The organism is Roseofilum reptotaenium CS-1145 (assembly GCF_028330985.1).
Classification (GTDB): domain Bacteria; phylum Cyanobacteriota; class Cyanobacteriia; order Cyanobacteriales; family Desertifilaceae; genus Roseofilum; species Roseofilum reptotaenium.
Genome location: NZ_JAQMUE010000070.1, coordinates 1 through 57,671 on the forward strand (window position 1 = coordinate 1; position 57,671 = coordinate 57,671).

The 57,671-nt window shown below is 45.1% G+C and carries 49 protein-coding genes and 1 pseudogene (1 of these 50 running past the window's edge); 24 read left to right on the top strand and 26 right to left on the bottom strand.

Features of this window, described 5'->3' with window-relative positions; translation table 11 throughout:
* Nucleotides 1–272: 272 nt before the first annotated feature.
* From PN466_RS11355 to PN466_RS11370, 4 genes are all read right to left on the bottom strand, one after another.
* On the bottom strand, nt 273–596 hold the full coding sequence (locus tag PN466_RS11355; protein ID WP_271939748.1) for a RebB family R body protein: 324 nt from the start codon (nt 594–596) through the stop codon (nt 273–275).
* Nucleotides 597–702: 106 nt separating this feature from the next.
* Nucleotides 703–1,221: a RebB family R body protein gene (locus PN466_RS11360; protein WP_271939749.1), complete on the bottom strand. Its 519-nt coding sequence runs from the start codon at nt 1,219–1,221 to the stop codon at nt 703–705.
* A gap of 184 nt (nt 1,222–1,405) precedes the next feature.
* The gene (locus tag PN466_RS11365) at nt 1,406–1,798 is read right to left on the bottom strand and encodes a hypothetical protein (protein ID WP_271939750.1); all 393 of its coding nucleotides are present in this window, start codon (nt 1,796–1,798) and stop codon (nt 1,406–1,408) included.
* Nucleotides 1,799–1,823: 25 nt separating this feature from the next.
* A complete protein-coding gene (locus PN466_RS11370; RefSeq protein WP_271939751.1) occupies nt 1,824–2,132 on the bottom strand; it encodes a hypothetical protein in 309 nt (102 codons plus the stop codon).
* A 263-nt stretch (nt 2,133–2,395) separates the two neighbouring features.
* Here PN466_RS11370 and PN466_RS11375 point away from each other — a divergent pair.
* Nucleotides 2,396–2,779, top strand: a pseudogene (locus tag PN466_RS11375) (glutathione S-transferase); the annotation flags it as partial.
* Between the two features lie 13 nt (nt 2,780–2,792).
* On the opposite strand, the gene PN466_RS11380 reads toward PN466_RS11375, so the two are convergent.
* Together PN466_RS11380 and PN466_RS11385 are read right to left on the bottom strand one after the other, a co-directional pair.
* Nucleotides 2,793–3,506, bottom strand: coding sequence for a class I SAM-dependent methyltransferase (locus PN466_RS11380; RefSeq protein WP_271939752.1), 714 nt, complete (start codon nt 3,504–3,506; stop codon nt 2,793–2,795).
* Nucleotides 3,507–3,693: 187 nt separating this feature from the next.
* Complete coding sequence (locus PN466_RS11385; RefSeq protein WP_271939753.1) at nt 3,694–5,382, bottom strand: calcium-binding protein; 1,689 nt, start codon at nt 5,380–5,382, stop codon at nt 3,694–3,696.
* Nucleotides 5,383–5,623: 241 nt separating this feature from the next.
* On the opposite strand from PN466_RS11385, the gene PN466_RS11390 reads away from it, so the two are divergent.
* The 7 genes from PN466_RS11390 (at nt 5,624) to PN466_RS11420 (ending at nt 18,900) form a co-directional block, all read left to right on the top strand.
* The gene (locus PN466_RS11390) at nt 5,624–7,717 is read left to right on the top strand and encodes a RecQ family ATP-dependent DNA helicase (protein ID WP_271939754.1); all 2,094 of its coding nucleotides are present in this window, start codon (nt 5,624–5,626) and stop codon (nt 7,715–7,717) included.
* An 18-nt stretch (nt 7,718–7,735) separates the two neighbouring features.
* Nucleotides 7,736–9,025: a DNA-processing protein DprA gene (locus PN466_RS11395; protein WP_271939755.1), complete on the top strand. Its 1,290-nt coding sequence runs from the start codon at nt 7,736–7,738 to the stop codon at nt 9,023–9,025.
* A gap of 155 nt (nt 9,026–9,180) precedes the next feature.
* Nucleotides 9,181–9,414: a HypC/HybG/HupF family hydrogenase formation chaperone gene (locus PN466_RS11400; protein WP_271939756.1), complete on the top strand. Its 234-nt coding sequence runs from the start codon at nt 9,181–9,183 to the stop codon at nt 9,412–9,414.
* Between the two features lie 302 nt (nt 9,415–9,716).
* Nucleotides 9,717–13,277: a pyruvate:ferredoxin (flavodoxin) oxidoreductase gene (gene nifJ / locus PN466_RS11405; protein ID WP_271939757.1), complete on the top strand. Its 3,561-nt coding sequence runs from the start codon at nt 9,717–9,719 to the stop codon at nt 13,275–13,277.
* 94 nt (nt 13,278–13,371) lie between these two features.
* Nucleotides 13,372–14,382 (top strand): dihydroorotate dehydrogenase-like protein, encoded by a 1,011-nt coding sequence (locus PN466_RS11410; RefSeq protein ID WP_271939758.1) that lies wholly within the window; start codon nt 13,372–13,374, stop codon nt 14,380–14,382.
* A gap of 173 nt (nt 14,383–14,555) precedes the next feature.
* Nucleotides 14,556–15,860 carry a P-loop NTPase fold protein gene (locus tag PN466_RS11415; RefSeq protein WP_271939759.1) on the top strand — a complete coding sequence of 435 codons (1,305 nt, stop codon included), beginning with the start codon at nt 14,556–14,558 and terminating at the stop codon, nt 15,858–15,860.
* Nucleotides 15,847–18,900: a tetratricopeptide repeat protein gene (locus PN466_RS11420; protein WP_271939760.1), complete on the top strand. Its 3,054-nt coding sequence runs from the start codon at nt 15,847–15,849 to the stop codon at nt 18,898–18,900. The genes PN466_RS11415 and PN466_RS11420 overlap by 14 nt, the downstream gene beginning before the upstream one ends.
* 10 nt (nt 18,901–18,910) lie before the next feature.
* Here PN466_RS11420 and PN466_RS11425 read toward each other — a convergent pair whose 3' ends face one another.
* Genes PN466_RS11425 through PN466_RS11435 form a run of 3 tightly spaced genes read right to left on the bottom strand, consistent with a single transcriptional unit; the run spans nt 18,911 to nt 21,324 of the window.
* Nucleotides 18,911–19,564, bottom strand: a complete 654-nt coding sequence (locus PN466_RS11425) for a DUF4033 domain-containing protein (protein WP_271939761.1) — start codon at nt 19,562–19,564, stop codon at nt 18,911–18,913.
* 7 nt (nt 19,565–19,571) lie between these two features.
* A complete protein-coding gene (locus tag PN466_RS11430; protein WP_313898585.1) occupies nt 19,572–20,936 on the bottom strand; it encodes an aldehyde dehydrogenase in 1,365 nt (454 codons plus the stop codon).
* A gap of 40 nt (nt 20,937–20,976) precedes the next feature.
* A complete protein-coding gene (locus PN466_RS11435) occupies nt 20,977–21,324 on the bottom strand; it encodes a mechanosensitive ion channel family protein (protein WP_271939763.1) in 348 nt (115 codons plus the stop codon).
* A gap of 27 nt (nt 21,325–21,351) precedes the next feature.
* On the opposite strand from PN466_RS11435, the gene PN466_RS11440 reads away from it, so the two are divergent.
* A complete protein-coding gene (locus PN466_RS11440) occupies nt 21,352–21,573 on the top strand; it encodes a hypothetical protein (RefSeq protein ID WP_271939764.1) in 222 nt (73 codons plus the stop codon).
* A gap of 456 nt (nt 21,574–22,029) precedes the next feature.
* On the opposite strand, the gene PN466_RS11445 is transcribed toward PN466_RS11440, so the two are convergent.
* Together PN466_RS11445 and PN466_RS11450 are read right to left on the bottom strand one after the other, a co-directional pair.
* The gene (locus PN466_RS11445) at nt 22,030–24,507 is read right to left on the bottom strand and encodes an AAA-like domain-containing protein (RefSeq protein ID WP_271939765.1); all 2,478 of its coding nucleotides are present in this window, start codon (nt 24,505–24,507) and stop codon (nt 22,030–22,032) included.
* 36 nt (nt 24,508–24,543) lie between these two features.
* Nucleotides 24,544–26,373 carry an AAA-like domain-containing protein gene (locus tag PN466_RS11450; protein ID WP_271939766.1) on the bottom strand — a complete coding sequence of 610 codons (1,830 nt, stop codon included), beginning with the start codon at nt 26,371–26,373 and terminating at the stop codon, nt 24,544–24,546.
* Nucleotides 26,374–26,987: 614 nt separating this feature from the next.
* Here PN466_RS11450 and PN466_RS11455 point away from each other — a divergent pair.
* Entirely contained in the window at nt 26,988–27,431 is a 444-nt protein-coding gene (locus tag PN466_RS11455; protein ID WP_271939767.1) for a rhodanese-like domain-containing protein, read from the top strand.
* A gap of 173 nt (nt 27,432–27,604) precedes the next feature.
* Here the strand turns inward: PN466_RS11455 and PN466_RS11460 are convergent, their stop codons facing one another.
* Nucleotides 27,605–28,243, bottom strand: a complete 639-nt coding sequence (locus tag PN466_RS11460; RefSeq protein ID WP_271939768.1) for a PEP-CTERM sorting domain-containing protein — start codon at nt 28,241–28,243, stop codon at nt 27,605–27,607.
* An 881-nt stretch (nt 28,244–29,124) separates the two neighbouring features.
* Between PN466_RS11460 and PN466_RS11465 the strand changes: the two genes are divergently transcribed.
* The gene (locus PN466_RS11465) at nt 29,125–29,286 is read left to right on the top strand and encodes a hypothetical protein (RefSeq protein ID WP_271939769.1); all 162 of its coding nucleotides are present in this window, start codon (nt 29,125–29,127) and stop codon (nt 29,284–29,286) included.
* A gap of 20 nt (nt 29,287–29,306) precedes the next feature.
* Here the strand turns inward: PN466_RS11465 and PN466_RS11470 are convergent, their stop codons facing one another.
* A complete protein-coding gene (locus PN466_RS11470; protein WP_271939770.1) occupies nt 29,307–30,440 on the bottom strand; it encodes an RNA-guided endonuclease InsQ/TnpB family protein in 1,134 nt (377 codons plus the stop codon).
* A gap of 293 nt (nt 30,441–30,733) precedes the next feature.
* Nucleotides 30,734–31,249: a hypothetical protein gene (locus PN466_RS11475; protein ID WP_271939771.1), complete on the bottom strand. Its 516-nt coding sequence runs from the start codon at nt 31,247–31,249 to the stop codon at nt 30,734–30,736.
* Between the two features lie 187 nt (nt 31,250–31,436).
* Here PN466_RS11475 and uvrB point away from each other — a divergent pair, with 187 nt between their 5' ends.
* Entirely contained in the window at nt 31,437–33,425 is a 1,989-nt protein-coding gene (gene uvrB / locus PN466_RS11480) for an excinuclease ABC subunit UvrB (protein WP_271939772.1), read from the top strand.
* Between the two features lie 168 nt (nt 33,426–33,593).
* On the opposite strand, the gene katG is transcribed toward uvrB, so the two are convergent.
* Nucleotides 33,594–35,756 carry a catalase/peroxidase HPI gene (gene katG / locus PN466_RS11485; protein WP_390889992.1) on the bottom strand — a complete coding sequence of 721 codons (2,163 nt, stop codon included), beginning with the start codon at nt 35,754–35,756 and terminating at the stop codon, nt 33,594–33,596.
* A 104-nt stretch (nt 35,757–35,860) separates the two neighbouring features.
* Between katG and PN466_RS11490 the strand changes: the two genes are divergently transcribed.
* The gene (locus tag PN466_RS11490; RefSeq protein WP_271939774.1) at nt 35,861–36,295 is read left to right on the top strand and encodes a PIN domain-containing protein; all 435 of its coding nucleotides are present in this window, start codon (nt 35,861–35,863) and stop codon (nt 36,293–36,295) included.
* A 2-nt stretch (nt 36,296–36,297) separates the two neighbouring features.
* Nucleotides 36,298–36,636 carry a toxin-antitoxin system HicB family antitoxin gene (locus PN466_RS11495; RefSeq protein ID WP_271939775.1) on the top strand — a complete coding sequence of 113 codons (339 nt, stop codon included), beginning with the start codon at nt 36,298–36,300 and terminating at the stop codon, nt 36,634–36,636.
* A 13-nt stretch (nt 36,637–36,649) separates the two neighbouring features.
* Here the strand turns inward: PN466_RS11495 and PN466_RS11500 are convergent, their stop codons facing one another.
* The 6 genes from PN466_RS11500 to PN466_RS11525 form a co-directional block, all read right to left on the bottom strand.
* A complete protein-coding gene (locus tag PN466_RS11500; RefSeq protein ID WP_271939776.1) occupies nt 36,650–37,042 on the bottom strand; it encodes a DUF2283 domain-containing protein in 393 nt (130 codons plus the stop codon).
* A 94-nt stretch (nt 37,043–37,136) separates the two neighbouring features.
* Nucleotides 37,137–37,466, bottom strand: a complete 330-nt coding sequence (locus PN466_RS11505; RefSeq protein WP_390889993.1) for a low molecular weight protein tyrosine phosphatase family protein — start codon at nt 37,464–37,466, stop codon at nt 37,137–37,139.
* A gap of 85 nt (nt 37,467–37,551) precedes the next feature.
* Nucleotides 37,552–37,809, bottom strand: coding sequence for a DUF2283 domain-containing protein (locus PN466_RS11510; RefSeq protein WP_271939778.1), 258 nt, complete (start codon nt 37,807–37,809; stop codon nt 37,552–37,554).
* A 57-nt stretch (nt 37,810–37,866) separates the two neighbouring features.
* Complete coding sequence (gene pyrC, locus PN466_RS11515) at nt 37,867–38,895, bottom strand: dihydroorotase (protein WP_271939779.1); 1,029 nt, start codon at nt 38,893–38,895, stop codon at nt 37,867–37,869.
* Between the two features lie 78 nt (nt 38,896–38,973).
* A complete protein-coding gene (locus PN466_RS11520) occupies nt 38,974–40,641 on the bottom strand; it encodes a BCCT family transporter (RefSeq protein ID WP_271939780.1) in 1,668 nt (555 codons plus the stop codon).
* A 93-nt stretch (nt 40,642–40,734) separates the two neighbouring features.
* Complete coding sequence (locus PN466_RS11525) at nt 40,735–41,358, bottom strand: class I SAM-dependent methyltransferase (RefSeq protein ID WP_271939781.1); 624 nt, start codon at nt 41,356–41,358, stop codon at nt 40,735–40,737.
* A gap of 21 nt (nt 41,359–41,379) precedes the next feature.
* Here PN466_RS11525 and PN466_RS11530 point away from each other — a divergent pair, with 21 nt between their 5' ends.
* Nucleotides 41,380–41,676 (top strand): hypothetical protein, encoded by a 297-nt coding sequence (locus tag PN466_RS11530; protein ID WP_271939782.1) that lies wholly within the window; start codon nt 41,380–41,382, stop codon nt 41,674–41,676.
* Between the two features lie 2 nt (nt 41,677–41,678).
* Here PN466_RS11530 and PN466_RS11535 read toward each other — a convergent pair whose 3' ends face one another.
* Nucleotides 41,679–42,344, bottom strand: a complete 666-nt coding sequence (locus PN466_RS11535; RefSeq protein ID WP_271939783.1) for a pyridoxamine 5'-phosphate oxidase family protein — start codon at nt 42,342–42,344, stop codon at nt 41,679–41,681.
* Between the two features lie 122 nt (nt 42,345–42,466).
* Here PN466_RS11535 and pdxR point away from each other — a divergent pair, with 122 nt between their 5' ends.
* On the top strand, nt 42,467–43,921 hold the full coding sequence (gene pdxR / locus PN466_RS11540; protein WP_271939784.1) for a MocR-like pyridoxine biosynthesis transcription factor PdxR: 1,455 nt from the start codon (nt 42,467–42,469) through the stop codon (nt 43,919–43,921).
* Nucleotides 43,922–44,062: 141 nt separating this feature from the next.
* On the opposite strand, the gene PN466_RS11545 is transcribed toward pdxR, so the two are convergent.
* Together PN466_RS11545 and PN466_RS11550 are read right to left on the bottom strand one after the other, a co-directional pair.
* Nucleotides 44,063–45,247 carry a GNAT family N-acetyltransferase gene (locus tag PN466_RS11545; protein WP_271939785.1) on the bottom strand — a complete coding sequence of 395 codons (1,185 nt, stop codon included), beginning with the start codon at nt 45,245–45,247 and terminating at the stop codon, nt 44,063–44,065.
* Between the two features lie 98 nt (nt 45,248–45,345).
* Complete coding sequence (locus PN466_RS11550; protein WP_271939786.1) at nt 45,346–46,041, bottom strand: RibD family protein; 696 nt, start codon at nt 46,039–46,041, stop codon at nt 45,346–45,348.
* Nucleotides 46,042–46,408: 367 nt separating this feature from the next.
* On the opposite strand from PN466_RS11550, the gene PN466_RS11555 reads away from it, so the two are divergent.
* The 3 genes from PN466_RS11555 to PN466_RS11565 all read left to right on the top strand — a co-directional run bounded on the left by PN466_RS11555 (nt 46,409) and on the right by PN466_RS11565 (nt 49,374).
* Entirely contained in the window at nt 46,409–47,182 is a 774-nt protein-coding gene (locus tag PN466_RS11555; protein WP_271939787.1) for an RNA polymerase sigma factor SigF, read from the top strand.
* Between the two features lie 197 nt (nt 47,183–47,379).
* On the top strand, nt 47,380–48,576 hold the full coding sequence (locus PN466_RS11560; RefSeq protein ID WP_271939788.1) for a hypothetical protein: 1,197 nt from the start codon (nt 47,380–47,382) through the stop codon (nt 48,574–48,576).
* A gap of 12 nt (nt 48,577–48,588) precedes the next feature.
* On the top strand, nt 48,589–49,374 hold the full coding sequence (locus tag PN466_RS11565; RefSeq protein WP_271939789.1) for an MORN repeat-containing protein: 786 nt from the start codon (nt 48,589–48,591) through the stop codon (nt 49,372–49,374).
* Nucleotides 49,375–49,855: 481 nt separating this feature from the next.
* Here PN466_RS11565 and PN466_RS11570 read toward each other — a convergent pair whose 3' ends face one another.
* Nucleotides 49,856–51,034: a homospermidine biosynthesis protein gene (locus PN466_RS11570; RefSeq protein WP_271939790.1), complete on the bottom strand. Its 1,179-nt coding sequence runs from the start codon at nt 51,032–51,034 to the stop codon at nt 49,856–49,858.
* 852 nt (nt 51,035–51,886) lie between these two features.
* Nucleotides 51,887–52,246, bottom strand: a complete 360-nt coding sequence (locus tag PN466_RS11575) for a Dethiobiotin synthetase (RefSeq protein ID WP_271939791.1) — start codon at nt 52,244–52,246, stop codon at nt 51,887–51,889.
* A 122-nt stretch (nt 52,247–52,368) separates the two neighbouring features.
* Between PN466_RS11575 and PN466_RS11580 the strand changes: the two genes are divergently transcribed.
* From PN466_RS11580 to PN466_RS11600, 5 genes are all read left to right on the top strand, one after another.
* Nucleotides 52,369–53,514 (top strand): DegT/DnrJ/EryC1/StrS family aminotransferase, encoded by a 1,146-nt coding sequence (locus PN466_RS11580; RefSeq protein ID WP_271939792.1) that lies wholly within the window; start codon nt 52,369–52,371, stop codon nt 53,512–53,514.
* Nucleotides 53,515–53,557: 43 nt separating this feature from the next.
* Nucleotides 53,558–54,475: a cyanoexosortase B gene (gene crtB / locus PN466_RS11585; protein WP_271939793.1), complete on the top strand. Its 918-nt coding sequence runs from the start codon at nt 53,558–53,560 to the stop codon at nt 54,473–54,475.
* A complete protein-coding gene (locus PN466_RS11590) occupies nt 54,441–55,196 on the top strand; it encodes a cyanoexosortase B system-associated protein (protein ID WP_271939794.1) in 756 nt (251 codons plus the stop codon). The genes crtB and PN466_RS11590 overlap by 35 nt, the downstream gene beginning before the upstream one ends.
* Nucleotides 55,197–55,203: 7 nt before the next feature.
* Nucleotides 55,204–56,535, top strand: coding sequence for a polysaccharide biosynthesis/export family protein (locus tag PN466_RS11595; protein WP_271939795.1), 1,332 nt, complete (start codon nt 55,204–55,206; stop codon nt 56,533–56,535).
* A gap of 75 nt (nt 56,536–56,610) precedes the next feature.
* Nucleotides 56,611–57,671, top strand: the 5' portion of a protein-coding gene (locus PN466_RS11600; RefSeq protein WP_271939796.1) for a GumC family protein. The gene runs 1,222 nt beyond the window's last position; 1,061 of the gene's 2,283 nt are visible here — the first part of the coding sequence; the start codon lies at nt 56,611–56,613; the stop codon falls past the right edge of the window.

Here is a 57,671-nt window from a genome sequence, read left to right on the forward strand (position 1 = left end):
GATTGATCGCCTGTTGATTAGACAGGGCATTTTGCTGAGATAAATTAGTATTAGCAGCTAAATTAGCAAATGCCAAATTGGAAAGCATAGCTGGCTGTTCGGCTACACTTTTAGCATTGGCAATAGCAACTGATTCGCGAATATCTCCGGGCAATGCTGATGGCATACATTTCTCCTTGGGTAATTGGGACAATTATTCCCACACTAACGTGGGAATGATTAAACGGGTCAGTGTCAACTTCAGCTAGGAACTTAGACACTAACGAACCTCACTATTTAGATTGTGGATCTTGTTTTGTAACAGCTTTGAGATCGATTAGTTGTTGAGCCAGATCATTACCTGTATCTAACTTGTTGACAGCGATGGCTTCCATCGAACTCAAATCTGATACCCGATTGACTGCGTTACCAACAACAGTAACCGCTAGTTGATTGATCGCCTGTTGATTAGACAGGGCATTTTGCTGAGATAAATTAGTATTAGCAGCTAAATTAGCAAATGCCAAATTGGAAAGCATAGCTGGCTGTTCGGCTACACTTTTAGCATTGGCAATAGCAACCGATTCGCGAATATCTCCGGGCAATGCTGATGGCATACATTTCTCCTTGGGTAATTGGGGCAATTATTCCCGCACTAACGTGGGAATGATTAAACGGGTCAGTGTCAACTTCAGCTAGGAACTTAGACACTAACGAACCTCACTATACTGATTCCTCTTTAGATGGTGCTTTTGTAACAGCCTTGAGATCGATTAGTTGTTGAGCCACATCATTACCTGTATCTAACTTGTTAACAGCGATGGCTTCCATCGGACTCAAATCTGATACACGATTGACTGCGTTACCAACAACAGTAACCGCTAGTTGATTGATCGCCTGTTGGTTAGACACAGCATTTTGTTGAGATAAATTACCATTGGTGAGCAAATTAGCAAAAGCGAGATTCGACAACATTGATGGTTGCTCGGCTACGCTTTTAGCATTGGCAATGGCAATTGATTCACGGATATCGTCGGGTAAAGCATCTCCACTACCTCCTACTGAATCACTTCCTGCTGAATCACTTCCTCCTCCTGAGTTATGTGGAGTCTTTGATTTTCCCGCCTCCTCTAGTGTCTCTATGCTTTGATTTAGACTAAGAATCACTTTTTGCTTATCTTCAGGCTTACCATCACTGTCAGTAGGAAACGCATCTGTAATCTGTTTCTCTGTTAGTGCCATTTGAGTTTTACTCCTTGTTAGTTTGTGTTTGTTTGAACTATGAATCTAAACAACCTAAAGTTTTTTCAAGACTTCATATCCCTTTAGATCCAAACTTGATAAAGCAATAAAGCAATTGTGGTTGGGCTACAGGGTAGGGGCAAAGCAAAACGCACAACTACTAATCGACTTGCTTTCAATACCTTCAGTGGTCCGCACTTCTTCCAGGACTATCCTTTTCAGGACTTCCACCCTCGGAACTGACGTTATTTCTTGTAATACTTGGTTCCATTTGTTTAAATATCTGTACCAAGTTTTGCATAAGGGATTGGTAGGTTTCGAGATTATCTTTGGCATGAGGACTATTGGGGTCAATCCTCATAATAATTTCTACACATTTACCAATCGTTGCCATCTCCAATTGAAAGAGCGCACTTTGCTTATTAACAGCATTTTGCTGTGCTAAATTGACATTCGCAATCTCAGATGACATGGCGAGATTGTTTAAAATGACCTGCTGCTCATCAGCTACTTTAGAGTTGAAGGTAGCATCATCTTTATCTTCACCAGTTTCTGCTAATGAACCTCCGTTAATCATCGTTAAATACCCTAACTGAGCAATCTTAATCAGCTATTGTTGAATAACCTAAGAATGAGATTAACTTGAACGTTAACCCAATATCACTATATTCATCTCTAATTAAATTAATTAGAGCTGTAGCTTGGGATAACAACTCCGGTAATGCACCGATCTCACAAACAACCACAGAATGCAAGTACCACGGTTCTGGGGCGGTGCGGGGCAAGGAGCATAACCATCGGTGTAAACGATCGCCCGATCGTAATCCCGGGTGTTCCTCCAGATACACCAGCACAGAGCCAAAATTGGTGTGGCAAAGGGCGTTGCTTTCTCTTGCAAGAGGATCTCGCATACATTCCACATCTTGAACGTCAAGAGTGAATAACGTCGCTATCCTTGCTTGCAGCCTTCAGGTTTTTTGGCCTAGGCTCCCAGAACCGGGGTGGCTTTTTGCCCTTCTACTATTAAGACGATCTCAACGCGATTTCTGACTTTTTTCGAGTTAGAACCGCAAAAGTCGGAGCGTTTGACAATAGTACAACTCAAACCCTTGCCAGATAATGATCACAAGCATCTCAAAATTAAATACCTACATTCCGCCGTGGCTCAAGTTGAAGCAGCCCTTGGTTCGGATTACCAGATGTGATGTATCCAGAACCCGAAACGTCTCGATCGGAAGCTCTGCACCGGGCGATCAAGCATCGTCATAATATCATTCCCGTTAATCCAGCGGACGATCGCCTTTTTGATGAAGCCTTGCGTTGTGCTCTAACTTACATGATAACAGGAGAACTCTGTCGGCCACCATCTGGTTCCGATCCAGCCCTGCGGTACCTGCACGATCGTATTAGTGTGCCCAGAGATATGTCCATCTATGCTGCTAAACGACTGAGAGAAGCATTAGAAACCACGGTAGCTCTATCTGGCGATCGCCAAGGAAGACCGATTCCGGTGCGCGATCGACGCGATCAAAATCCAGCTAATTTCACCCAAATTTAACAATGGATTCAATTCAACCGCTTCGAGTGGCGATCCAACCGCCAAACAGATAGGTTTGGTAAAACTTTAGGGGCTTGATAAAGCCAGCCTGATTTAAAAGAGAAAACAATTCGCTCTCAGAGATAAAGTCTACATCTCTTTCTATATGTTCTCGATCGCGATCGAATTGCTCTTCAGAGATACCATGCCCTGCGTAAGACATTAGCAAAGCATTCAGCAATCGAGAAAATTCAAGGGTTTCTCGATTGCCAAACAGATCGGCGATCGCTAGAATTGCCCCAGGCTTCAAATTACTCGCCAGTGAACTGAAGTAGGCTAATTTTTCTTGCTTATCTCTAATGAAGTGAGCAACAAAGATAGACGATGCGCCATCAAATCCACCTGGGAATTTATAGTCTTGCACCTTGCTGTTGACCAATGTGACTCGATTACCCATCTCCACACTTTTAATCCTCTGATGGCAAGCATTGAGCATATCGCCAGAAGCATCAACAGCAACAAAATTCCAGTTGGAGAAGACTTTTCCGAGGTTTACAATTTCTGCCCCAGTCCCAGCCCCTGCGGAAAGAAAATTAGCATTTTTCGGTAATTCTTGCAACCAAGGAATTAACATTTGATGTAAAGCATCATAACTGGGACAAAATAAGCGAATTCTACGATCGTATTGGGTAGAAAGGCTTTCATCGAAGTGCTGGGTGACATCAAATTCATGTTGTGCTCGGGTCATAACAATAACTATTCCCTAGGGCGAAGTGCTGTAATATTATAGATACCTTCTAGTGTAGCAGGAGTAAATTCTTTTATCTAATTTGATGCATTAGAAAAAGATGGGGAGGAGGGAGAAAAATAACCCTATACCCTCATCCATCGATAATGCACTATTTTAGATGAAACACTCCACTACGATCCTAGCTTTATTTTGAGAGAGAAGAAAGGGACAAACTTGACATCGGAATTAACGGGCGATCGCCATACAACAGCTCTGGATACTTTTCCCCTAAATCAGACAGTACCTTAAAGTGCATTTCTTCCCCAATTCCCAAAGATAACCGTACCTGAGTTAACAACTCTAAAGACTCCTGAGAACCAGTCATCTTCTTCTCCAACATTTCTCGCAAAATCCCTTGGTAAACTCGCACTTTAGACCCTTGACTAAATCCAGGCAGCACCTTAGCCAAAACATATATTTCTTCTGCTTTGAGATCCTCTAAAGAACGATTTTCTAGGAATTCAGGAAAATTGAACTCTAACTTACTCAGTTGCCGACGCAAACTACTGGCTACACTCTCTTTGTGGTAGGCACTTAACGATCGATTCCAAGTTCGATAGAACCAGGCAGCACTTAAAATTGGAACCAGAGCTTGAATTCCCCATTCTAGCCATTTCGGGAATAACTCTAAAGTAGAATGGGTTCCCACAGAAAAGAGAAAGTTAAACGTCAAAAAGGTAGAAAATGAAAACACATGATGGCGCACTTTTTCTACTGAAAATTCTCGATCGTGGCGTAGACAGTAGGCTTTATAGGCTTTTTCTATACGGCACAAGATCCCATAACTCCCTAAAGTGAACACTGCAAAGGTCAGAGGAACAGCAATTAATCTCGGAATGGGAATTGCTAGATTGAAAAAGTAAAAGCCAGGGGTCAAAACTCGTTGTACTTGCTCCCCATTATGGGTCCAAGCCCCAGAGAAAAAGTAGTCTAAGTCGCCAGCATAGAAAATGTAATATAAATAAAATGCCAACACTAGCCCCACATAGCCATAATGGAAAAACTTGCGCTGTGAGTCTTGCAAAGAGTCCCAATAACTCCGTTCTGCATCAATGTCAAAACAAGCAGATTTACAGGCAACACAAGCACTTTTTTCTTTGCCGGTTTCATCGATCGCCCGGCACATGGATTGGGTAATTTTAGACGTAGTTTTTTCATGGGCGCGACTGCCCCATAATGCCCTGGGGCCAGTGTAAAAGAGTTCGACCGGCCCCATGGGGCAAACATATTGACACCAGGTTTTTCCAGCGAATAAATAGCCGACAATTATACTGGCTAAAATAGTGGCGCTCAGAAAAGTAGCTAACAAGAGACGATGGGAGTCTAAAAATAACATTCTCAGGCATAAACCGACGAAGAGAAATCCAAACTGAAAGGCAACATGATGGCGACCGAGCCAAGAGTTGGGGTCAATTTTCACCCATTCAGAGCGCACTTTACCCGTGCGAGGATTCGTGGTTTGTTTTTGCCGTTGAATTCCCCATAAACGAGGCAGTTGGGAAAAGAAGGAGAGGGGACAAATTCTGCGCCAACTTTCATGACCGAAGAAAAAAACGATACAAATGATTGCCCCGATAATAACGCCCCAAAAGAGTCGGGTGGCGATCGCATAGGGACGCTCAATAAAACACTGTCCTTGCACCGTCACCACCTCGTGACACCGTTGCGGATCGAATAACCTCGGATCGAGACGCAGTAAGCTCCAGTGGGTATCGGGATGGGTTAACAGGGGTGAAATGGGATCGTAGATCAGAGATACAATTAACAGCAACCAGGCGATCGCCAGCAGCGATCGCACCCTTCTCATCTGTTTTTCAGGAACACTCTGTAACATAGTCACTAACTCCTTGAACTTGACCCCATCCTAGGAAAAGCACAAGAGGATGACCTGACTCCAAACTCCCAAATCTCACTCACACTAGCACTAAACCTCCCTTCACAAAAAGACTAGAGCAGTCTAGTTCCAAAGGACTAGGAGATCGCCAGCAGCGTTATAATAACAACAAACTTATCGAGGTAATCAAGGAAAAACGGTTTACCGATTACCCATTACCAGCACAAAGCGCTATATTCATATGCCTGATGAACTGAGACAACAAGCCTTAAACTTTCTACGCATTGCCCTCAATAACCCCATAGCAGAATTTAGAGACGGACAATGGGAAGCTATTGAAACTTTAATCGAAAATCAAGCTCGTTTGCTGGTGGTGCAACGCACCGGTTGGGGCAAAAGTCTAGTCTATTTTCTCGCAACTCGACTTCTGCGCGATCGAGGAAATGGCCCAACTATCCTCATTTCCCCCCTACTTGCCCTCATGCGAAATCAAATCGCCGCCGCCTCCAGAATTAACGTTAAAGCTGCTACCATTAACTCCAGCAACACAAAAGAATGGGAATCAGTACAAACTGAGCTAGTAGCAGGAAACATTGATATATTACTCATCTCTCCAGAACGACTCGCCAACGAAAAATTTAACGAAACTATCCTCTTACCCATATCGAGAAAAATTGGCTTATTTGTCGTTGATGAAGCCCACTGTATTTCTGACTGGGGACACGACTTTCGCCCAGACTATCGGCGTATTGTCCGTATTTTACAAGCTCTTCCGTTCAACATTCCCGCCCTCGCCACCACCGCCACAGCAAACAACCGTGTAGTTAACGATATTAAAGAGCAATTAGGGTCAAATTTACAAATATCCAGAGGAACACTCACCCGCCAAAGCTTACAACTGCAAAAGATTCATCTTCCCAGCCAAGCTGCGAGAATGGCATGGTTAGCCCAACATCTTCCTAACTTACCCGGAAGTGGCATTATTTATGCATTGACTGTTCGAGATGCTAATCGAGTAGCTGAATGGTTAGGAGGTCAAGGAATTTATGCTAAAGCTTACCATGGCGATCTCACAGGTGAAGAACGTGAAATGTTAGAAGATCAACTACTCAACAATGGAATCAAAGCCTTAGTTGCCACCACCGCTTTAGGAATGGGTTTTGATAAACCCGATTTAGGATTTGTTATTCATTACCAGCGTCCCGGTTCAGTCGTCCATTACTATCAACAAGTCGGACGAGCCGGAAGAGCAGTAGACCAAGCCTATGGTATTCTTTTAAGTGGTGAAGAAGACGACGAAATCACCGACTACTTTATTAACACAGCCTTTCCTCCAGAAGCCCATAACCAGCAAGTTTTGAACGTCCTCAATCAGGCGGAAAATGGTTTAAGTTTATCTCAGATAGAGCAAAATTTAAACCTTTCTAGAAGTCAAATTCAGAAAGTGCTAAAACTCCTCTCTTTAGAATCTCCTGCACCAGTAACTAAGCGCGGTTCTCAGTGGAATGCTACCCCCGCAGCAGTGAACTATAAACCTAACACAGAAAAAATTGCCCAATTGACCCAAATTCGCCGCGCCGAACAAACTCAAATGCAAGAGTATATGAATACTCAACAATGCCTGATGGTATTTCTTGCCCAAGCATTAGATGATCTGAATACAACACCATGTGGTAAATGTGCTGCCTGTTTAGGTCAACCCTTAATCCCGGAAACCTACTCCAGAGAATTACTCAATCAAGCGTTGCACTTCTTGCGCCGTAGCCATATTGTCATTGAACCGCGAAAACAATGGAAAGCTCAAGCTTTATCAAGTTATAATTTTTCTGGTAACATTCAAAAAAACTTAAAAGCCGAACCGGGAAGAGCTTTATCCCTTTGGGGGGATGCAGGATGGGGAGAATTCGTCAGAAAAGGAAAATATGAAGACGATCATTTTGATGATGCCTTAGTACAGGGTGTGTTAGACATGATTGAACGCTGGCAACCCCAACCTTTCGCCACTTGGGTGACTTGCGTTCCTTCCTTAAAGCGCCCAGAACTGGTTCCCAATTTTGCCCAAAGATTGGCTGATCAGCTCAATTTACCCTTTGTGCCAGCCGTGCGGAAAGTAGGACATAATAAAGAACAAAAAGAGATGAATAACAGTTATCAACAAGCGCATAACTTAGATGGTATATTTCAGATCGAGCCTTGGGCAGGATTGAGCGGGCCAGTCTTCCTTGTTGATGATATCGTAGATTCTCGTTGGACATTGACTGTAATTGCAGCGCTCTTAAAACGTGCTGGAAGTGGTGCGGTTTTCCCCCTGGCTTTGGCATTAAATTCTTTTTAGAAAGCTGATTATAAAATCATGGAAAATCATTTACTTTCTTTAGATACTCAAGCTATTTTACTGCTCTGTGCCAGTTTTGGAGAAGATCGGCTTTCTTTTCCTCAGCCCTTAACATTGAGTGAATACAATACTTTAGTTACTTGGCTTAAAGAAAACAAGATGCGTCCTGGTGATTTACTCAATACAATAGGTAAAGATAAGCTAGAAAACGCATCTATTAATAAACTCGATCCTTATCGAACTGATGCTTTACTAAAACGAGGTTTTTTGCTGAGTTTAGCTGTAGAAAAATGGAGTCAGCAAGGATTATGGATTATGGGACGAGGTGACCCGAACTATCCGAAGCGTCTTAAAGATAGATTAAAGCAAAAATCTCCCCCCATTCTCTATGGAGTGGGACAACAGAATTTATTGGAAAGAGGCGGTTTGGCAATTGTCGGTTCTCGTAATATTAGTCAAGAAGAAATTGACTATACTCATCAAGTGACCAAGATTTGTACCCACCAGAATATCCAAGTTATTTCTGGTGGAGCGCGTGGGATCGATCAGACCTCAATGTTAGCAACCTTACAAGCATCAGGAACAGTCCTTGGAGTTTTGGCCGATAGTTTAATTAAGACTGCTCTGAATAAAAAATACCGTAGTTCTATTGCTGAAGGTAGATTGACCTTACTTTCTCCTTACGATCCCGATGCTGGCTTTCATATCGGTAATGCCATGGGTCGAAATAAATATATTTATGCTTTAGCTGATTATGCGTTGGTCGTCACTTCTAATTATGAACAAGGAGGAACTTGGGCAGGAGCAAAAGAAGCACTAGAAAAAATAAAAGAAGTTCCTGTTTTTGTTAAAGTTGAGAATTCTATACCGGAAGGAAATAAAAAACTTATTGATAAGGGAGCGAAATGTTTTCCAGTGCTCTCTTCTTCTTTATTCAGTCAACTGCTAAATCGAGACTTAGAGCTGCTTCCTGAAGAAAAAGTAGATGGAGAGAAAAGCCAGCAAGAAGATTCTCCAACTCAGGATCAATATGAAGTCACTGAAGATAATTTAAGGCAACCTAAAGATATCTATGAAGCAGTTTTACCGTTTATCCTGGAACCCCTAAATCAACCTCTCGATCTCAAATCTCTTGTTGAACGTTTGCAGGTCAGACAAGGGCAACTTCAAGATTGGTTAAAGAGAGCTGAGGAAGAGGGAAAGGTGAAAAAAACAAAGAAACCTGTACGGTATGTGGTTAATCTTGAAGAGAGTCAACTGTCTTTACTCCCAAAGTCTGAATCTATAGATCAAGGCAATAGGCAATAGGCAATAGGGAAAACTGGATCTTCCTCTATTTCTCTGTGTATTTATTAAAAAAATCCTGAATTTTTCTTCCATTCCCCCAATGTATGCTACTCCTAGCAAGCAAGCATTTGTCTTAACGAATGCTTAAAAGAAGATTAAATCTAAAGAGGTGAAAGATGTGTTTAGCAGTGCCTGGAAAACTTATTAGCATCTCTGGTGAAGATCCCCTGACAAAAATGGGTCGCGTCAGCTTTGGAGGTGTCATTAAAGAAGTCAGTTTAGCCTATGTCCCTGAAGCCCAGATCCATGACTATGTATTGGTTCACGTCGGTTTTGCCCTATCGATTGTCGATCAAAATGAAGCTGAACAAACCTTAACTGATTTACAACAAATTAATACATTCAGTTAAATAAGATTAAGAACCCATTCCAAACTGTAGGAACTTACTACATGATCGGATCGGAAAAGAATTGACTGGACTAGGAACCAAACAAATTACCCGAAAATAATCTCTGCACAATCCTAGGGTTTGCACCATTGAACTTCTCAGGAGAGTGCAAGTTTTCACCCCGATAAAATTCCGATCGAGAAAAACAATGAAATGGTTGTTTTGACTCTCGAAATTAGACCCCCAACCTAGGGAAAAAGGTCAACAGCCGCTGAGCTGTATCCATTCATCTTCAGTCGTAGACCGAAAGGACTTTCTTACCTATGAACACCAAAAACTATGCAACACTAGACGGCAACGAGGCAGTGGCCCGTGTTGCGTACAAACTCAACGAAGTCATTGCCATTTATCCCATTACTCCTTCCTCTCCGATGGGAGAATGGGCAGATGCCTGGATGTCGGAGGGGCGGCCGAACCTATGGGGAACCGTACCCTCAGTGGTAGAAATGCAAAGTGAAGGAGGAGCCGCAGGAGCAGTCCATGGATCGCTACAGGGGGGGTCTTTAACAACGACCTTTACCGCATCTCAAGGATTGCTGCTCATGATTCCCAACCTCTACAAAATTGCTGGGGAACTGACGGCAGCCGTATTGCATGTGGCAGCTCGTTCGATCGCCGCTCAAGCTCTCTCGATTTTCGGGGATCATTCTGACGTAATGGCGACGCGTGCTACCGGTTGCGCTTTGCTGGCTTCGGCATCGATACAAGAAGCTCATGACTTAGCGCTGGTGGCTCAAGCGGCTTCCCTTAAATCCCGTGTGCCCTTCATCCACTTCTTCGACGGTTTTCGGACTTCCCACGAAGTGCAAAAGATTGAACTGCTCGAAGAGAGCGTCCTGCGGGCAATTATTGACGATCGCACCGTCTACGACCATCGATCGCGCGGCCTAACCCCCGATCGCCCCGCTCTGCGCGGAACGGCTCAAAATCCCGATGTTTACTTCCAAGCCAGAGAAAGCGTCAACCCCTTCTATGATGTCTGCGCCGAAGAAGTGCAGAAAGCCATGGATCAGTTCGCTGAACTAACGGGACGCAGATATCAACCCTACGAATACCACGGCGCACCCGATGCCGAGCGCATTATCATTCTCATGGGTTCCGGTTGTGAAACCGCTCATGAAACCATTGATTATCTGGTGGCTCAAGGGGAAAAAGTGGGCGTGCTGAAAGTTCGCATGTATCGTCCCTGGGATGCGAGTAAATTCATTAGCGCTCTTCCCGAAACCGTAAAGGCGATCGCCGTTTTAGACCGTACCAAAGAACCTGGCGCATCTGGCGAACCCCTGTACTTAGATGTGGTGACTGCCTTCTACGAAGCCACTTCGACTCCGCTCAGTGAACGGAGTGTGCCTAAAATTGTGGCTGGACGCTATGGCTTATCTTCCAAAGAATTTAACCCCGCCATGGTCAAGAGCGTCTTGGATAACCTCAGCCAAGAATCACCGAAAAACCACTTTACTGTCGGCATCAACGATGACTTGACCAACACCTCTCTAGAGTACGATCCGAGCTTCTCTATCGAACCCGATAGTGTTGTGCGGGCGATGTTCTACGGTTTGGGTTCCGATGGTACAGTTGGAGCCAATAAGAACTCAATTAAAATTATCGGCAACGATACCGATAACTATGCCCAAGGCTATTTTGTTTACGACTCCAAGAAATCTGGCGCGGTAACCGTCTCTCACCTGCGGTTTGGCCCCGATCGCATTCGCAGCACCTATCTGATTACCCAAGCGAACTTTATTGGCTGTCACCAATGGACATTCTTAGAAAAACTTCAAGTGTTGGGATCGGCAGCACCCGGCGCAGTCTTCCTACTTAACAGTCCCTACGGTCCAGAAGAGGTCTGGGATAAACTCCCCTTGGAAATCCAAGAAGTGATCGTGCGCCAAAGTCTGAAGTTCTATGTGATTAACGCCAACCAGGTAGCACGGGAAACCGGGATGGGAAATCGGATCAATACGATTATGCAGACCTGTTTCTTTGCTTTGGCGGGAATTTTACCCAGGGATGAGGCGATCGCTCAAATTAAGAAGGCGATCGAAAAAACCTATGGTAAGAAAGGGGCAGAAATTGTCCAATTGAATATCAAAGCCGTCGATCAAACCTTGGATAACCTCTATGAGGTCAACGTCGGCCAAGCCAATAGCAATCTGCATATTTTACCCGCCATTGGAGAGACTGCTCCCGAATTCGTGCGCGAAGTGGAAGGGGTAATGCTGGCACGGCAAGGAGATAGCCTACCCGTCAGCAAGCTCCCCTGCGATGGAACCTATCCCACCGGAACCTCGAAATGGGAAAAACGGAATGTGGCTCAAGAAATTCCGGTTTGGGACCCGGATGTTTGCGTGCAATGTGGCAAGTGTATTGCTGTTTGTCCCCATGCCACGATTCGCGGTAAAGCCTATGATGCCGGTGCTTTAGCCAATGCACCGGAAAGCTTCAAGTCCATTGATGTCAAAGATAAAGCCTTTGCCGGACAAAAATTCACTATTCAAGTCGCTCCCGAAGACTGTACTGGATGTGGCGTTTGTGTCGATATCTGCCCGGCGAAGAACAAATCCATGCCCTCGAAACGGGCGATTAACATGGAGTCTCAGTTACCTTTGCGAGAACAAGAGAGCCAAAATTGGGACTTCTTCCTCGGTTTGCCCAATCCCGATCGCGCGGCCTTAAACTTAGAACGGATTCGCCAACAGCAATGGCAAGAACCCCTGTTTGAGTTCTCTGGAGCCTGCGCCGGTTGTGGGGAAACGCCTTATATTAAACTAGCAACCCAGTTATTCGGCGATCGCATGGTCATCGCTAACGCCACCGGTTGTTCCTCTATCTATGGCGGTAACTTACCCACCACACCTTACAGTGTGAACAGCGAAGGACGGGGACCCAGTTGGTCAAATAGCCTGTTTGAAGATAACGCCGAGTTTGGTTTAGGCTTCCAGTTGGCCATTTCCAAACATCAAGAATTTGCCTGCGAACTGGTGCAAAAATTAGCCGGCACCCTAGGGGATAACTTAGTTAGTCAAATCCTCAATAATGGCCAAAAAACCGAAGCGGATATCTACGAGCAACGGCAATATGTAGCTCAGGTGAAGGAAATCCTCGCCGGTAATACCGACCCAGACGCGCAGCAATTGCTCAGTTTAGCCGATTATTTGGTGAAAAAATCCATCTGGATCGTTGGCGGTGATGGTTGGGCTTACGACATTGGCTATGGTGGTTTAGACCATGTGCTGGCATCCGGCCGAAATGTGAATGTTCTGGTGATGGATACGGAAGTATACTCCAATACAGGTGGTCAGTCGTCCAAAGCCACCCCCAGGGGAGCCGTCGCTAAATTCGCTGCTGGTGGTAAACCTGCACCCAAGAAAGATTTAGGTCTGATTGCCATGACCTACGGTAATATCTATGTGGGTTCCGTGGCTCTAGGGGCGCGAGATGAACATACCCTCAAGGTCTTCCTAGAAGCCGAAGCCTATGACGGCCCCTCCTTGATTATTGCGTACTCCCACTGCATTGCCCATGGTATTAATATGACCACTGGCATGAGCCATCAAAAGGCAATTGTGGAAAGTGGTCGCTGGTTGCTCTACCGCTACGATCCTAGACGCACGGAGGCAGGTGAAAATCCCCTACAGTTGGATTCGCGATCGCCCAAGAAAGGCGTTAAAGACTCCATGTACGCCGAAAACCGGTTCAAGATGTTGACCAAAACCAAACCAGAAGACGCAAGACGCTTGTTGAAAGAAGCGCAACAGGATGTCAATACCCGGTGGGACATGTATAAATATCTCGCCGAACGGAGTCTGAAGTCGGAAGAATAGCTTCCTTAGAGTAGGGGATGGGGAGATAGGGGAAGATTGCCCATTCCCTATTCCCTATTCCCCACCCGTTACCCATTACCCATTACCCGTTACCATGGATTTAACCACAACCTATTTAGGTCTCAATCTGCGATCGCCGATCGTTCCCAGTGCTGCCCTACCCCTCTCGGAAGATATCGACACCATTAAACGCCTCGAAGATGCCGGTGCTGCTGCCGTTGTCCTCCATTCCCTCTTTGAAGAACAACTCCTGCGAGAAAAATTTGAACTGCACCATCACCTCGAATATGGCACAGAAAGCTTTGCTGAAGCCCTATCCTATTTCCCAGAACCTGACGAGTTTCACGTCGGGCCAGAATTGTACTTAAAGCACATTCGCCAAGCCAAAGCAGCCGTCAATATTCCCATTATTGCCAGTCTCAATGGCTTTTCTTCTGGTGGATGGGTGGAATACGCCAAACTCATGCAAGACGAGGGTGCAGACGCGATCGAGTTAAACGTCTATTATGTCCCCACTGACTTTGACATGAGTGGCGCACAGGTGGAACAAAATTATATCGACACCTTAAGTGAAGTCAAAAAAGAAGTCACCATTCCCATTGCTCTCAAACTTAGCCCCTTTTTCAGCAACATGGCCAATATGGCCAAACGCTTTAGTGAAATCGGAGCAGATGGTTTAGTGCTATTTAACCGCTTCCTCCAACCAGACATTAACGCCGAAGATTTAGAGGTAGAAGTCGGTTCTGTCCTCAGCAGTACCCATGACTTGCGCTTACCCATGCGTTGGATTGCCATTCTTTATGGTCGCATTGATTGCGACCTAGCTGCCACCAGTGGCGTACAACGGGGTCATGATGTGATTAAACTCTTGATGGCTGGCGCATCAGTCACCCAGGTTTGCTCTACCCTGCTCCGTCATGGAATTCACCATATCCAAGTGATGGAAGAAGAAATTAACCATTGGATGGAAGAGCATGGCTATGAGTCCGTGAAGCAAATGCAGGGTTCTATGTCCCAACTCCATTGTGAAGATGAATCTGCCTATGAACGGGCCCAGTATATGCGGGCAATTACGTCTTATACTCCGACCCATAGCTTAGTCTAGTTCACAACTGAAGATAGACCGCAGGTAGGGGCGAAATAATTCTGTCTCTACCTGTATTAATAAATATACAAACAAGGATCTTCCATACTACTAAATCAAGAAATCCCACTTCCTACTCTCTACTCTACAGCTAGAATAATAGAGAAGCTTGTCACAGTGAGGAAAATTCCAGTATGTCTGATGATTCTCTATTAAAGATATTTCAAAAATCTTACCAAAATACAGATTTAACTCCTTTACGTGAATCTTCGGAATTAGAGGAGTTTTGGGTTGAGTATGGGAGCAATTCATTAGAAGAGTTAGTGCAATTAGTAGAGGACAATGGATCGCGGGATGCCAAGATTGTCTTCTCCGGGCATCGGGGTTGTGGTAAATCAACACTGTTAGCAGAATTTGGACGAAGAATTAGCGATCGCTACTTTGTGACATTTTTTTCAATTGCTGAGACAATTGAGATGTCTGACATTAATCATATCAATATCTTATTTGCGATCGCTGTCAATTTAATGCTGACCGCAGAGAAAGAGAGAGTTAATATCCCAAAATCTGTAAAGGACGAATTTTATAAGTGGTTTGCAGAGCGGACGGAAACTAGAGTTGAAACTCCTATAAATGCACAAATTTCCGTAGGATTTGCTTTACTGAATCTAATTACCGGAAGATTAAAAACCGAAGCATACATACGAAATGAACTAAAGCGGACATTTGAACGTAATATTACTGAATTAATTCAAAAGTTAAATGAAATTGCAGCCAGTATTCAAAAATCCAGCCAAAAAGAAATTATAGTAATCATTGATGACTTAGACAAACTAGATCTGGCAGTTGTTAGAGGTACTTTTCAAGAGCATATAAAAGCTTTATTTTTACCAGGATTTAATATTATTTATACCATCCCGATCTCTTCTTTACGGGATATTTCATTATCGGCAACTTTGCGAACAGAGGCTGACGATCAAATTGTTGTGATGCCAGTCTCAAAGCTTATCGCCAAAGAAGAGCGTCGTAAAGACACTCCAACTTATCAAGAACCGGCTATTGCCAATTTGTGTGAAATGTTGCACAAACGTATTCCTGAAGAAATTTTAGAGCCAGATATCGCCAAGAAAATGGTGATTTATAGTGGAGGAGTGGTGCGGGAGTTGATGCGTTTGTGCAACCAATGCTGCCGAATTTGTTTGCGGCAAATTCGACGTAATCCTGAACAAGAGGAATTGAAAGTGGATTCAGTTGTATTAGGTGAAGCCATTAAAAAATTGCGACAAGATTTTGAAATCACTTTAGGTAAACAAGAGTATGAAATTCTCAAAAAAACTTACGATAATTTTCTACCCGACGATCCTAAAGAAGAAGCATTCCTAGATTTACTTCATGGACTGGATATATTAGAATACAGAAATGACGAAGTTTGGTACGATGTCCATCCAATTGTGACCGATTTGTTGCAAATCAAAGGACAGATCGATGCCCATAGCTAACTCCTTTTATTGGACTGAGAAAAATGAGGAAGTATATGACGATCTGATAGTGGCAGTAGAAGCCAGCGATCAGGTATTAAGCTTACTGCTTGCAGTCTGTGATGACCCGTATTTTCGAGATGAGATTATTGAACGATATGAGGCAGAACTTCAGCCTAGAATTCACCCTTATCGAGTTCAACTGTCGAGAAAAGAACCGAGTTTACGAGAGGCAATTGCTCAGGCGCTGAATGAAGATGAGCTGTACTTACAGTCAGAGGGTAGAGCGGTAATTACGGTTACGGGAACTGATGCGCTGTTAGCGGATAGATTAGGAGCGGAACGTTCGGAGAAGGACATCTTTTTTGGTTACTTGCAGTGGACGCGGGAAGCCTTACGAGAGTATCCTTACCCGATTATCTTGTGGTTAACCAATCCATTACTTAAAGAACTGAGCCTTAGAGCGCCTGATTTTTGGAGTTGGCGTAAGGATGTATTGAGATTTCAGTCGGCGATCATCTTGGAGGCAACGATTCGTACTAGCTATCGAATTATTGCTAGTCTGGTGTTGGTTCCGCACAATCTGCCTCGGATGGGAGCTGGGCAGTTTGTGGGACGCGATCGGGAAATGGAGTGGTTACACGAGCAGTTCCAGAGTGGAGAACTGATGGGAATTACTGTTTTGACGGGGATGGGGGGAATTGGGAAGACAGAGCTGGCCTTGCAATATGCTCATGGCTTTTACCTTAAGGGAGCTTATCCAGGAGGTGTGTGCTGGTTGAACGCACGTGGTGTAGATGTTGGGATGCAGTTTCTGGGTTTTGCCAGCTCGAAACTAGGCTTGAATCCTCCAGAGTATTGGCATTTGGAAGAGCGGATTCGTTACTGTTGGCGGCACGGGAAAGCTGAAGGTGAGGTGTTGGTAATCTTTGACGATGTACAAGACTATGAGACCATTCGGCCGGTTCTTCCTCCAGCAAAAGAGCAGTTTAAGGTGTTGATTACCACTCGCAACCAATCCTTAGGACAGTTATTTCGACAATTGGAGTTGGCAGGGTTGGAGGAAGAAGCAGCATTACAGTTATTGGGATCGCTTGTAGGACGGGAACGGATTTACCAGGAGTTGGAGGCAGCAAAGGCGTTGTGTGTGGAGGTAGGTTATTTACCCTTGGCGTTAGAGTTGTTGGCTCGTCATTTGGCGCACAAACAGGATTTATCTTTAGCGAACATGCAGCAACAGTTACAAAAAGAGGGGCTAGAAGTGCAAGCTTTAAAACGGGCTGAAGTTGGCATGACTGCCGAGCGATGGGTAAAAGCAGCGTTTGAGTTGAGTTGGCGGGAGTTAGGAGAGGAAGAGAAAGAGTTGGGGCGGTTGCTGAGTTTGTTTGCTCTAGCACCGATAACTTGGTCATGGATAGAAAGGATTTATTCAGAAGTAGATGAGAAAAAGTTAGAGGACTCGAGAGAAAGTCTGGAGAGGTTGAGCTTGCTACAACCCGTAGAAGAAGGGAACTATCAGCTACATCCCTTGATTCGAGAGTTTTTTCGAGGGAAGTTGGTGGAGTCTAGCCAGGTAGAGGAGATGAAGCGAGAGATTTTTGGGGTGATGGTGGAGATAGCAAGGACAATTCCCCAAACACCAACTCGCCAGCAGATTATGGAAGTTGAGCCTGCCATACCTCATCTAGTGGAGATAGCAGAGCAGTTAACTGATGATTTAACTGATGATGAGTTGCCTTGGGTGCTTGTCGGTTTAGCGAGATTTTATCTGGGACAGGGGCAGTATGGCCAAGCAGGGTATTGGTTTGAGCAATGTTTAGATATTATCGAATATCGTCTTGGTTCGGCCGATCCAAATGTGGCTACAAGCCTGAATAACCTAGCAGAACTATATCGTTCCCAAGGGAAATATTCAGAAGCCGAACCTCTCTATTTAAAAGCTTTGCAAATGAGAAAGGAGTTGCTCGGTTCAGTTCATCCGTCTGTTGCTATGAGTCTAAATAACCTGGCAGCACTGTATGAGTTTCAGGGAAGATATTCAGAAGCCGAACCTCTTCTAATGGATGCTTTACAGATATGGCAGGAAACATTTGGCTCAGATCATTCTAATGTGGCTGCAACCAAGAGTAATCTGGCCAATTTGTACCGTTATCAAGGGAAATATGAACAAGCCGAGCCTCTGTATTTAGACGCTTTACAGATGCATAAGAATTTGTTTGGCTCGGCTCATCCCTATATCGCTATTAGTCTGAATAATTTGGGAAACTTGTATTTAGACCAAAAGAGATTATCAAAAGCTGAAGCTCTCTATTTAGAAGCGTTGCAGATGTACAATGAGATGCTTGGCTCGAATCATCTCTATAGTGCTATGAGTAAGAGTAACTTGGCCAATTTGTACTTAAACCAAGGAAGAAACTCGGAGGCTGAATCTCTGTATTTAGAGGCTTTGCAAATATCTAGAGAAAAACTTGGTTCAGCTCATCCATTTGTGGCCGTGATTCTGAATAATCTGGCCAATTTGTACTATTCCCAAGGTAAGTATGCAGATGCTCAACTAATGTATATGGAAGCATTGGAGATTTTCATGGCCAAGCTGGGAGAAGACCATCCCAATACTCGGAAGCTTAAGCAAAACTATAATGAACGTTATCAAGGAGGTATTACTATGAGTGGAGAGCGCACTATTGGTATTGGTCGTGATGACTGGGAAACTAATATTAACACGCCTGAAATCACTGTTGTTGGGGATGCCGCAAAACAGGGGGAGCAGATAAATATAAATTATGGCCAAGATAAGGAGCTGGTGGAGGCTACCAGAGAGATTCAGGATTTGCTCAAACAATTGTCAGCATCGCATCCGGTTTCGACAACAATGGAACAGATGACAGTGGTAACAGAGGTCATTAAAGTAATTGAGAGTAATCCAACATTGAAGCAACGGACTATCAATGCCTTCAAGGTGGGATTGATGGAGACACTAAAGCAGTTTCCTGGAGGTGCAATTCTGGTTGGGGCGATTGAAGGTTGGATACAGCAGAATGAGCTAGATAATGTTGGATAGAGTTATCCTGTTAGTCGCGCACGCGAGGACAGGGTTCAGGCTTCACGGAGGCGATCGCACAATGATCTTTTAAGCAAGATTGCTCAAAGGCGGCTTCTTGTTCTAAAGGTTGGGGATATTGTCCAAATACCATTTCACAACTGAAATCTTCAAAGTTGGGAGTCATGGTTAAGGGAATGCCAAATTGCTGGGTAAAAAAGTCTTGAGTCGGGAGTTTGCACATATTAATGCACATTCCCACACATCCGCTTTGTTCTAAATAGCGGCACTTTTTAATCTGAACTGCGCTTTTTTGTTGCCGAACCGTTTGATTTTCATTCTTTATTTCTACCGTCTTCGTTTCACACGGACCAACTAACCATTCAAATAGGAGCGTTGCAAACCAGGCATTGGCTTCACACACCCATTGGGTAGGGGAGGTCAATGTCCGGATAATGGTTAAAATGGGAGCAGGAATCAGGGAATTTAAGACCTTTTTCACCAATTGTTGTTGTTCTAAGGAATTGCGTCCCTGCATGATTTTCTGGGATACATCAACAAAGCCTTCATAGCCTGTTTTTGAGCTACCTTTACCCACCACAGCAGCCATTTTGCGGGTAAAAAGGGCAATAAACAGGCGATCGCACAGATTATCGTGGTAAGAGGTAGGTTCAGGCACAGTCATGATGCGGTTAATATCTCAGGAGTCTTTTCAACAGTTGGAGCTTGTTGCCATAGGGGGGATATCGCAAGTTGAGATCCAGCCAAAACCAGCGTCTTAAGACACTTTTGTAATGGCTAAAGGTTTGAAAGCTGGCCAATCCATGATAGCGGCCCATGCCACTTTGTCCAACTCCTCCGAACGGCAGTTGGGGAATGTTGAACTGTAAAACTGTATCGTTGAGAGCGACAGTTCCCGATGAAACCTGTTGTAGCACTTGGCGCTGAACTCGGGAGCGTTTGGAGAAGAGATAGAGAGCGAGGGGTTTGGGACGTTGATTGATTTCGGCGATCGCCTCCTCAATCTCACCATAGTCTAAAATCGGTAAAATGGGCCCAAAAATCTCCTCTTGCATTACCAAGGAATCCCAGGTTATTCCATCAATTAAAGTGGGAGCAATATAGCGAGTTTTGGGATTCGTTTTCCCCCCACACAGAATATTCCCTTCTTGCAGTAATCTCTGGAGATAGTTAAACTGTTTGTCATTCACAATGCGGGCATAATCTGGACTTTCTTCCGGGTTTTCACCATAGAAAGCTTTAACTTCAGTCAGCATCGCTTGAATCAGATCTGCTTTCACCTTTCGATTCACCAGCACATAATCTGGAGCAATACAAATTTGCCCTGCATTGAAAAATTTACCCCAAATAATTCGCCTAGCAGTACAAGTCAAATCACAATCTCGATCGACAATACAGGGGTTTTTTCCTCCCAACTCTAACGTCACGGGCGTTAAGTATTTCGCCGCCGCTTCCATGACTATTTTCCCCACTCTGGCACTACCCGTAAATAAAATATGATCGAACTTCTGGGCTAAGAGTTCTTGACTAACTTCGGCGTTTCCTTCGAGTACAGCAATAGAGTTGGGATCGAAATTTTCAGTAATAATTTCTGCTAAAATGTTGGAAGTCTTGGGAGCAATTTCCGAAGGCTTAACTACAGCACAATTTCCCGCTGCTATTGCTCCCACAAGGGGCGCTATCGCTAAATTAAACGGATAATTCCAAGCAGAGATAATCAGCACTACGCCCAAGGGTTCCGGATAAATTTCTCCGACAGAAGGCCACATCACGAAGGGAGTGAAGGTGCGTTTCGGTTTTACCCATTGGTTTAAGTGCTTTAAGGCATAATCAATTTCGGCGATCGGGCTAAATTCATAATAACCCTCTAATTTAGGTTTATTTAAATCCTCCTTCAATCCAGCCAAGATTTTGGATTTATTTTCCTCAATTACCGACCTTAGCTTTTTAAGCTGAGATTTTCTAAATTTCAACTCTCTGGTTTGTCCAGACCGGAAAAATTCTCTCTGTTGAGCAATTAATTGTTCGCCGTTCATTTTCATAAGCTATGATTAAAATCTTGATATTTTTCTTATATTATCCTCCTTCACATTCTAGATCATTTTGCGATTTCCATAAAATAGAAGAATCCATAGCATCCTTGCTCTCTAATTCTCGGCGATAGGTCATTCCTTGTTGCGGCATCCCCAATTCTAAACCCTGCCGATCAAAGGCTTTTTTGACTCGACGAAGATATTCTCGAATTACATAGCGATAGACTCCCGGTTTGGTTTCAAAGCGCACTCCTATTCGAGTTCCTCCGGCATCGATGGAATCCACACCGCGCACTTCCGCTGCAATAATTTGCTCGTTATGGGTAGCGAGAACAAAAAAGATCAATAAGACCGGTAAAGCAAAGAGCCAATTTCCCAAGGGACGCGTCAAGGGGAAGCGCCATACCAACCCAGATCAATGGAGTATATCGTTTTAGCATATCTCACCACAAGGATAGCGATCGCCTGTCAGTTTACCATTCAAGCGATCGCTGTTCTGTTATCCTTCATCGCTAAGAGTCCTTTCAAGCCTGGGGATGTCCCTCCTGATGACTCCTGTCCCAGCATCGCTCCAGAAGGATTAATTGATAGCGATACCAAAATTGCTGGGGACTCCAGATCATGGGAGACTCTGGGTTAAACAAGGGTTGCTGAAGATAAGCCCATAGGGGAAGCCAAAAGGTGTAATAGTTAAACTTCATGGTTATCTAAACGGTTAAGATGGTGAGATTTACAATGACAGTCCACCTAGATGGCAGGTGAGTCAGGATTGAGCCGTTATATCCCTTCCTTTCTCTACTGTGCCAAACTCATCGGCAGACTTGCTGAAATGTTGCATTCTTTGACAAAACTTGACATTTAACTTAAAACTCCACCGATCAAGTTCAGAAGAGGCAAACCGCTTCCCCAAACAGAAACGGGGTTAAATCCAATCCTCCTGGAGTCACCACTTACAAAAGGGTATAGTCGGACACTGGCTCAGAAAAGTTCCCATAACGCTCCATCCGATAGATGCAGAGGCAGCTATCTTGCGAATTTCCCCCACTCTATATGCCTAGCCTGCACAGCTCACTTTTTTAGCAAATCTTAAATCAAGCTATTTGAGATAGTTTTGAATAGAGGGGACATCGAGGGTTTCATTATTAATCACCAACGCGATATTGATATTTTCCAGGAAATTAACAAACCATTGAATTTGATCCAGAGGCTTAGACTCATAATAATTGAACCACTGAAACAATTGTCGTCCCAAATCAGATTGGCTTTGTCCAGAAATTAAAACAATTTTCAGCAACAAAGCGCTAGTCTTGAGTTCCCCTAAGCTCGCAATTAAATTAATAAAAATATAGTGACTTGGATCGTTGGGACTCTCAATCAAAAACTTCAATAATCTCTCGCAAGTTTGATTGAGTAAGAGTGAATTAAAGCCTTCATTGTCTTGTTCAGGTAACAAGCTTTTGAGTTGTCTTCTTAACTTAAAATCAAACTGCTGAGACCGAAAATCAGCATCAATTGCGGTAATGATATACTGATAAAAATCATCCTTAAATTCTTGATAAGATTCAACTTGTTCTGTGTGTTCCAGGAAGGCTCTCGCTAAATCTTTATAACTAGAATTCCCTTCCACTTTTCCTGTAAACTGTTTAATCGCTAAATATAAATCATGGTCACTGAGTAGAGTAGGATTAGCAAAAGGTTTTTGACTGGCTAAACCTGATGTTTTTTTGATTAAATATTTGGCATATTGGGATAGACTAAGTTCAAATTCCCATTGCCGTTCTGCTTGAATTTCTTGCAACAGTTGTTGGTGTTCTCTTGAGCTACTAGAAGACACGAAAGAATAGCGATAGAGATAAGGATATCGATGAATTTGGGTTTTGAGTGGAGAAGTTAAAATGGGCGATATTTTTGATTTGGAATCTGATTTGTTTTCAATTAAAATACGCAGAAATTGATAATCTTCAGTTTCCTCAAACTCTTTAACAGTTGCATGAATGATCGGCTCAACAAAAAGCTTGTTGATCATTTTGTATTCATGACTTTTGCAAAACTGATCGACCATCTTTTTGAGTTGGTCAACATATCTAGGCAAAGGAGAAGAATAAGAATATTGAGTTTCTCTTTGCTTATTGAACAGGGCAATTAATCCAACAATGGCAATTTTTGATGCAGCGCGCATTTGCCAGTGATTGATTAAAATATAAAAACAGCGATTCAAGATTTTGTTAAACTGATGTTGTTCAGGAACTTGAATAACTAGCCGTCGAATAACCGCACTGATTTCAATATCTGGATATCCAATAACTTCAATCAACAATTTATGAACTCTTTGAATCATCACAGCCGGAGGTTCTTCCTGTACCCAATACAGAAGATGATCGTAAAGAGTTTGTTCATCTGACAAACATTTCTTGGTCAATGATTTAACGGATTTATCCGGACTATAGCCTAGACAACTCTCCAGCCATCTAAAGTTAAAAGTATCGGCATAAATTTGGTTATAAACTCTGAGGATAGGACGGGCATAGTGATGACCAAATGGTAATTTTATCGCTAAACCACTCAACCGTAGTTCAGTTTGCTGTGGATTCTCTTCTGATGGAATTTCACCTTGTTTTAAAATTTGCCAATATAGCTCTAATAAAGACTTTCGATTAGGACTTTCAAGGAGACGATCGCGAATAGATCTGAGGTGTTCTGGTTCATCTTGAGCTTCCCAATTGTGAAGAATTTTTCTATACACCAACTGATGCACTGTTTTCCATTCTTGATTGAGAGAAATAAAGTCATCCCCATTGGCGACTAAATGGCATAATTTTTGAGTTAAAAATGGCTTACCTCCTGTCCAATCTAAAATGGATTTGAGAACCGTTTTCGGGTCTCTTGCTTTCATAACCAACCCTTCTGCCAACCCTAAACAATCTTGAAATTGAAATCCAGTGAGCTGAATTTCTAGACCCATATCAAAAGGACTGATTTCAGGTTGAAAAGTGAGTTCTGATGGACTGGCAACACCCAGCAAAACCCAAGTTAGGCGGTGATAGTCTGGATTTTGTTTTCGATTTTGATAGCAAGATCGAATTAAGCCAAAGAATTCATCAATTGGGAATTTTAAGCCCAAAACACTATCAATTTCATCGACAAAAATGACGATATTATGGGGGATATGACATAAAATGACTTCAGTTAACAATAGACGCAGCCGCTCGACAGGAGGAAAAGAGAGGCGATCGCGCCACCATCTGAGTAAATTTACTTTATCGACTAAATTAAAGCTACTTAACACGGAATAAGCAAAGGCAGCATACCATTCTTCCGTGGTGATATTGCAACTAAAAATAGCAGTTAAATCGACTACCCCACAAACAATTCCCCGGTTTCTGAGTAGCTCAATGGTGCGGACTCGTAAAGAGGATTTTCCCATTTGCCGGGAGTTGAGAACATAGCAAAATTCTCCGGCTAGAACCCCGCGAAATAAATCAGCATCGGCTTGACGAACCACATAAGTTGGAGAATTCAGGGGTAAGCTACCACCAAATTGATATTCATACATTTTTGTAAATGTGTTATTCATGACTCCCCTAGATAAACGCACCACACTGAAAAAAAATCAAGAGAGCTGGACTCGAAAATATTGACGATATAAATTACATCTAGGGATGACATTGTGACCTTGTAAATGGATTAACCCCATGCTGTGTAACTTAAATGCTTGGATGGATTCGAGTTGCATTTCTTGGGGACTAGTTACTACTTTTTTGAGGGCTTCTTTTAGAACAGAATGGTGATGTAAATTCCATAAGTGTCGCCTTAAATGATCGCTATATAAGCCTGCATCAGTAGCCGCTGTTTCTAAAACTGTTTTTAAGGTTATTTCGTGGCGAGCAATATGGTAGAGTGCTAACCGGACTAAATAGGGGTGTCCTCCTACCATAGACATGAGTTGATTGACTTCTGAAATTGTCCAATCTAAGCCATGACGATGAGCGAGTTCGAGAATTTTCTCAGGAGGAAATTCGGGGAGTTCAATGGGTAAGCCGACATTAAAGGGGGATTGGTTAATACTCATGGGAACATAGACTTCTGTAGAATGGACAACGACTAAGCGTAGTTGTTTCCAAATCTCTCGGTTTTTCCCTTCTTCATGCCAGGCTCGCAGGAGGCTAAAAAAGTCTGAGGCAATGTCAGGAAAAGAGAAAACCACATCGACTTCATCTAATCCTAAAACTAGGGGAGATTCGCAGTAGGGAAGAATATAGTTCTCAAAGTAGGATTTGCAGGCCACTTTGGCTCCAAAAATGCTGTTCCAATGCTCTTCAAAGTTAACCGGGAGGTTGATTTGCAGGCTAATATTGGCACAAAACCATTTGAGGAACAGTTCAAGATCGGTGAAGACTTTGCTGTCGGCAAGTTGAAAACTGAGGGGAACGGTGGCATAGTCAACGGTGCAGGCATGGTGTAAGATTCGAGCCATAAGGGACGTTTTGCCCATTTGTCGAGGTGCTTTGATGCGAATTAAGGCTCCGGGTTTTTCGATCGCCTCATAACATCGCGTTTCAATTCTGGGCCGTTCGATATAAAATGCGGAAGCCAGCTCTACTTGTCCCCTGGGTATCTCCGGTTCAGCAATGGGTTGGGGCGGAGATTTGGGTAAGATAGCATAGGATTGATGGGTGGGTTGCTCTGGGGGAGAGAGTTCGTTCATCTGCTGACGATCGCCCTCAGCCAACAGTTGCAATAGGGTTTTAATTAACTTGGGGGTATCATCTGGCGATCGCCATCTTAACCTCGGTAAATCCTGTAAATATCCCCGCAAGTCGTGGTTGAGCAAGCTAAATGAATTCTTGATTTCTAACGGAATAATATGGGGAAGTCCTTGTTGACGAGACTCTTGTAAAGACTTGACAATTCGCACCTCTTCGGTAATCATTTCACTCACCGCAGAAAGAGGCGAAAGCAATAGTAAAACCTCTTCACAGGTATTCAATTCTCGGTAAATTTGTTGCAAGCCATTTTTAGCCATCCGCAGGCAATTATCGGCTAAAGTCACCGTATAACCGGAGTTTCTCAGGGTTTCGTAGAGTTGGGAAATCAGGCTTAAAGGCGGATCGGTGGGACTTTGATAGTAACTGAGCAGGATATGATGTTTTTGGGGTTGGGGTTCCCGATTGGTTTTCAGCGCTTCCCCAATTAACTCTGGACGATATTTAGCGATCAGGGCAACTAATTCCCCACGACGGGAATATCCCGCTTCTTGCGGATCGACATCTCCCAAAAACGCATCACAGATATGTTGGATATGCTTGCGTACCGTCACCGGTTGAATATAAAGCTGTTCGGCGATCGCCGTATCTTCTTCACCGGCTAACACTTTCAGCAGCACTTCTTGTCGCCTAGGGGTAAGATTAGCAAAGGATTGGATAAACTGAATCTGGTTCATCAGATTACACAAAGAAACAACACATCGGGGATGAGACGATGGCTCTAAGAGAACCCGAATCTTCTTCTATTGTTTATTAATATCGTCAGAACTGCCACTGAGGATAATTGTGTATGGAAACACCACATCACAGAGCAATGGGTGAAAATTATCGCTTCTGTGAATCTTGCTTACACAAAACCCCCTCATCTCCCTAACGTCAGTCATAGTAGAAACATCAGAGTAATCATTGTCCTGTTTGGTCTGACCTTCGGGTTTGCCTATCCTTGAGACGAATCTTTATGAGTTGCTTGAACCTAGGGTGAGTTGAGTTTTTATATAGCGCTCGACTCCTCAGAGATAGTAAGGCTTTGAGGATCTCTGCTCCTTTGATGCTAAGTCGTGTTCCAAACTGATGTGCAGGCTACTTGATTGCAGTCTGCACTATTTTTTTTAAAGGACGCTACACGCTGGTAATGGGTAATAGGTGCTAGGTTTCTGCAATTGACAGCGTTATAGTGGAGATCGAGCTGATCGATGACAGCGCTTTGTGATGTTATAGAAGATCGAAACAATCATATACCACAACCCTATTCCCTATTCCCTATTCCCTAGCGCGAAGCGCTATATCTCTTATGCAAACGAAACGCTGGATTTTAGTTCTATCGAGTTTATATTTAAGTGCTGCGATCGCCGGTTGCGCTCTTCCGGGTAATAGCCAAGAAGCGATCGCCGAAATTAGTGTGACTCAAGTCAGACAACTCGCGGCTGACCAGCCCGGAACTTTAGCCGAACAAGCCCTATTTATTGATGTGCGAACTCCTCAAGAATACGCCCGAGATCGCATTGCAGAGAGTCCTTTAATTCCCCTAGCAGAAATTGAATCAGGAGAAGCGATTGAAAAAATTCGTCAATTAGCCGGCGATCGTCTAGTTATCCTCTATTGCTTCTCTGGAGTTCGCTCCGGTATCGCCCAACAGATCCTAGAACAAGCCGGTATTGAAACCGTAAGTCTAGAAGGAGGCATTCAAGCCTGGCGGAAAACCATTCCTGCAACCACAGAAGCCAACCTCTTTTAATCGGCAGTAGGCAGTCGGCAGTAGAAAAACCTCCCCTATTCCCCATTCCCAAGGGCTAAAAAATAGGGGGTGAATCTCACCCCCTCATCCGATCTACAAATTTTACTGAAAGCACTCAACGCATCTATTGTTAATCAGGAGAAATCTTTTAAGAACTCAACTACCCCAGAATGTTATTTACTGGCTCTTCTCTTCATACCGAACAGTCCAGCAGCTAGCAAACCTAAAGCAGCAGCAGCACTAGGTTCAGGAACATCAGCCGGAGGATTGTATGATTCTTCCCCACTGCCGAATGCCCATAAGGTGGAATGGGAGAGCGCTTGTGCATTGCCTCGTCCATTCGTGGATACACCATTAGTTGTAAATGTTCCAGAGAGGAAACCATCTGCATCCAAAAGGCTTTGGCTAATATTCTCAAACAGGAAAACACTGTATTTGTTAGAAGCTTTGAGGCTCAAGGCAAAGGTTGTGGTTCCATCCGCTCCGAAGTCTAGTAAGTCACCATCAACACTCCAAGCACCACTCGTCGAACCGTTAGCTGCTGTGACAGCATCGTTACCATCATCAGACTTACCAGCCTCTGACCAGTTGGTGGTTAAATCGGAGAATAAGCCACCATTGAGATCTCCAATTAGAGTTGACCTAGCTCCGGTATCATTACCTGAACCTTCTTCGCAAGCACTGAAGGAGATTCCTGCCACGGTAACGGTTGAGTCATTACAGTCGATCGCGTGAGCATCAACAGCAGAGAAACCAACGAACGTAGTAGCCAGTAGTGTAGAACCAATTAAGGTAGAGATAGCAGATTTCATTATTATATAACTCCTAGAACTTAACAGTTGGCATCAGCAGATCATTGTGCTGTCCTTGCCTCCTGATATTCCTATGATAGGCAAGCAATAGAGGAGTGTCCACAGAAAAAACCACATTTTACTGACTCTTCATGTTAGAGCATTTTTTTATGATTTTGAGGTTGATTTTCCGTAGTTTACGGATACCTTGAAAGGCTGAAATTCTTGTTTTCTGGGGACTATGGGCAAAGAATTGCTGATTTTTACGGAATTTATCGTCAGCATCTCCAGTTTAGGAAAAGATCCACTATTTTGGACTCCGTATCTATTTCTGCGTTTCTGCGGATAATCGAAATCAAATATCCGTATTTCTGCATTGAGATCGGACTAGAGTCGGACTGACTGCCTCTTCTATTCATCATGAACTTTCCCGTCCCTGGCAAATCTAAAGGAGCCACAACACTGGGTTCAGGAATTGCCTTGGGAGTTGGACGAAAGTCAAAGGAAGCGATCGCTTTCCTCCTCATTCTATGGTAGACCGGTCTTTTGAGAACTTCTACCGGGAAAATTCTGGAAAAACAAGAGTTTACATACTCTTCATATTCATCGATCATTACATAGAGCCATATGAAGTTTTAATGAAGATCGAGACGCTTATAATTCCCTATTCCCAGCGAAAAAACCGGGACAGTACGACTGACTCAGAGGCTACTCGGGTCAGCTTGTGCGATCGCACGACCTACTCAAAAACAAATGAGTAAGTTTTGAGATTTATGAAGAGCTGAATGGGGTAAGAGTTACGATTTGATGACTTTTTTTGTATTTTGGGATACAGTTTGGAAAAATGATTTATGGTTAGAGGATAAGCAAGTGCCTCTACCTTGAGGTTAGGAGTTTGAAAGATGTCTATCTTACCTCAATCGCCAAAGGCGATCGCCACTCAATCCGGTTTTACTTCCTTTTCGAGTCCCCTCCAGTCCGGTTCCTGGATTATGCTAACAGAACGCCCCAGCCATTGGGCCGCAGATGAAGCCCTATTATTATGTAACCAATCCCCGGGCTAAAGCGACGGGGCTTTCTAGCCCTAACCTGTTACTCTGTCTAGCAGAGAGCAAGACAGCAGGCTGGCGCTTTCGAGGCGGGTTACAACACCTCCAAGACGTTTGATATTGTTGGCTCCATTCAAATCAGCGTCACCTTTCCATCCGCAATACCCACACTTGAAAGTCTTGCCAGAACGGTAAGACTTTCCTTTTTCGGGGTGGATGTGCAGGCATCGATGACAAGTCTGGCTGGTGTACGCAGGATTCACCAGAACAACGGGGACACCTTTAGCCGCTGCTTTGTAGTCGATAAACATCCTGAGTTGATAGAATGCCCAACTATTGGAACGCCTACGCTCAGTTTTGCTTCTACGCTGCTGGTTGGTACGCTCCCGAATCCCGGTCAAGTCTTCCAGCGCAATCGCTTGATTCGCTGAGTATGCACACTCAACAATCCGTTTACTAATGTTGTGGTTTACCCATGTCTGATAACGCTTCTCTCTGCCAAATAGCCGTTTCAGCAGTCGCTTACTGCTCTTTGTGCCTTTCCGTTGGATAGAAGCTCGACGAAGAGCAAACCTATCTCGCTTCGCTTTTATCTCATTCCCTGAAAACCTCTCCCCCTCTGAGCTAATCGCTAAGTCTGTACGCCCCAGGTCAACGCCTTTAACCCCCGAATCATTGATCGGCTCAGGGGTTTCGTCCTTGACCTGGACGTGCAGGTAGAACAGTCCATCCCGGTGTTTGCAAAGCGTGGCTGACGTAGGGGTATGTCCCTTCAGTTTACCGATCTGGTAGTTACCGAGAACCATTGGCATAACCAATCTGCCATCCACTGTTGTCAGGCTGGCAGATTGGTCTTTTTCTCGATAGCTAAAGATACGAGCGTCATAGTCCGCTGATGTGGACTTGAAACTCTTCACTGGCTTGCCTACCTTACGGTTGGCAGCCACCCTTGCACAAACCCTTACAGCCAAATTCGCCGACAAGCCAAATTGACTGCGGATTTCTTTATAGGTCTCTGCCTGAATCCGGTTCTTATTCTTGATTTGGGGGTTTACAGTTTCATTGACGTAGTTGCAAGCATCAGCAAACGCCACCAGAGTTTTATCAAGCTTTTGAGCTTGTTCTGGCGTGGGGTTAAGCTGGCAAACTATCGTCAACGTTTGTTTCATGGCTATATTATAATTCACCTAGGTGAATGCAGGCGACTAAACTCGCCGTTCGTTTTTCCTCCCCGTCGCTTTAGCGACGGGGAGGAAAAACGTATCGGAGGCTTTACGTGAAGTTTCGCCAGGTGAATGGATGAGCTGGGTTCCCAACTATGGAGAATATCTGATTCATTTTGCTTAAGCCGTTCTCATTAACCATTATCAGCGCAAAGCGCTATACACAAAAAAACCTGGGCAGTACAACTGACTCAGGTTTGTGCTTTTAGACTAACAGATGGCTGGTTATGCGGAAATGTTTAGTCAAGATATCCCATTAAATCGGGCCCATCGATATTATTATCTGCAACCGGGCGATTTCCCATGACCGTGATGGTTTGGCTAATTTTTAAATCCGTGGTAGATACGGGACGATTCCCAGATGTGGCGAAGGTTTCCTTAATCTTCAGTCCACTGGAGATGACGGGACGAGTACCAGCAGAGGATAGGGTACTGTTCACTTGCAGATGACTCGCTTCAATGGGTCGATTCCCCGGAAGGGGCCCCACTTGGAGAGCATTACTAATTTTCAGATCGGTTGTCCCCACCGGACGGTTTCCGGGTAAAGGTGACAAACGAGTCGCTTGCTCGCTAATGGTAGCTGTTGCTTCTGGCTTAGAGCCAAGTTTCAGGGGTTGAGTCATCGGAGTTTTTTCCTTATCTTGAGATGTCACAGGTTTGGGAGTCTCAGCGGCACTAGATGAAGCCGGTTCGGGGGATTGGTCTGGAGTTGCACTGCTGCTGGTCGTTGTACCGTTATTGGTTTTATCGCTCATAACCCATTGCCTTTTTACCGCTCACAGAGGTTTGTCTATATAGGGGCAAATGATAGACGTAAGAAACTTTAAAAAAAGTTTAAACTCTTTCTAGTTTACGAAAGACTGTGCAAAAACACAAAAATCTGTAAATAAATGTAATCATAGATTAAGCTGGTTGTTTTGGTTTCTTAATCGGTATCATTAAATGGACGGATTTGAGCTAGATGCACCTTTTGAGCCAACGGGAGATCAACCCCAGGCGATCGCCCAATTAACCCAAACCCTAAACGGCCGACATCGCTATCAAACCCTTTTGGGAGCTACGGGAACGGGAAAAACCTATACCATTGCTCAGGCGATCGCTAAAGTCGGCAAACCGACGTTGGTTTTAGCCCATAACAAAACCCTAGCGGCCCAACTTTGCCATGAATTGCGTCAGTTTTTTCCCCACAATCGTGTGGAATATTTTATCAGTTATTACGATTATTATCAACCGGAAGCCTATCTTCCCTTAAGCGATACCTACATTGAAAAAAGCGCCGCCATCAATGAAGAAATTGACATGCTCCGCCATTCGGCAACCCGCTCTTTATTTGAGCATCGATATGTAATTGTTGTCGCTTCTATTAGCTGTATTTATGGTTTGGGAATGCCAACCGAATACCTCAAAGCAGCCATTCCCCTAGAAATTGGACAAGAAATCGATCAACGGCAACTGTTACGGGAACTCGCCACAATTCAATATACCCGCAATGATACCCAACTAAGTCGCGGAAATTTTCGGGTGAAAGGCGATATTTTAGAAATTGCCCCAGCCTATGAAGACCGAATAATTCGGGTTGAGTTTTTCGGCGATGAAATCGATCGCATCTACTATATCGATCCGACTACCGGAAATGCCTTGGAATCGTGCAATAGTCTGAGTATTTATCCCGCTCGTCACTTTGTCACCCCCAAGGAGCAAGTTGACATCGCTTGCGAACACATTAGGGTGGAATTAAAAGAGCGCGTTCAACACTTAGAAACCGCTGGGAAAGTAGTGGAAGCCCAACGCTTAGATCAGCGCACCCGTTATGATGTGGAGTTATTACAAGAAGTCGGCTATTGTAATGGAGTGGAAAACTATTCCCGCTATTTAGCCAATCGGCAACCAGGAGAACCCCCAGAGTGTTTAGTCGATTATTTCCCAGAAGATTGGCTCTTGGTGATTGACGAATCCCATGTCACCGTGCCCCAAATCAGAGCGATGTATAACGGCGATCGCGCGCGAAAAATGGTATTAATCGATCATGGTTTTCGTCTCCCTAGTGCCGCTGATAATCGCCCCCTGAAAGCGGAAGAGTTCTGGCAAAAAATCAATCAATGTGTCTTTGTTTCCGCCACTCCCGGAGATTGGGAATTAGACCTATCGGAAGACCGAATTATTGAGCAGATTATTCGCCCTACAGGAGTAATTGATCCAGAAGTTTTAGTTCGTCCCATAGAAGGACAAATTGATGATTTGCTTGGTGAAATTAAAGCACGAGTTAAGCGCAAAGAACGGGTGTTAGTGACTACGTTAACCAAACGGATGGCAGAGGATTTAACCACCTATTTACAAGAGCGCTCTATTGAGGTGCGCTATCTGCATTCCGAGATTCAAGCCATTGAGCGGATTGAAATTTTACAAGACTTACGGGAAGGGAAATTTGATGTTTTAATTGGGGTGAATTTATTGCGAGAAGGTTTGGATTTACCGGAAGTGTCCCTAGTCGCTATTTTGGATGCCGATAAAGAAGGCTTTCTACGGGCCTATCGTTCCCTGATTCAAACCATCGGTCGGGCGGCGCGTCACGTAAATGGACAAGCAATTTTATACGCCGATCGCCTGACAGACAGTATGGAAAAGGCGATCGCCGAAACCGAACGTCGTCGCGGCATTCAAATGGCCCACAATCGACTCCATGGCATTACCCCCAAACCGATCAAAAAATCTGCCGACAACAGCATCCTGGCGTTTCTAGACATCTCTCGTCGCCTCAATGCCCAGGGGGTAGACCCCGGTCAAGTTGCTCAAGATGCAGTCCCGTTAGAAGAGATTCCAGAACTGATTGTGCAATTGGAAACCGAGATGAAACACGCTGCCCAGAACTTAGAGTTTGAAAAAGCAGCTCAATTGCGCGATCGGATTAAATCCTTGCAAATTAACCATTAAAAAGCCATATCAAGTTGCGATCATTAGATAACGTCAGTTTTGGTTAAGGGCATTTTGCGGCTGATTTGATGAACGAATGGGAAGTACAGCCAAGAACAGAAATAAGGGTTTCAGCTTATCCAAAACTGACGATATTTACATAAACAGCGTGGGAAGGCATCCTGAGAGTTAGGCTAATTCAAAGCGGTCAGCATTCATGACCTTTGTCCAAGCTGCCACGAAGTCTTGCACGAACTTGGCTTTGTTGTCATCCTGGGCATAAACTTCGGTATAGGAACGAAGGATTGAGTTGGAGCCGAAGACCAGATCCACTCGTGTCGCTGTCCATTTCACCTGGTCAGTTTTGCGATCGCAGATTTCATACAGGTTCTGACCAACCGGTTTCCACAGGTAGTTCATGTCCGTTAGGTTCGCGAAAAAGTCGTTGGTTAATACGCCTTCGCGATCCGTGAACACACCGTGCTTAGTACCCCCATAGTTGGTTCCCAGTACGCGCAGACCGCCAACCAAGACTACCATCTCAGGAGCAGTTAAACCCAACAGTTGGGTGCGATCGAGCATCAACTCTTCGGCGCTAACGGCGTAGTCCTCCTTGAGCCAGTTACGGTAACCGTCATGGAGAGGTTCTAGCACCGCAAACGATTCGGTATCCGTCATCTCGTCAGTTGCGTCGCCACGACCTGGGGAGAAGGGAACCGTAACCTCAAAACTAGCCGCTTTAGCCGCCTGTTCGATACCCATGTTACCGGCGAGGACGATGACATCGGCAACACTGGCACCCGTATCGGCCGCGATGCGTTCCAGGACAGCCAGCACTTTAGCCAAACGCACCGGTTCATTGCCTTCCCAATCCTTCTGCGGGGCCAGACGAATCCTTGCTCCGTTAGCCCCCCCGCGCTTGTCCGATCCCCGAAAGGTTCGGGCGCTATCCCAGGCAGTAGAGACCATTTCGCTAATGCTCAGACCACTGGCGGCAATTCTGTCTTTGACTGTCTGAACATCGTAGTCAGTGTTTCCGGCAGGAATCGGATCTTGCCAGATTAAGTCGTCTTGCGGCACATCAGGGCCGATGTAACGAGTTTTTGGCCCCAGATCGCGGTGGGTCAGTTTGAACCATGCCCGTGCAAAGACTTCAGAGAAGTATTCGGGGTCGCGGTAAAACCGTTCAGAAATCTGCCGATATTCAGGGTCCATCTTCATGGCCATATCAGCATCAGTCATGACTAGGTTGCGGCGAATGGTGGGGTCTTCGACATCAACGGGTTTGTCTTCTTCCTTGGTGTTGATGGGTTCCCACTGCCACGCACCTGCCGGACTTTTCTTCAGTTCCCAATCATAATTGAGGAGCATCTGGAAATAGCCGTTATCCCACTGGGTAGGATAGGTCGTCCAGGCTCCTTCAATGCCACTGGTTACGGCGTTGCGACCCATACCACCATTGGTCTTGTTGACCCAACCCAAGCCTTGTTCTGCGATATCGGCGGCTTCGGGTTCTCCGCCAAGCGAGGCAGCATCACCGTTACCGTGGCATTTGCCTACCGTGTGCCCCCCAGCAGTAAGGGCGACAGTTTCCTCGTCGTTCATGGCCATGCGACCAAAGGTCACGCGCACATCATGGGCGGTTTTGAGAGGATCGGGATTGCCGTCTACGCCTTCAGGGTTGACATAGATCAGTCCCATCATCACGGCAGCCAGGGGATTTGCAAGATCGCGATCGCCGGAATAGCGACTCTGGGGATTGTTGCTGGGGGCGAGCCATTCCTTTTCTGCACCCCAGTAGATATCTTTTTCTGGATGCCAGATATCTTCGCGTCCAAAGGCAAAGCCGAAGGTTTTTAGCCCCATGGATTCATAGGCGATGGTGCCTGCGTAAGCAATTAGATCTGCCCAACTGAGCTGGTTACCATACTTCTTCTTGATGGGCCAAAGCAGACGACGTGCCTTGTCCAGGTTAGTGTTATCCGGCCAGGAGTTGAGGGGGGCAAATCGCTGATTACCGGTACCTGCACCACCGCGACCATCGGCAATACGATAGGTACCGGCTGCGTGCCAGGTCATGCGAATCATCAGCCCACCATAGTGTCCCCAGTCTGCTGGCCACCAGTCCTGGCTATCGGTCATCAGGGCATATAGATCTTGTTTGAGCGCAGCTACGTCAAGTTTCTTCACTTCTTCCCGATAGTTAAAGTCTGCCCCCATCGGATTGGTTTTGCGATCGTGCTGACTCAAAATATCGAGGTTGAGTGCCTTGGGCCACCATTCTACGTTGGCCACGCTAGTTGTTGTCATCCCCCCGTGTACTACCGGACATTTACCGCTGGTGGTTGTCACATTGTCATTCATTATTCTGTTTCCTTGTGTGGCTTACCATATGCATATTATCTTCAATTGGGTATTCATAATACCTCTGTTGTATAAGGCCCTATAATAACCTTATGTTGACTGTACCTCTATTTCGTGTTGTCGTTGATACGAATGTTGTGTTTGAGGGCTTAACCAAACAGGGTAGTGCTGCTGGCTTTGTCATTGATGCATGGTTAGCTGGCTTAATCCAGGTTCATGTCTCTAATGCACTTGCTTATGAGTATGAAGATGTTTTATCGCGTAAACTTTCAGCCGCGCGTTGGCAGGAATTACAACCTGTTTTAGGTACTCTGTTGAATTATTCTCAATTCACGAAAATTTATTATTCGTGGCGACCCACTTCACCAGACGCAGGAGATGATCTTGTAATTGATTGTGCAATGAATGCAAATGCAATGATTGCAACCTCCAATCTCCGTGACTTTAGGAATGCAAGAGAGTCTTTAGGTTTACAAGTTATAACGCCTGCACAATTAGTTGCCCAATTAGCACTTGAAGGAAGTTAATAATGAGCCAATTAACACTACAATTACCAGAAACACTCCACCAACAGTTAACTCACTTGGCGGAGAATGAAGGTGTTTCTTTAAATCAATATATAGTTTATGCACTAACGCGCCAAGTGACTATGGCGTACACAGTTCAAGCGCTACCTATTGAGGAAGTTGACCAACAACAGGAAGATTTTCATGCTTTACTCAAAAACTTAGGGCAAGCATCCTTAACCGAGGCTAAATCCATTTTGGATCGGCGAGAAGTGGTGGAGCCAGAAGCAGAATTAACTTCTGACATTATTGCTCATTTTCAGCAGCGTATTCGTGAGACTTCCAATGACACAACGGACTAAATATTACAGTGAATTAGTAGTTAATAATGTCCCCGCCTTGAAATTCGCGCAATTCTGTTTCTTGTTCGTAATGTTCCACCATTGCCTCAGCTTGTTTTGCTACAATCCGGCGGCGTTCTGCTAAGGGTAATTGCATAAAAACACGGCGATCGCTTAACGAGAGAGGTTCTGCTTCTTCTCTAACTGGGCTTTTTCTCGCTTCACTCTGGGGTGAAATTACAGAATATTCAACGATTTGAGGATTCTCCACTTGCTCTCGAGCATTCAAAATTTCTATCGTTACCAGATTGCCATGCTTATCATAATTGAGAATTGTATCGGGTTGTTCTCGATCACTTTTTTCTACGGCACTGTCTTGGAAAAATACTTTTAAAACATCTGCTTCTGGGTTATAGCTTATTTTCATAATTAAAAGTCTTATACTACGGACTAACTAAACATTTATACTTATTATAAATTCTATTGCCCTACTTTAGCTGTGTCACGGCACTACTGCCTGATCAAAAGGTTCCCAGCAGAGGTAGAACTTTCCTCTTCAATAATTCTATTAAAGCAGGTTCCATATATTCGTAGTCATCAGCAATATCCAAGCAGACTACTCGTTTATTCTTGAGCCATGGCTGAAATTTTTTTGAGAGTTTTTTGCGATGAGACTGCTCCATAACAAAAATCATATCGGCCCACTCGATCTCTTCAGTACCGAGAGAAATTTCAGCTCCTCGATCTATTCCGGCTGAATCGACCTCTAATCCTTCGTACTCGGCGAATATTGCTTCGGCTGTAGGGCTGCGTAGCTGATTTTTACTGCAAACAAAAAGTAATTTCACGATCGACACCGAGCAAGCTTATCTCGGTTGGATTAAACGATGTCTACTTTACCACAATAAAAAGCACAATCTGCGTTCTGGAGTGATATCAAGAGAGAAACATTTTTTCGCGATCTACAGTATCGCTTAACGAGAGAGGTTCTGCCTCTTCTCTAACTGGACTTTTTCTCGCTTCACTCTGGGGTGAAATTACAGAATATTCAACGATTTCAGGATTCGCTACTTGCTCTCGAGCATTCAAAATTTCTATCGTTACCAGATTGCCATGCTTATCATAATTTAGAATTCTATCGGGTTGTTCTCGATCGCTTTTTTCTACGGCACTGTCTTGGAAAAATACTTTCAAAACAGTTGAAAATGGCTGAAACGGGGAGGATAGGTTCTGGGGGGAAAATATACACCATCAAACCATTTGCCAGGTCATCTCCTGTCCTGCACGTAAAGGTACTAGCCCAGATTCGGTAAAGGGGACTTCATCGGGGATGCACCAGGTGGTCTTGGTTAAGGTAATCTGTTCGGTATTGCGCGGAAGTTGATAAAAATCTGGCCCGTAGAAACTGGCAAATGCTTCCAATTTATCGAGGGCATTAACACTCTCAAACGCTTCCGCGTACAATTCGAGGGCGTGGAGGGCGGAAAAACAACCAGCGCAGCCACAGGCGCTTTCTTTACTGGTGCGGGTATGGGGGGCGCTATCTGTACCGAGAAAAAACTTGGGATTGCCCGATATAGCGGCTTTTAGAAGAGCTTGGCGATGGATTTCTCGTTTCAAGATGGGTAGGCAATAAAAGTGGGGATTAATACCACCTTTGAAGATGCGATTGCGGTTAAATAAGAGATGTTGGGGAGTCAGGGTTGCGCCGATATTGTCCGCTTCTAGGACATATTCGACGGCATCTGAGGTGGTGATGTGTTCTAGGACGACGCGAAGTTGGGGAAATCGCTGTTTGAGGGGAATTAAATGTCGCTCGATAAAGACTTTTTCGCGATCGAATACATCCACGTCTGGATCGGTGACTTCTCCATGGAGCAAGAGGGGCAAGTCTACTTGTTGCATGGTCTCAAAGAGGCGATCGCACTTGCGAATATCTGTAACCCCGAATTCTGAATTAGTTGTTGCCCCAGAGGGGTAGTATTTCACCGCTTTCACAAACCCGGAGTCCTTCGCTTTAACGATCTCTTCCGGGCTGTTATTGTCCGTGAGATAGAGCGTCATCAATGGCTCAAACTGTTTGCCTGGGGGAATTGCCGCAAGGATGCGATCTCGATAGGCAGCAGCATCAGCGAGCGATCGCACGGGGGGCTTCAAATTAGGCATAATAATCGCGCGGGCAAACTGTCGCACGGTATGGGGCAAAACGGCTTTTAGCGCCTCACCATCCCGCAGATGGAGATGCCAATCATCAGGTCGAGTCAAGGTAAGCTGTTGCATCTTCCCATCATAAACTGGATTGGATCTCCATGGATTAGAGATCCCTAGTTCCAAAGTCGAAACTAGGAATCGAACTGGCTAGTAAATGGGGCCCTTTTCAATCGGTTTCTGTACGGTTTCAATCTGAGTCTCCCCTTTCGGGGCTGCTGCTGAACTTGATTTCAACTTAATCACAGCGTATTCTTCCCCAAGTCCTCGATACAGGCTGTAGCACATCACCAGCAGGACAATCGCAAAGGGCAACCCAGTAGTAATTGCAGCCGTCTGTAGGGCAGTCAAACCTCCTCCTAAAAGCAACACGGCTGCCACCACACCCTCCATTGCCGCCCAGAACACTCGCTGAGGCACAGGAGAATCTAATTTTCCACCCGATGTTAAGTTATCAACGACCAGGGAACCGGAATCAGAGGAAGTTACGAAAAACACAACCACCAAAATAATGCCGACAAAAGAGGTAATACCGGTTAAGGGCAGTTGCTGTAGCATCACAAATAGGGCTGTGGCGACTTCAGCATTCACAGCATCTGCAATAATGCCAGAACTATCCCCCAATTCCAGGTTTAGTGCAGTTCCCCCAAAAACTGACATCCAGAGGAAGGTGAGCAGCGATGGCAAAAGCAACACACCTAAGATAAATTCCCGGACTGTACGCCCTTTGGAAATACGGGCAATAAAAATCCCGACAAATGGAGACCAAGAAATCCACCATCCCCAATAGAAAACAGTCCAGCTATTTTGCCAACTCGTAGATTGGAAGGTTTCAGTCCAAAAGCTCAAGGTGGGTAAGGATGCCAGATAAAATCCTGTGGTTTGCACAAATGTACCCAGTAGGAAGATGGTTGGCCCAGCTAAGAGCACAAAGACCATCAGGATGGCAGCCAAAACCATGTTTAATTCACTCAACCGACGGACTCCAGCGTCGAGACCTGACACGACTGATGCGGTAGCCAATCCAGTGATGATAGCAATCAGAACAACTTGAACTGGAGCGTTAATGGGAAGATCGAATAAGAAATTGAACCCAGCATTCACCTGTTGTACCCCAAACCCCAGGGAGGTGGCCAAGCCAAATAGGGTTGCCGTGACAGCCAAGACATCAACCACGTTGCCCATCCAACCATAAATGCGATCGCCTAGGAGAGGATAGAATACAGAGCGGATGGTCAGGGGTAATCCACGGTTATAGGCAAAAAAGGCCAGTGCTAGGCCGACCAGAGCATAGATACCCCAAGCATGAAATCCCCAATGGAAAAAGGTAATATTTAGGGCTTGTTGCGCTGCATCGTTGGTTCCTGGTTCAATCGTTCCTAAAATCGTTGGTGGCGATTGGAAGTGGTAAATCGGTTCAGCTACACTCCAAAACATCAGTCCAATTCCCATACCAGCCGAGAGCAGCATGGCAAGCCAGGCAAAGGTGGAAAACTCAGGGCGAGCATCCTGTCCGCCAATGCGGATTGAGCCAAAGCGACTCAGGGCCAGCAGTATAGCCACACTCAGATAAATACTGACGGCTAAGATCAAAAACCAGCCCATTCCTTCAGCAATAAAGGTTTGAATTTGTCCAAATGCACTTTCAGCCGGTTCTCTGAACAGAACAGTTAACAGGACAAACAGTAGGATTAATATCCCGGAAGTTATAAAAACCTCTGGATGAAAGTCAAATCCTGGAAAGCGGGTAATGTTGGTATCTCCAGGTGTTCGGTGAGGGTTGGACGGATGAGATCGCCCGTTTGATGGATCATGCATAGAAATTTCAGTCAATCCTCCTTAAAGTAGTTGCATGTTGGCTACAATGTATCATCTTTACGGGATTTCTCTGAAATTAAACTCTGCTCACTCCTAATCTGGTTTTTTGCCGACCATGAAAATTGCTTTATTTTTGGCTGGTTGCCATTGGTAATCAAGGGTAAATCCGCTATCACTCAAGCTCTGGATTAAATTTTGAAATGTAAAAACTTTAACTAAAAGGAAAAAACCTGACCTTCTGCCAATGGGAGCAATTAACTTAAACCAGGGTATCCCATCCCCTAAACAGGCTGTACTGGTAACAAACAGTCCTCCAGGTTTGAGGCTTTCGTACACCTGAGCAATGGTCGCTTCCTTGTCTTCGAGGAGGTGTAAAATACTTAAACCCAACACCATATCCAGGGTTTGTGGGGGAATCTTTAATTCATCAATACTCGATCGCTCAAACGTGACATTAGTAATATTTTGATTGGCAGCTTTTTCTTGGGCGATCGCAATCATCTGAGCTGAAAAGTCAATAGCACGAATATGTTTAACGTAGGGCGCATGCAGCAAAGCCGTTGAACCTGTACCACAGCCAATTTCCAGCACTTCCATATCGGGCCGAAAATAGTCGCGGGTGACTTGCAGTTTCTTCTGGTAGGATGCTTCATCGGCGATCGGTTGTTGGGCATAACCCTGGGCGATTTTGTCCCAAAATTTGCTTGATTGTGCCATGCTAAATCTCTTCTGTATGGGATGATTTTACGCAACCGGAACGCCCAAAAAACCTTAAGACATTATGAATTTTCACAGGCACAATCAGCGATCGCCCTCTGGCGAGGTTTAGGCTGGTCAGTGTGGCTGGTGTTTGCTGGGATTATCGGACTACAATTTTTACCGTATACAGTGTGGCGATCGCAGTTTATCCTCCAGCCTGAAGATGCCCAAGCCTTGACGGACTGTTGGGAACAGAAGCCCTGCTCCTGGGGATTTTTGCAGTGTTGCTGTGGATTAAGAAATAGGGCGATCGCGCACCAGAACAGGAAAATCTAAAGTTATGCGCCTCGATGATAATTCAACAGGTTCTCAGGGACGACAATATCCGATTGCAGTTGAGAATCGGGGATGGGAACACCGGGCGTAAGTTTCAGGGGTAATTGTCCGGCCCAGATCGGTAGCTTATAGTCGGCAGCATCATCCTTTGGATCGCCACTGCGGACTTTGGCAGAGCCTTCTTCAATGGGGAAAGCCAATACGGTTGTTGCTTTCATTTCAGCCGGTGTCGGTTGGCGGGCTTGCTCCCATTGTCCGGGGACAATGTGTTCGGATAACACTTTGAGAGCGTGTAGCTTTTCCTGCTCATCGTCAACCAATGTGGCACGACCAAACAACACCACCGAGCGATAATTCATGGAATGGTGAAAGAGCGATCGCGCAATCACAATGCCGTCCAATATCGTCGCACTGACGCAAATCTCAATGCCCTGCTCTAAATTCTTGAGCATTCGACTGGCTACAGCTCCATGGATATAGAGGCGATCGCCATCTCGTCCATAGCTCATCGGAATGACAAAGGGTTGATCCTGGGCAATAAAACCAACGTGAATCACCAGTGCTTCATCCAAAATTTGCTCGATTGTGGCGCGATCGTAGCATCCCCGTTTGGGATTACGTTTCACGGCAGAGCGATCGGTCACTTGCAGCGGTTTTGTAGTGGACATAGGTAGATCTCCAGATTGATTGGATGCTGATGAGGATTAAGATAGAGCCTAAATTGGTCTCGAACAATAGCCAATTTATGGCTTTTAGATCAGTCCAATTTTTTGAGTTCAATCGATCTACTATGGATTTAGTTCTGTCCCTCGATCGCGCCTCTGTCATTCCCTTATATCAGCAGCTTGCGGAAGAATTACGCCGTGCCGTCTTGCAGCAACGTCTTCAACCCAACCAGAAATTACCTCCCTCTCGACAATTAGCTCAGTCCCTCAAGATCTCGCGAATCACCGTAACCCAGAGCTACGAGCAACTGGTCAGCGAGGGATACTTAGAGACCCGTCGAGGATCGGGCACATTTGTTTGCGCTCAACTCCCCGAAGCCTATTTACACGCCAACTCTGTGGAGCAGGGGGCATCTGAATCATCCGATCTCACGCGACTGTCTCGATTCGCCACAACTCTACTAGGGGGACGATCGCTCGAAGGCCCCGATCCTCAATACCGGATTAGCTTTCGCTATGGCAATCCGGCTGCGGATTTGTTTCCCATGGATCTGTGGCGGCGACTCTTAGCCCGCCATTGCCGCACCTCCTCAACCCTGATGGATTACAGTTCCGATCCAGCGGGATATATGCCCCTGAGACGGGCGATCGCCAATTACCTGGGGCGTTCCCGCGCGGTTCGATGCACTCCGGAACAAGTGATGATCGTCAACGGATCTCAACAAGCCCTCGATTTAATCGCCCGCCTCACCCTCGATCCAGGAGATTGGGTAGCAATGGAAGATCCGGGCTACTTGGGGGCCCGGTATTGCTTTACAGGACAAGGGGCGAACCTGCAACCGATTCCTGTAGATGCTGAAGGGTTGCAGGTCGATGTCCTCAAGGGCGATCGCCATCGGTTCAAATTTGTCTATGTCACTCCGTCCCATCAATTTCCTACTGGGGCAACTCTCTCGCTTTCTCGACGACTGGCTCTACTGCAATGGGCGCAACAAACCGAAACCCTCATCCTCGAAGATGACTATGATGGTGAATATCGTTATGGTGATCGCCCCATCCCTGCCTTACAAGGACTCGATTGCCACAACACCGTCATGTATGTGGGGACTTTTTCCAAAATTCTCTTTCCCTCGTTACGCCTGGGTTATCTGGTCGTGCCAACCCCTTGGATACCCCTGGTAAGTCGGGCGAAATGGTTATGCGATCGCCATTGTTCGATGCTAGACCAATATGCCCTCACCGATTTCTTTACCGAAGGTCACTTTGAACGACACATCAGACGAATGCGACATCTTTACGATCAGCGTCGCCAAGTATTGGTACAAGCGTTGAACAAGACTTTTGGAAGCAGAGTAACGATTTTGGGAGAGAATGCGGGGATTCATTTAATGGCGAAATTAGAAACCGATTGGCCTGACGATCGCATCATTCAACGGGCAGCAAGTGTCGATATCGGCTTGATCAGCGCCCAAGGTTATTATTTAGCTGCTCCTAACTCAGGAGAGTTTATTTTTGGTTACTCTCAGCTTAATGAAACTCAGATCGAAGAGGGGATTCGGGCGATCGGTCAAGTTCTATAGCCGTCAAGACATTACAGCACTTTTCTCTTCTATGAGATCCATGAATGACTGTTTTTAACGATCGCTAAAATAGCGAAAAGCTCCATCAAGTCTGTTGTTTACTCCCCCTATCCACCCATAACGGCACTTTGCATTCTATCCTTAATACGGATGTTGAACCCAGTCTTGAGTCTGATTAAACGGTAACTCTTCATTAATCGCATCAATTTGTAATTGCTCGGCTTCATTGATTTGATCGATGTGGGTTTTCATGATTTGCATTAATCGTTGATTGTAAAATCGATGCAGGCTATGGTGAGGAGTTGCGGGGAAGCCGCGCCGCTTCTTGTGTCGTCCTCCAGCACCGGGATCGAAGCGTTGAATGCCGTTGGCGATCGCCCATTCAATGGGTGTATAATAACAAGCATTAAAGTGCAGACAATCCAATTCTTCAAAACTGCCCCAATAGCGTCCATAAAGTTGATCGGCTTTAGTGACACAAAAAGACATCCCCACCGGTTTGCGATCGTTCCCCTCTCGATAAGCAGCACTTAATACCAGGCGATGGCGATAACGATCGTAAAGGCGCTCAAAAAAAGTCTTGGTTAAATATTTGCTCCCCCACCAGCCAAATTGATCGCAGTGATGGCTATAAAAATGGTACATATCCGAGAGCAGATTATGGGTAATCTCTTCTCCATTGTGGACTTTCATGGTTAATTGGGCTTTTTGAATGGCTTTACGCTCGCGTTTAATGTTGCGCCGTTGATTGGCATTAAACATGCCCAAATAATCATCAAACGTCTGGAAGCCTTGATTATGCCAAATACTGCTATGGTGCAACCAGCCAGAAAAGCCATATTTTTGAATCATCGGTTTCCACTTAGGATCGACATAGAGGAAATTACAGCCGGAAATATCGTGGCGATCGCAAAATTGATCAATGGCAGCGACCATAATCTCCGTTAAGCTCTCCTCATCCTCGGTAGGATCGACCAAAAACCGATAGCCCAATGCGGGTGTAAACGGACTCATCCCCAACAACTTCGGATAATATTCAATTCCCAGACGATAAGCGAGATCTGCCCATTGGTGATCGAAGACGAACTCACCATAGCTGTGACCTTTAACATATAATGGAGCCGCAGCGACCAGAGTGCGATCGTGCCACACGGTTAAATGACAAGGTTGCCAACCCGCTTGCGCCGTAGCACTCCCCGACGCTTCCATATTATGCAACCATTCCCACTCTAAAAACGGTGTTTTCAACGGTTGCGCCAAAACATCCCATTCCTGTTGAGGCACTTCAGAAATTTGTGAAATCCAGCGAATTGAATATTGACGCATGAGACAACTCAATCATTAATCATTAATAGTTAAACAATTAAACAATTAGGGTAATCGACTATCCGCCCCATCCTCTCCTATTACCCATTACCTATTACCTAATTTAATTGATAGTGTAAAAACACCTCTTGTCCTACAGGGTGAGCCGAGAGGAGAGTTAGGGATTTGGGTACACTTAAGCCTAACCCATCTACCGGAGTAGGGGCGGTTGCGCCACCTAAAAGGACTGGGCATACGGTTAACCATAATTCATCAATCCAATCTCCCGCGAGTAAACTTGCTACTAGCGCTCCTCCTCCGAGGATAGCCAAGCGCTTGAGTTGCAATTGGGCGAACTGGACAAAAATCCCATTCCAATAAAAGCCCCCTTCATGGGTAGGAGCGGTGAGAATGCGGTCAAATTGTGGCGCTAATTCGGGTTGATTTTGCCAGGGAATGGCTCCCTCTGGGGTGGTGAGTAGCCATCGGGGAACGGATTGTTGAAAAAAGCGATAGGAAGCATCAAGATTGCCAGTTTGAGACACTACAATTTGTACGGGTTGGGGCGGCTCTTGCTGTTGCTGGCGTTGCTGTAGAAGTTGGGGATCAGAAATACTTAAAGTTGTGCCATAGGCACGTAGGGTTCCTGCACCGAACAAGACAGCATCCACTTTGGCAATTTGTTGTTCGAGATGGGCTTTATCCGCCGTAGAACCAAATCGGGCAGCAGAACGGTCTATGTCGGAGATTTTGCCATCGGCACTCATGGCAAGAATAGCTGTAATGTGGGGGCGATCGACCGCAAAACCCGTCATAGTATAGTCATAGTATAGGAGTAAGAGCTTTCAGAAAGTATACAATATGTTGCTTAATGTTGCTCTACAGAAAAATTTTCTTGCCTCCAAGGGAAGATGCTTGATAGGCTAGGAATGGGAAAGTTAAATTCAGAGATTAAGCTTCTTATCCCTCAATTCCCATATCAGAAGCAGGGTGCAAATGATCGCGAGTAATCCTTAACCTCAAAATTGTGATGAAGAACACAGTTAGGTCTATGGTGAAATCATAGCCTAAATAACAAAAATCTTTAGAATATACAGTGAGTGCTATATTAATCGTATTTTAGGATGACCTCGTAAATTAATGTTCTAACTTTCAACCATCTACCAAAACCCAACTCAGATTATGGCAACTCCAGCTTCCCAAGATATAAAATATGAGAATATTGATGCCCTCTCAGCTTATCAACAAAATCCTTCGCTAGAATTGCGGAATAAAATTGTCAAATCGAATATTGGTTTAGTTAGGAAAGAAGCCCATCACTGGATGCACCAATGCAGTGAAGGATACGATGATTTACTTCAAGTTGGGTGTATTGGTCTCATTCGAGCTATAGAACGATTTGAACTGGGCAAAGGCCATGCTTTTAGTTCTTTCGCAATTCCTTACATTCGGGGTGAAATCCAACATTATTTGCGCGATCGCAGCAATACTGTCCGTATTCCTCGGCGCTGGTTAACGATACAGCGCCAAGCTGAAAGTACGATTCGGGATTTACAAATTAAACTCAACCGCTATCCCAAAGATCTAGAAATCGCTGAAGCTATGGGCTTATCGGTAGCAGAATGGCACGACGTGAAACTCGCCTCTAAAAATCGCTCACTACTCAGTCTAGATGCCCCCGTCACAGATGAAGGCGAACAAGCCACCAGTTTAGGGGAACTGGTTCCTGACCATCGCTATCGCAGTTTCCAGTTAGCCATGGAAGACCAAATCCGTCTCCAACAAGCCCTAGTCAACTTGGAAGATCGTACCCGCAAAGTCTTGGAATTTGTCTTTCTCTACGACCTCACCCAAAAAGAAACGGCTGAACGCATGGGCATTAGCGCCGTTACTGTCTCTCGCCAGGTCAAAAAAGGTCTAGAGCGGTTGAAAAAAGTGATGATGACAGAGATCTGAGTCTGTTGCCCCGATCGCCCAGTCTCTTGATGGGGAGATGGGGAGATAGGGGGATCGGGAGACGCGGAGAAATTCCTTCTTGCCTATTCCCTAATTCCCTAGATCTTGGTCATTAACCAAAAATCAGCCTAAAATAGCAGTACCATTAACCCAGTTGCTCAATCGTCAGCTAATCGTGCTAATCGTGGGGGGTTTCCATGCGTCCATCATTCTTAGTCCTATTCCTTAGTGTCTTAACCCTAGGCTTATCCAGTTGTGGTTTAATTGGAGGTGGTGGAGACGAACCTGCCGCAGAAGCCCCCCCACCAGAACCCGTAGCGGCTGTACCCCAAACCACTCCCCCTGAAGGAACTGACACTGAAGGAACTGAAGGCGAAGCTCCGGCAGAAGTGTTTCCAGAAGAAGAGGAACCGGAAGCGCAAGAACCGCCCGCCCCACCTCCCCCCCAATCGACTCTAGAACAATCCACCAATGTTGAAGATCGAGTACAGTCTGTGAGCAATACAACAGGGCAAAAAGATCCCTTTAATCCTCCGGGCATTATTATTACCGGAGGCTCAGAAAATGGTGGAGCAGACAATGGCGGTCCAGCAGGGGGTATACCGCCCATTATCGTCGAAGCCTCCCCGCCGCCTACACCTCCTACACCTCCTAATAATGCTGGTGGAGGCTCAGATAATGAAGCAGTAGCACCAGCAATTCCTACAATTGCGCCTCTATCGATACCAGAGCTGCCGCAAGTGGAACCGCCTCCTAATTTAGGCATAGATCCGAGGTTTCAACCGGTAGTGCCTCAAGTGCCCTTTAATCCGGGGCCTCCGCCTCCGAATACGGCTAGGGCGGTGGAAGTGTCGGCGGTGGTACAAGTAGGACAAGTAGTGAAGGCCATTGTAAAATCCCCTGGCGAAGAAACCCGTTATGTAGGTGTAGGGGAGTATATCGGTGGCGGCTCGGTGTATGTGAAAAATATTGATGTCTATAGTCCTGCTGAACCGGTGGTCGTTTTAGAAGAGTATGGGCAAGAAGTAACCCGTGCAGTTGGGGCTGCTCCTTTACCCGAAATTGCCATGCCTGAACCACCGACTGCGGGCGGTGACACTGGCGATACGATCATTAAGGGGATTAAGATCAGTGGGTTGATGTTGAATGGCAGTTCTATTAGCGGACGAGTTATCAATACAACAGATAAACCCGTTCTGGTAAGAATGATAAGGATACGTCTGGAAGGGACAGACGGTACTTTAATCTCTGAAACATCTCTATCTGGCCCTAGTGCAAGTTTAAGGCCTGGTCAACAGGGGTTTATTGATGGAGGAGTTGTGAATACTCGTGGCTATCCACCAGAGCAAATTAGGGTAGAAATTCAAGATATAGAAGTAGAAGAAGCAGAATAAAACATAAAACCTATGCCAAAGTTCAGTTTCAAACATTATTTAAGTCTAACTTTCTTAGCAGTCTTAATCGCCCTTGGGGGCAAACCCTATGCTGCTAAATCTCAACCCGCTCCTCCTCCGAATCCTCCAGGAGGAGGAGGGCAATTAGGAACGGATGAAGAACTGGTTCCTAATTGTGTGCCGAATGTAGCGACAGGAAAAGTTAAATGTAGCTATTCTAATGGCGATCGCTATCAAGGTGACTTTCTCAACGGTAGGCCCCATGGTGTAGGCGTTTATATCTTTTTTGGCGGCAACCGCTATGAAGGGAATTTTCTCAATGGTCAACCCCATGGTCAAGGGGTTTTGATTCGAGCAGATGATACCCGGTTTGAAGGGATTTTTGAGAATGGAACCCTCACTGGTACTGCTAATCGACCGGGTACAATTGTATTTTCCACTGGTGAAGTTTACCAAGGTAGCTTAGAACTTTTCCCAGTCCCTGGAAATCCCACACGACAAACCAGCCGCCCCAATGGTCGAGGAGTCTTTATTTTCCCTGATAGTAGTCGTTATCAAGGGGAATTTTTCCAGGGGCAAATTTTAGGTCAAGGTATTCTGGTTCGCCCGGATGGAACCCGTTGTCAAGGTCGTTTTTTTAATCAAGAACTTGATGCTAGAGTGCAATGTGTCTTTCCCGATGGTACAAGATATGAAGGAGAATTAAGGGGCGGTATTCCCCATGGTCAAGGTGTCCTTATTTCTCCTAATGGTCAGCGAACCTCTGGACGCTTCCGCGATGGTGAGTTCGTGAATTAATCTTGAGATCATGAAAAATCGTTTCCCCAGAAGTATTGAATGTTAGCGTAGTATCAAAAAAAAGAGGATAGGGTACGGGATGCTATCCTCAAAAATAGAAACCATCAATCCAATAGTAATATTATTTCCCAAAAGTGTTGAATATTAGGATGAAATACCGTATTTTATTCTCAAGCTTTCGAGTTTCTTTACGAATATAGCGTTTCTCTCTTCTATGAGGTACAGCTTGAAACCTTAGAACCTAAGCCATACAAGCTATTCCCTATTCCCTATTCCCTAGCGCGAAGCGCTATATATTGACTTATTACGTTTGTGATACAGGTACATTACTTGGGACAACAGGATAGAGACTAAGTTTTAAATATTTTAGCGATCGCACTGTGCAAAAGTCACAGAAGCGGGGCATCGAGCTAAAAAAATCCTTCTCCAGAAAATAGAGAAGGATTAAGGTGAAGAAAAGGTTATTCTTCAAATGGTGACGTTATTTACGGATAGGAGTGCCGCACGGATAAGTAGAAACCGGAGCAGCAGCACTCATTTCTTTCGGTTGAGCCACTACAGGAGCCTTTTGTTGAGCTTGATACTCTGCCTTCAAATGGTCTAATAACTCCTGACGGCGATCGTATAGCCGTTTCAGGGGACGGGGTGTAGACTTTTTGCTCACATAAGAGCTAATCAAGGGTAGGGCGATCGTGCTATCGGTATAGCAAACAATACTATTGGGTAATTCGTTCGGGTCTACTTTCCCCCAACTCACCGCTTCTGAAGGAGTTGCTCCCGATAATCCTCCAGTATCGGGACGAGCATCGGTAATCTGGATAAAATAATCATGACCCCGTTCTTCTAAACCCAAAACCTCATGAATCTGGGGTTGAGTTTGCAACAGGAAGTTTTTCGGCGAACCGCCACCAATCATCAAAGCGGCACTTCTCCCCATCACATCGGGAATATCAGAATTCCGAGCGCCATAGACAATGGCGGCTGTTTCATTAACATCAATGGCTGGATCAAGCATGAGATCCGATCCCTCTAATACCAAAGCCGCCACATTCATACCAATGGAACTATCCCCAGGAGAAGAGGTATAGATGGGAACGCCACATTCATAGGCTGTGGAGAGTAAGCAAGGATTTTCAATGCCTAAATGCTGTTCAATTTCCCAGATATATCGCCCCAAATGATAGTGAAATTCAGCCGTTCCCATCCTTTTTGGGAATTCTGGCGCTTTCAAGGTTTGGCGGATAAAGGCATCGGTTTCTAACAGCACATCGTAGTCGAACACAATGTCATAAATGCGAATATGTCCCTCTTCTCGCAATTTCACATCATCTAAGAAGGGACTGCCTGCATACAGACTCATTCCCAAACCATAATGCAGATCGTGGTATAAATTAGCTCCCGTGCTAATCATCCAATCAATATAGCCTTGTTGCATCAGAGGTGCTAAGATGCCCACCCCAAATCCGGCTGGAGTCATGGCTCCCGAGAGACTTACACCGACGGTAACTCCCGGTTGCATGACTTTCTGGGTGAGCAAGTGGCAAATTTCCCGCAGTCGTGCTGAATTGTAGGCGGTAAAGTAGCCATCAATCAGATCGACTACGCTAATTTCTGTGGGCAAAGGAGCAGGTGCAATTTTGTTTTTGAGTAAGCGAGACATGATGAATTCTCCTATTTTCTAATCTGCTTGGTTGGGATACCGATTCTCTATCGTTCTTTGAGCCAGGCATCGAGAATTTCCAGGAAAAATAGACCCCAATTCTGGAGTTTTTTTATCCCTTCCAGTTTTTTGCAATCATGGTAAAATACCCTCAAAAACCATGCCTAGAAATCCATTTCTAGCTGGTTTTGGGTTGGTATCCCTGGATTTTTAGAGATCGTTAAAGCTTATTCGGGTTAGATTTCTGAGCAGCTAAACCACTGTCCATTTACCTTGGTTTTTTCTTTCCAAGGGATCGTGTTCAGGACTTACAGCACTTCTGCTATGAGGTACACCTTCAAAGGCTCCAAGCATGAATACTACAAGCTTTTGCCTAGGGCATTTATGTCCGCAAAGCGGAATACGCTGCATTTAGCTGATTGACCGGCCCAGTTTGCCAACTTCAGTTGAGGGTAGGGCAAACCTAACAGTTACAGACCGGTCAGATCGGACTAGGGGGTTCACAGCCATCCACCCAGGAGATTGTGGGGTCAGACTTACGTCTACGCTTGAGTTTCATTTCCAGATACCACAAGCCTTGCCAGGGGTATCCAGTCAGGGGAGGATAGTTCAATTTTCTTCTTAGCACCTATTAGAGACCACCTATTTCAACTATAGCAGAAGTTTAAGAAAACTGTATTTTTTTGAATTCAGCGATCTAGATTGCCATTAAAGGAATATCCTAGGGGTCTATTCAAGGCTTAAAGACGGTTACAGGTTCTTATGATTTTTACTAAGATTTGGTCAAAATCAGGTTAACAAAAGGCAAATATTTTTCAGGATCAATTTCATCCGAACAATTGAGAATAGCTGTTATTGTCCAGGACGAAGGGCGATCGCCTGCTGGGGGGCGAAAATTTTCCCCACGGCGATCGCGATCCGGGTCAGATCCTGGTCTAACAAGGGCGGCCAAATGAGACCGGACTGTTTATGTTGCACAAAAGCCTGGCGACTTTCCATCGCTAACCGATGCAGGGCGCATACCAAGTGCCGCTCTAATAACTGCTGCTCCTGGGATTGTTCCGCAATAATACTGAGTGCTAATAGTAAAGACGTAACTTGCCCCGGAACGGGTGGCTCTCCCGCTTGCAGGCGTAGCAAAAATGCATCAGGATTTTCGCCAGTGGGTAACCCTTGGGCGATCGCAAACTCACAAGCTGTCTTATAGTCCATCTAATACTCTCCCAAAAACGATAAATTTTGATATCAGCGCATTACAAATTCCAGTAATTTGCCACTTTCTATCCCTTAATGCCAAACTCGGAAAAGATTAAACCTGTGATTGTCATTAGCGAATGAACCCATCGTCTGCAACCATTCCCTTTGTGGATCTCTCGATCCAACACCAACCTCTGAAAACCCAGTTTGATGAAGCCATGTTAGCTGTTCTGCGGCAAGGCGACTTTATCTTGGGTCAAGCTGTCAAAGACTTTGAAGTCGCATTTGCTCAAAAATCGGGAGTTCAGTATGGTATTGGAGTCGCTTGTGGAACCGATGCGATCGCCCTTGGCTTAAAAGCCTGTGGCATTCAACCTGGAGACGAAATCATCTTACCAGCCAACACCTTCATCGCCACCCTCATCGGTGTTCTACACTCAGGAGCAACCCCCATTTTAGCCAACTGCGATCCAAACAGTGCCCTAATCGATCTACAAGCAGCCGAAAAGCTAGTTACTCCCAAAACCAAAGCCATTCTTCCCGTTCATCTCTATGGTCAAATGGTCTCACCCAGAGCCATCCTAGACTTTGCCCAAAACCATAATTTGTTTATCTTTGAAGATGCTGCCCAAGCACATTTGGCCCATCGAGAAGGGTATACAGCAGGTTCTGTCGGCAAAGCGGCTGCCTATAGCTTTTATCCAAGTAAAAATCTTGGCGCATTTGGAGATGGAGGCATGGTCTTAACCAACGATCCAGAGGTGGACAGCAACATGAAAACGCTAAGAAATTACGGCGCGCCGCGCAAATATTACCACACCGAACTGGGAACTAATAGCCGTTTAGATACCCTCCAGGCCGCTATTCTGAACGTGAAGTTACCTCACTTGCTCACCTGGAACCAACAGCGCAACCAAGCCGCACAAGAATACGATCGCCTCTTCGCTCCCTTGGCTGCATCCGGTATTGTCCCGATCTCCAACTTCAGTGGTACCGGCCATGTTTATCACCTCTATGTGATTCGCCTCTTAGAAAGCTGTCCCCTAAGCCGAGATACGCTACAAGAAAAACTCAAACTTGCTAACATTCAAACGGGTATCCACTATCCGGTTCCCTGCCATCTACAGCCAGCTTATGCCCATCTAGGTTATCATGCGGAAGACTTTCCTGAAGCAGAACAACTGTGTGAGTCGATCCTCTCCCTACCCATGTTTCCAGGGATTACTTTAGAGCAAATCGAGCGAGTTGTTGAGGCGATCGCCTTAGCAGTTAAGAACAACTAAATAAAACTCCCTATTCCCTAAAAAAACACTCCCTAAAAACACTATGACTCAACCATCTTCCTTTCCCAGTTCCATACCCAAATCTTGGCTCAATTATGCTCTCCTAGCCCTGTTCATCCTTCTTTATGCCCCCTTGCTCTTGCATTGGTATGATGGCTGGATCAATAAAAGTATCAGTATTGAACACGAATACTTTAGCCATGGGTTAATTGGCTTACCCTTTGCCGTCTATATTGCCTTCTGGGAAAAACGCCAGCAATGGACACAACTGCCTGACGACTTCCATCCCCTAGGCGGTTTTTTCCTCGGACTCGGTGGAGTTTTCTATATGACTGGACTCCCCGATATTGTTAATCTCTCCTTTCCTCTGATCCTCGTTGGGATTTGTTTATGGTTAAAGGGTATTCCAGGTCTGAAATTACAAGCTTTTCCCCTTATTTTAGTCGTTCTAGCCACTCCCACAGAAATTCCTTATTTAATCGAGCCTTATATTCTCCCCTTACAAAGTTTTATTTCTACCATGGCAGGATTTATCCTCTCTGGTATTGTGGGAATGGATGTTACCGTAAACGGGATTTATCTCTCCACCGGGGGAAGACTGGTAGAAGTTGCCCCCCACTGTGCGGGATTGAAAATGCTCTTTACCAGTCTTTATGTAGCGTTAATGCTTCTTTACTGGACGGGTGCGATCGCCTCTCGACGTAAAATTATCTCCTTATTGGCCGGGTCAATTGTTATTAGTGTAGTAGCCAATATTATCCGCAATAGCCTACTCACCTACTTTCATGGCACAGGCAATGACCCAGTATTCCATTGGTTACATGAAAGTTGGGGTGGAGATTTATATTCCGCAGGTATGTTAGGTTTGGTGGTGCTTCTGTTGAATTGGATCAATCGTGACGACTATTTAGAGTTAGAAGAGTCTGATGAAACCCTTGAATCCTTTAACTCCGATGAATGATCAGCCGCCCCCCCAAACGGAAAAACAGTCTTTGCTCCTATGGGTATTGCTCGGCTTTATGGTGATCATTTTGGCCGTAGGTACGATTCCGGGATACTTCAACGGATCGTGGCAATGGCAGGCTCCTCCCAAAGTAGTGGCCTTAAAACAGTTGCGACAAGTCCGCAAAAATGGGTTAACTCTCTCAGGTTGGGAAACCCTTGAGCAGAGGGAACTGGGTTTAGGAGGTCATAAATGGTCTTATCAACAACTTCAAGGAAATTGGGAAGAACCGGTCATTCTGTTGTTTTTAATTCAAAATTCAGACCTAGACCAACCCAGGGTGGAATGGGTGGATGTGAATGGGTTTGTGCAACAGGTTTTCAGAGACTGGAAAACTGATTCTTATCAAATGAAGACATGGGAAGTCAATACAGAGTCTGATCGAGGAGTGAGAGTGCGATCGCGGTTTTTTCGCGGCTGGAATCCCACACAAACTTATGCTCTGGTGCAATGGTACGCTTGGCCGAATGGGGGAGATCCAGCCCCAGTCAATTGGTTTATAGCCGATCGCCTAGCCCAAACCCAAGGCGATCGCGCTCCTTGGATGGCCGTTTGTCTAATGATTCCCATTGAAGCCCTAGGAGATATAGAAGAAGCAGAGAACATTACCCATTCCTTGGTACAAACGATCCAAACCACTCTAATGGAAACCGTCTTTAGTCAAGCCCCTGTACAATAAACTTCCTATGGCTCCCTCACGGCATTTTAACATTACCATTAGTTTGACATTAGGTGTGGGGTTGTTTTTGCCTTCTCAGGCCAACGGACAACTCCCTCCTATTGATGTGGATCAACCGGCTTCTGTCGATCAACTCCTCGAAGACGCACGAGAGAGATTGAGAAACCAAGGGGAAATTCTGGAACTCGATAATCAATTACTCACGGCTCCCCCTCCAGAATTTGATGTATATCGCCTAGGCTCTGGAGATTCGATTACAGTTAATGTGACCAATTTTCCCGATCTGAATTTTCAAGCTCTACTGGATTTAGAAGGGAATATTATTGTCCCCTTAATGGGACGATTGACCCTCAAAGGCTTAACTCTAGAAGAAGTCGAGGAGAAATTACGCTTTGGGTTAAATCAATTTGTGGTTGAACCTGATGTCTTGGTTACTCTAGGCAATCGTAGACCCGTTGAAGCGATTATTACCGGTGAAGTCTTGCGACCAGGAACCTATCCTCTACCTTCTGCCCCCCTTCCTTTAGTCGCTGATGCTCTGGTAGCGGCTGGAGGATCTACTCAGTCGGCTGACTTGCGTAACATTATTATTCGTCGAACTTTGCTAGATGGTTCAGTCCTAGAAGCTTCTGTAGATTTACTCACTCCCCTTAAATATGGGCAGCGAATCCAGGATCTGCGGCTTGAAGATGGGGATGTCATTATTGTGCCTAAAATTGATTTTAATGATATCGACTACGATCATCAGTTAGCGGCAGAATCCAATTTATCCCAACCCACGATTGCTATTGATGTTGTGCGCTATACAACCAATAATGTGGGGTCAATTACATTACCGAATGGCAGTACCTTTGCTGATGCGATTACGGCGATCGGGCCCAATTTTGAAGAAGCTAAATTGAGTAAAGTGGGGTTGATTCGCTTTGACCAAGAACAGGGACGAGTGGTAACCAAAGTTATTAATGCTCGGAGTGTCATATTAGGCGATGTTTCCCAAAATATTCGCTTGCTAGATAATGACATTATCGTAGTCAATCGCAACTTATTATCGAGACTGAGCGTAACTCTAACTCGAATTACCCGACCGTTTCAAGATGTCCTCACCTTTCTCCTCTTTTGGCGGCAATTCCGAGATAATGTCACTGATGTCTTTACCGTTGATACCAACCTGAATAATCCATCTCCCTCTCCTGCCCCTACTCCTACTCCCACACCAACACCTGGAACTACCCCCACACCAACACCGGGGACTACCCCTTCACCTACTCCAGCTCCATCGCCAGCACCTTCACCAGCACCAGCACCAGCGCCTGCCCCAGCCCCCTCTCCAAGCCAGTAAATCCCTTTTCTTCAAGCTAGCTTAGGTTAAAGTAGAAATGAGGGACTTGTATTTGTAAGTAGCCTGGATAGAACTATGACTTCACCGCTGATCAAAAAATATAAAATCGCCTTTGGAAAATATTGGTTAACTATTCCCATTGGGCTGATGATAGGGGCACTTGGGGGTGGAGGATTTGCGGTGCTTCAACCCCCACAAGGACTCCCCAGTTATCGATTTCAATCTGTCTTGCAAATTACTACTCCTCCCATAACGATTTCGGAAACCGGAACAGCTATCCAGGCCCAAAGTGAACAGCTTGAAGAAAATGCCCAAGAGTTACTCTTAACGAATGAGGTCTTACAAACAGTTGCCGAGCATCCCAAAATCCAGATTGACCCTAGGGATTTACGGAAAGGATCTTCAATTAGATATAACAGGAAAACCCCATCCTTTTTATATGTATATGTGACCTGGGATAATAGATCTCAGGGTAAACAAATCACTGAATTGTTAGTGCAGGAAGTAATTCAGCAAAGCCGTCGCCTTAATACCAGTCGCTTGCGAGCAATTATTGAAACCCTAAATGAGCGCTTACCAAAGGTAGTAGAAGAGCTACGCAAGGCGGAAAATGAGCTAGAAGTGTTTGTTCGGCAAACGGAGTTTGCTGAAATAAAACGGACTCAACTTCCGGGATCAATTACGCAAAATGAGCAGCAGCAGCGACAGTTAGAATTGCAAATTGAGACCGTGGCGACCCAAATGGCGAGTCTGCAACAGCAGTTGGGTTTAAATCCCGATCAAGCCTATGCTTCAGCCGCCTTAAGTGCCGATCCGATTATTGGCCGGTTGCGCACTCAGCTCTATGAGTTAGAGTCTCAAGAATTATTGCTCAGTCAAACCCTGCGCCCGGATAATCCACAGATGGTCGAGTTAAGGCGACAATTGGCATCAACGGAAAATTTGTTAACGGTGCGAGCGGCTGAGGTAGTTGGAGGGGACGGATTGGCTGCACCATTGAGAAGTGGTGAGCAAATTCGTAAGGATAGTAGCCTCGATCCGGCTAGGCAGGCGATCGCCCAAGAATTGGTGGGACTCAAAACCCAGAAAGAAACCTTAGAAAAAGAATTAGCGGTTGCCAAAACCATTGCCACAGA

Bases quoted from the DNA above. Each gene is read 5' to 3' on its own strand.
- PN466_RS11355 (WP_271939748.1), bottom strand. From the start codon at position 596: ATGCCATCAGCATTGCCCGGAGATATTCGCGAATCGGTTGCTATTGCC.
- PN466_RS11360 (WP_271939749.1), bottom strand. From the start codon at position 1,221: ATGGCACTAACAGAGAAACAGATTACAGATGCGTTTCCTACTGACAGT.
- PN466_RS11365 (WP_271939750.1), bottom strand. From the start codon at position 1,798: ATGATTAACGGAGGTTCATTAGCAGAAACTGGTGAAGATAAAGATGAT.
- PN466_RS11370 (WP_271939751.1), bottom strand. From the start codon at position 2,132: ATGCGAGATCCTCTTGCAAGAGAAAGCAACGCCCTTTGCCACACCAAT.
- PN466_RS11380 (WP_271939752.1), bottom strand. From the start codon at position 3,506: ATGACCCGAGCACAACATGAATTTGATGTCACCCAGCACTTCGATGAA.
- PN466_RS11385 (WP_271939753.1), bottom strand. From the start codon at position 5,382: ATGTTACAGAGTGTTCCTGAAAAACAGATGAGAAGGGTGCGATCGCTG.
- PN466_RS11390 (WP_271939754.1), top strand. From the start codon at position 5,624: ATGCCTGATGAACTGAGACAACAAGCCTTAAACTTTCTACGCATTGCC.
- PN466_RS11395 (WP_271939755.1), top strand. From the start codon at position 7,736: ATGGAAAATCATTTACTTTCTTTAGATACTCAAGCTATTTTACTGCTC.
- PN466_RS11400 (WP_271939756.1), top strand. From the start codon at position 9,181: ATGTGTTTAGCAGTGCCTGGAAAACTTATTAGCATCTCTGGTGAAGAT.
- nifJ (WP_271939757.1), top strand. From the start codon at position 9,717: ATGAACACCAAAAACTATGCAACACTAGACGGCAACGAGGCAGTGGCC.
- PN466_RS11410 (WP_271939758.1), top strand. From the start codon at position 13,372: ATGGATTTAACCACAACCTATTTAGGTCTCAATCTGCGATCGCCGATC.
- PN466_RS11415 (WP_271939759.1), top strand. From the start codon at position 14,556: ATGTCTGATGATTCTCTATTAAAGATATTTCAAAAATCTTACCAAAAT.
- PN466_RS11420 (WP_271939760.1), top strand. From the start codon at position 15,847: ATGCCCATAGCTAACTCCTTTTATTGGACTGAGAAAAATGAGGAAGTA.
- PN466_RS11425 (WP_271939761.1), bottom strand. From the start codon at position 19,564: ATGACTGTGCCTGAACCTACCTCTTACCACGATAATCTGTGCGATCGC.
- PN466_RS11430 (WP_313898585.1), bottom strand. From the start codon at position 20,936: ATGAACGGCGAACAATTAATTGCTCAACAGAGAGAATTTTTCCGGTCT.
- PN466_RS11440 (WP_271939764.1), top strand. From the start codon at position 21,352: ATGGAGTATATCGTTTTAGCATATCTCACCACAAGGATAGCGATCGCC.
- PN466_RS11445 (WP_271939765.1), bottom strand. From the start codon at position 24,507: ATGAATAACACATTTACAAAAATGTATGAATATCAATTTGGTGGTAGC.
- PN466_RS11450 (WP_271939766.1), bottom strand. From the start codon at position 26,373: ATGAACCAGATTCAGTTTATCCAATCCTTTGCTAATCTTACCCCTAGG.
- PN466_RS11455 (WP_271939767.1), top strand. From the start codon at position 26,988: ATGCAAACGAAACGCTGGATTTTAGTTCTATCGAGTTTATATTTAAGT.
- PN466_RS11460 (WP_271939768.1), bottom strand. From the start codon at position 28,243: ATGAAATCTGCTATCTCTACCTTAATTGGTTCTACACTACTGGCTACT.
- PN466_RS11465 (WP_271939769.1), top strand. From the start codon at position 29,125: ATGTCTATCTTACCTCAATCGCCAAAGGCGATCGCCACTCAATCCGGT.
- PN466_RS11470 (WP_271939770.1), bottom strand. From the start codon at position 30,440: ATGAAACAAACGTTGACGATAGTTTGCCAGCTTAACCCCACGCCAGAA.
- PN466_RS11475 (WP_271939771.1), bottom strand. From the start codon at position 31,249: ATGAGCGATAAAACCAATAACGGTACAACGACCAGCAGCAGTGCAACT.
- uvrB (WP_271939772.1), top strand. From the start codon at position 31,437: ATGGACGGATTTGAGCTAGATGCACCTTTTGAGCCAACGGGAGATCAA.
- PN466_RS11490 (WP_271939774.1), top strand. From the start codon at position 35,861: ATGTTGACTGTACCTCTATTTCGTGTTGTCGTTGATACGAATGTTGTG.
- PN466_RS11495 (WP_271939775.1), top strand. From the start codon at position 36,298: ATGAGCCAATTAACACTACAATTACCAGAAACACTCCACCAACAGTTA.
- PN466_RS11500 (WP_271939776.1), bottom strand. From the start codon at position 37,042: ATGAAAATAAGCTATAACCCAGAAGCAGATGTTTTAAAAGTATTTTTC.
- pyrC (WP_271939779.1), bottom strand. From the start codon at position 38,895: ATGCAACAGCTTACCTTGACTCGACCTGATGATTGGCATCTCCATCTG.
- PN466_RS11520 (WP_271939780.1), bottom strand. From the start codon at position 40,641: ATGCATGATCCATCAAACGGGCGATCTCATCCGTCCAACCCTCACCGA.
- PN466_RS11525 (WP_271939781.1), bottom strand. From the start codon at position 41,358: ATGGCACAATCAAGCAAATTTTGGGACAAAATCGCCCAGGGTTATGCC.
- PN466_RS11530 (WP_271939782.1), top strand. From the start codon at position 41,380: ATGATTTTACGCAACCGGAACGCCCAAAAAACCTTAAGACATTATGAA.
- PN466_RS11535 (WP_271939783.1), bottom strand. From the start codon at position 42,344: ATGTCCACTACAAAACCGCTGCAAGTGACCGATCGCTCTGCCGTGAAA.
- pdxR (WP_271939784.1), top strand. From the start codon at position 42,467: ATGGATTTAGTTCTGTCCCTCGATCGCGCCTCTGTCATTCCCTTATAT.
- PN466_RS11545 (WP_271939785.1), bottom strand. From the start codon at position 45,247: ATGCGTCAATATTCAATTCGCTGGATTTCACAAATTTCTGAAGTGCCT.
- PN466_RS11550 (WP_271939786.1), bottom strand. From the start codon at position 46,041: ATGACGGGTTTTGCGGTCGATCGCCCCCACATTACAGCTATTCTTGCC.
- PN466_RS11555 (WP_271939787.1), top strand. From the start codon at position 46,409: ATGGCAACTCCAGCTTCCCAAGATATAAAATATGAGAATATTGATGCC.
- PN466_RS11560 (WP_271939788.1), top strand. From the start codon at position 47,380: ATGCGTCCATCATTCTTAGTCCTATTCCTTAGTGTCTTAACCCTAGGC.
- PN466_RS11565 (WP_271939789.1), top strand. From the start codon at position 48,589: ATGCCAAAGTTCAGTTTCAAACATTATTTAAGTCTAACTTTCTTAGCA.
- PN466_RS11570 (WP_271939790.1), bottom strand. From the start codon at position 51,034: ATGTCTCGCTTACTCAAAAACAAAATTGCACCTGCTCCTTTGCCCACA.
- PN466_RS11575 (WP_271939791.1), bottom strand. From the start codon at position 52,246: ATGGACTATAAGACAGCTTGTGAGTTTGCGATCGCCCAAGGGTTACCC.
- PN466_RS11580 (WP_271939792.1), top strand. From the start codon at position 52,369: ATGAACCCATCGTCTGCAACCATTCCCTTTGTGGATCTCTCGATCCAA.
- crtB (WP_271939793.1), top strand. From the start codon at position 53,558: ATGACTCAACCATCTTCCTTTCCCAGTTCCATACCCAAATCTTGGCTC.
- PN466_RS11590 (WP_271939794.1), top strand. From the start codon at position 54,441: ATGAAACCCTTGAATCCTTTAACTCCGATGAATGATCAGCCGCCCCCC.
- PN466_RS11595 (WP_271939795.1), top strand. From the start codon at position 55,204: ATGGCTCCCTCACGGCATTTTAACATTACCATTAGTTTGACATTAGGT.